Here is a 57671-nt window from a genome sequence, read left to right on the forward strand (position 1 = left end):
ACGGCGGAGACCATCCACGCGGCGCTCACCCTGGATACACGGGCCGTGATTGTGGTGGACCAGGGCGGGGTGCCGCTGGACCTGGACCCGATCCGTGTCCTGTGCGACCGCCACGAGATCACCGTCATCGAAGACGCTGCCTGCGCGGTGGGGTCCACGTACCGTGGCCGGCCCGTGGGCGCCGGCGCGGACGTTGCTGTCTGGTCCTTCCACCCGCGCAAGATCCTCACCACCGGTGAGGGTGGAATGCTGACCACCAACAGGGCGGACTGGGCGGCCCGGGCCAGGACCCTGCGGGAGCATTCGATGAGCGTGTCCGCGGCGGACCGCCATGGTTCCACGCTGGCCCCGCCCGAGTTCTTCCTCGAAGTGGGGTTCAACTACCGGATGACGGACCTGCAGGCCGCCGTCGGCATCGTCCAGCTGGGCCGGCTCCCGGAGATCCTGTTGCGGCGGCGCGAGATCGCGGCCAGGTATGTGGCAGGACTGTCCGGCCTGCGGGGGCTGCGGCTGGTGTCCGATCCGCCGTACGGGACCAGCAACTTCCAGTCTTTCTGGATCGAGGTGTTGCCGACTTTCGCCACCACGCGTGAAGGCCTGATGGAGCGGCTGGCCGAGGCCGGGATCTCGGCGCGGCGGGGCATCATGGCCGCGCACCGCCAGCCCGCCTACAAGTGGCGCGATACGGGCAACGCCTGCCTGCAGCAGACCGAACGGCTTAACGACAGGACGCTGATCCTGCCGGTCTACCACGAGCTGGACGACGAAGGGCTGAACCGCGTCATCAGTACCATCCGCGCTGCCGCGGCCGGAGCGGACGCATGAGCGAGCTGATCCTGATCGCTGCCAGCGGCCTGGCCCGCGAAGTCCTGGCGATGGTGCGCAGCAGCGGCCAGTACGACGTCGTCGGCCTGCTGGATGACGACCGGGAGATGGCGGGCGTGACCGTGGACGGCGCGCCGGTGCTCGGAACGATCGATGACGCCGCGAACTTCAAGCACGCGTTCGTCCTGGTGTGTATCGGCTCAGGCAGGGCGCGGGAGGCCGTGGTGGAACGGCTCACGGCCCAGGGATTCAACGAATCCCGCTATGCCACCGCGGTGGACCCCACGGTCCAGTACCCGGAGGGGTGCCGGATCGGCCGGGGCAGCATCCTGCTGCGCAACGTCACGCTGACCGCGGCGGTGACCATCGGCGCCCACGTGGTGGCCATGCCGTCGGTGACCTTCACGCACGACGACGACGTGGCGGACTTCGCCACGTTCGCTGCGGGGGTGTCGCTGGGCGGCGGAGTCCGGGTTGGCCGGGCGGCCTACCTCGGCATGAACGCGAGCGTCCGCGAGCGGACATCGGTGGGGGCCTACGCGACGGTAGGGATGGGAGCGGCGGTGCTGAGCAACGTGCCCGACGGCGAGACCTGGGTTGGGGTGCCGGCCCACGAGATCGAGCGGGCGGCTTTTACGTATGGAGGTGCGCTGTGAGTGCGGAAGCAGTGTCATCGGTTGGCGTGGTGCCACTGGTGGACCTTGTGGCGCAGCAGGCCGAGGTCCATGGCGAGGTCATGGCTGAACTGGCGGACGTCCTTGGCTCGGCATCGTTTATTGGCGGCCCGGCCGTTGCTGCGTTCGAGACTGCGTATGCGTCCTTTCTGGGAGCACGTCACTGCATTGGGGTGGCGAACGGAACGGACGCATTGGAGCTGGCACTGCGGGCAGCGGGTGTGACGGCCGGCGGCGAGGTCATCCTTCCGGCAAACACGTTCATCGCCACGGCGGAGGCCGCGAGCCGGATTGGAGCTGTACCGGTTCCGGTGGACGTGGATCAGGAGTACCTGCTGATATCCCCGGAGGCCGTGGCCGCGGCCGTGACGCCGCGGACGCAGGCGATCGTCCCGGTTCACCTCTTCGGGCAGACGGCCTTCATGGAGCAGTTGATCCCGGTGGCTGAAGCCTGTGGGGCTGCGCTGATTGAGGATGCGGCGCAGTCACAGGGGGCTACACGCTTTGGCCGCCATTCCGGCACCTGGGGACTCGCTGCGGGAACCAGTTTCTACCCGGGCAAGAACCTCGGGGCGGCCGGGGATGCCGGCGCCGTGCTGACGGACGATCCCGCGATTGCTGCCACGGTCCGGATGCTCGGCGCCCACGGCAGCCTTGAGAAGTACCGGCACGACGCCGTCGGGATCAATTCCCGCCTGGACACGGTCCAGGCCGTGGTGCTCAAGGCAAAACTGGCCCGGTTGCAGGGGTGGAATGCGCTGCGCCGGGCCGCAGCGGAACGCTACTCGGCCCTGCTGGCCGGTATTCCCGGGGTCGTGCTGCCGCGGGAGGCTCCCGGAAATTCGGATGTTTGGCACCTGTACGTGGTGCGGGTCCCGGACCGCGACGCGGTTCTCGCAGCCCTGCAGGCGGCGGGGATCCAGGCCGGCATCCACTACCCGGTTCCGGTGCACCTCAGCGGGGCGTACGGGTCCCATGGCTGGGTTGCGGGTTCGTTCCCTGTTGCCGAGGAGGCTGCCGGCCAGATCCTGTCCCTGCCCCTGTATCCGCACATCACCGCGGAACAGCAGGAGCGGGTGGCCGGGGCCCTGGGGGACGCGGTGCGGCCTTGATGCAGTCCTCGGGGAGCCCCCAGTGAAGCGTCCCGCGCCTTCCGCTGAACCAGTAAACGTTCAACCCGGGGCCGGGTTACGGAGGCCGGGCGCCACTACCGCCCTCGCGTGGAGCCTGCTCAACACTGGCCTCGCCAAATTCGGTACCCTGGGAATCGGGATCGTACTGGCACGGCTGCTTGGTCCGGAATCGTACGGCAGCTTCGCCGTGGCCATGGTGGCGTTGCTTGCGGTCCTTACTTTCAACGAATTGGGCGTCAGCCTCGCTATCGTGAGGTGGCCCGGGAACCCCGCACTGATCGCCCCCACGGTTACCACCATCTCCTTTGCCAGCAGCGTCGTGATCTGCGGTGCCGGCCTCGTTGCAGCCCCCTGGTTTGCCGGGTTCATGGGCGATCCCGAATCGACTGGCGTTGTCCGTGTCATGGTCTGCTGCGTCCTGGTCAGCGGCGTGGTGGCCACGCCCGCAGCGCTGATGCAACGCGCGCTTGACCAGAAAATGAAAATGCTTATTGACCAGGTGAATGTGTGGACGGGTGCCGTCGTCTCGGTGTGCCTGGTCCTGGCCGGCCTCGGCGCGATGAGCCTTGCTGTGGGCCGCTTGGCGGGAACTGTTGCCGCCGGCGTGCTGTTTGTCGTCAAGTCCCCGTTGCCCCTGAGGGTGGGTATGGACCGCGCGTACCTGTTACCCCTGCTCCGGTTCGGCCTTCCCCTCGCAGGGACCAGCATCATCGTCTTTTGCGTGGGCTACCTTGACCAGCTCATTACGGGCAGCACGTTGGGGCCGGTCATGTTGGGGATGTATGTCCTCGCGTTCAATCTCTCCAATTGGCCTGCGACTGTCTTTTCGCAGCCCCTTCGCAGCGTGGCGCCAGTCGTTTTGGCCCGGCTTCAGCACGACAGCGGGAAAATGCGCACAACTGTTACAGCCCTCATTGGCGTCTCGGCGAGTGTGGTCTTCCCTGCCGTCACACTGCTGGCGGCCGAGGCAGACGCCATCGTTCGGCTTGTGTACGGGGATGCGTGGGCCAACGCCGCCGCCGCACTGTTTTGGCTTGCGATGCTGGCCGGGTTCCGTATCCTCTTTGAGCTGATCTACGACTATCTTGTGGTGGCCGGGATGACGGGCTCCATCATGTCCATCCAGGTCTGCTGGCTGGCAGCCCTGGTGCCGGCCCTCTTCTTCGGAGCCGCCGGGGGCATTTCAGGGATAGCCCTGGCCCAGTTCGCCGTGGTTGTGGCGCTGGTTTTTCCTTTGTACCTGTGGCGGCTGCGGACGGTAGGACTTCATCCGGGCCTTGTGCTCCGCCAACTCCTCCTTCCGGCTACGGGTTCAGTCATACTGCTGGCTCTGTCCGGGCTGCTAAACCTGATGGACCTGCCGGCTGTGTGGGCACTGGTCTTATCCGGTATCGCTGCAACATTGGTCGCCGCAGGCCTGCTCTGGTTGAAGCGCTCCGATGTGGGCATCCTGAAAAAGTTGGGAAGGAGCGGCGGCCTTGGAGACCATTAGCGGGAACAGGGAAAACTTCCAGGCCCTGGTCCACCGGGCAGCACGGCTCGCTGCGGCCGGACAGTGGGAACGGGCGGCAGTCCAAGCCCAAATCGCTGCGCGCTTCGCGTGGACCGATCACACCGGCCTCTTTGCCAGCCAGGAGCTGGAAGAAGTCCTGGGCCTCATCCGCCAATCGGTTGAACCGCCCCCTCCGCGATTCCTCGCCAGGACTTCGAACGTCCGTCGGGTTGTCCACGTGGCCACGCAGGTATACGGCACCGGTGGACACACCCAAAGCATTGCCCATTGGATCAGGCAGGATCAGGCTTCGCGGCATGAGCTGGTCGTCACCAGGCAGGGAGGTTCTGACGTTCCGGACAAGATTGCGTCCTGTCTTCCGGACAGTGAAGCACTGACGTTGCTTGACCGTATGGCCGCAGGACTGGTCCATCGCGCGGCTGTGCTCCGGCGGATGGTTGCTTCAGCCGACGTGGCCGTAGTGCACGCGCATCCGCACGATGTGGTGCCAACCCTTGCTTTGGGACTGCCCGGGTTGCCGCCCGCGGTCTTCGTCAATCATGCCGATCATGTCTTCTGGCAGGGTACGTCGGCTGCCGGCGTCGTCCTGTGCCTGCGCGAAAGCGGCAGGGACCTGGCCGTTAACCGCCGGGGAGTCGAAGCCGGGCGCTGCGTCGTAGCCAACAGGCCACTCGAACTCCACGGGCTCACGGGGCCCGCTGCGACTCGACGGTCGGCGCTTCGATCGGACCTCGGGGCCCGGGAAACAGACTTCGTTGTGGTCTCTGCCGCGGCCGGCAGCAAGTACGACCCCGTGGGAACAGACTCCCTGATAGGACTTTTTCAGGCATTCCTGGTTGAACGGCCAGGCTCCCGGCTGATTGTGGCCGGACCTGACCCGACAGGAATCTGGTCCCGGGCTGCCGAGGCAACCGGTGGCCGGATACAAGCGCTCGGCAGGTTGCCGAACATCTCCACCCTGCTGGGTGCCGCGGATGCCTACGTTGATTCCTTTCCCTTTGCGTCCCTGACATCCCTGCTTGAGGCAGGATCACACGGCCTGCCGCTAGTAACGTTCAGGGGACACCCTGAAGACTGCGCCGTGCTCGGTTCCGATTCACCCGGCCTTGACGGCCTTCTCCTGGCGCCGACGGGTTCAGCTGAATTTGTTTCCGTGTTGAAAATGCTGTCGGATTCCCCATCGTTCAGGGCAACTCGCGGGGCCGCCGTCCGAAAGGCAATTATTGACACGCACAGTCCCTCGGCCTGGCAGGAAACGGTCCGCGGGGTCTACGCCGCGGCCGGCCGTGCGGGATCGACACCCATTGTCACGGGTCCCACTCCATGGCGGAACGGTCCGCTGGACCGGATGGTTGCAAAAGTGCAGCTGGAAACCGGGTATGCCGGGATGGGCGCTGCCGTTGCCGACAGCCTGCCGTTCCTTGCAGCGCCCGAAAGGGTCAGCCGATGGGCTGACCTGCGTGTGTCGCAGTCGTTGAGTCCCACCCAGCTGCTTCCAGACCGTTTCCGGTGCTGGCTTTCAGATGCACGCAGGCGCTTCACGCCAGCTTCATAGCCAAAGGTATGGACCTGGGGTTCCGGTAATACGCGCTGGCGGCTTCCACACCGGGTCCGGCCAGGATCCAAGCCCCAGTAGTTTGGTGGAATCCCAGCAGGACCCGTCTTCCCTGCAGGGCCTGAACGGCACTCCGGATCGTGGCGCCATTGACGTTCGTGATGGCCACGGTTGAACCGGGGTGGTGCGCGGCCACCAGGCCGGCCAAGGTGGCTTCGTCAGCGGTGAAGAAGCTGAACCGGACGTTGCGCCGGGGCAGCTCCAGGGGTCCGCCCATCCGCCGCGACCCACCATGGTTGGGGTAGACACTGATCACCGAGGCCTCAATGACCCCCGCAGAAGCGCAAATCTCGTCAATATCCCGCCGAAGGTCCCCCAGGACCGTGGGCAGGCGCAGGGATGAGTTCTTCCTCAACCGGTAGGCAGCAAGGGACTCCCGCAGCCAGCGGTACCGCCACTTATGGGCGCCGAAAGGAGCGCGAAGGGCTTTGATGACCCGGACGGGCCGCTTGACCGTGCCGCAGGTGGTCATGATCGGAAGCTGGTCCGGGTACGCCACCGCGATATGTTGATGCGCTTCGGCCAGGCGGTGAAGATTTATGGTCAGGCTATTGTGCGTCAGCGGAATGTCCGCCACGACAACCCGTTTGCCCAGGGTCCTGAGTCTTGCCCCGTATTCGACGGCATAGGCGTGCCACGAAAGATCGATCTCCTGGCTGATGGGATAAAGCCGGACCTGCTCCTTACGGGCCATGAAGAGAACCTCATCAAGGCTGTCGACTTCCGCCAGTGCCGGTTCATGCTCGCCCGAAAGAAATGTACGGTCTCGTATGAGTCCGAGGAGGCGGCCGTCCCGGGTAACTCCCGTTGCTCCGGCCATGCCCAGCGACTCATCCTGCATGAGCGCGGCGGCAGCTTTTTCCAGCGCAGGGATGGAGTGCAGGTAAACATCCTGATGGACAAAGACAACCACGTCGTTTCGCGCCAGGGACGCCCCGTAGTTCAGAGCCGCTCCGGCTGATGAGAACCGTTGGGTCGTGTTGTCCATGGGCAGGTATTCGCTGCCTTCAGCTTCGAACAGGCCGGCCTCCACGGAAGGCGACAGACACTCGCTGAGCACGCGGGGATCGTTGTAGACACAAATGATGGAAACGGGCACACGCGGCCGCGTTTCAACGCTGCGCGGGGACACCTGAACCCCGTTCCTCGTAGGAAAGTGTGTCGGGCACCATCAGGGATGGATGGTCGTCGTCGGGCAAAAAGGCGAGCTGCGGCCCAAGTGGTGCTTCCCTGTGGACAGCCGACGCCGGCCTGTGTCCGCCTGGGCGGGATTGGCTCCGCCGCGCCTGCCGTGGGGATTCCGTCGCCCCGGAGGCCCTGGACGCCCGCGAGTTCTCCGCCAACCGTGCAATGGAGACTGCTCCAAACATGAGGATGACGCCACCAATGAGCACTACAACAAGCGAACGAAGACGGCTGGAAAACTGCTCTGTGGCCTTGCTGGGCGGATCGATTTGGAGAGCTGTGAAGAGGTAGCGGTCGTCGGCTCCGTTCACCCTTTGCGCATCCCGGAGCTGGGTAATAAGTCGTTTGCCCAATGTCTCCGCCGTGGTGATGGCGCGTTCTGGACTCGAACCGGTCGCTTCCATGCGGATCAGCTGGCCGGCTCCCGTGGTGGCCGGCAGGGTCACTGTGTAGTCGGGGGTCTCGCCATCTTCCTTGAGGGAGTCAATGACATCGGTGGAGCTCATTTTCGTCGCCATAACCTGCGTTATCAACGAACTGTCAGCAGAACGCAGATACGGGTTGTCCGAGTTCAAGGCAGCCAGTGCGGGATCGCTTCGCATTTCTTCCGTGCTGGGGAGCCGGGGTGTGACCAGTACGTAGACCGTCGACGCCATGTAACTCCGGGGCGCGAAGAAAAAAACGTAGCCCCCTGCAATCAGGGTAAGGACCAAAACCGTAAACATGGCCAGCTTGTGCCGCCACAAAACTTTGAGGACCGAGACGGGGGTCATGGTTGCCTTTCTGATTCTGCAGGGTGGGCACCCTGCCGGTTGGTGGTCGGCCTGGACGTCCGCCGTTCGTCAGCCACGAGCAGCCAAACGGTCCCGGATAGCCCGACACAAAACGGATAGATAAGGGCCACCACGGGGAAACCCAGGAAGTCGAAGGCCGCTGAGGCGGGGGCGGCGACCAGGCAGGAGGCTGCTACCGCACCGGCAAGGGTTTTCAGGCGCTCCGCTTTCGCCTTGAACGCCGCCGTCCAAGCAGCAATCCCGGGAACGACCATGTAGGCAAGCAGCGCCAGGAATCCCGGTACGCCCATTTCAACGATGGTCTTGAGGTACTGGTTATCCAGGACCTCAATAGCGTTGCGGGTGAGATACGCCCCCGGCCCTATCCCAAGCCAAGGCCTGGCCGACATCATGGCCTCCACCCTGGGATAGTCCTCAAGCCTGGCCGTGATGGAAGTATCCGCCGTCCCTGCCGTGACAGTCCCGAACAACGTCGCCACGAATCCGGGCACCGCCAGAAACAGGAGGACTGCCGCACCCAGGAAACCAAGGACTGTCCATTGTCTGGATCGGGACGGAAGAAACGGCAGGAACACGAAAGCCACCGTCAATACGCCCAGAACCGCAGAGCGGGAAATTGTTGCAGCTATGGCGAACACGATGAGTCCCGTGCCCGCCCAGTGCATCCACTTACGCCCTGTGTGATCGTAAAGCGCCCGCCACAGTGCGAGGGGAAGGAGCATCGAGGCGATGACGCCCAGTTCAATGGGGTGGAAAGTACTGCCCGCAACCCGCAGGAAACTTCCCCGTTCCTGGAAGGGCTGGTTTCCGCCGTTGTCCTTAAACCCTGGCATCAGCCCTTGAAACCAAGCCATCGGGTCCGCATGGGCAACAAATTGGTAGGCGGCCACCAGGCTGCAGAAGACAGCGCCGAACAAAAGGGCCCTCACCAGCTGCATGGCAGCGTCGACAGTCCTCGTTGTCTCGGTCGTCATCAGGACGATCCCGGACGAAGCAACCATGAGCAGCATCCAGCGGTCCGCACTTGCACGGGTGGCATCGGTCGATCCGCCGCTTATTCCCACGTACATCGCGGCATAAGAGGCGCACGAAACCACGAACAGCGCCGCCAGGACGGCCCGGCCAGGATGTTCGCGGTCGATCGTTTGGTGCAACCCAAACATGACCGACGTGGTCCACAACGCGAACACCAACAATGCCAGGACATGCGCTACGTAGCCGGCTGCTCCGAGCGGTTCCAGAACCATGTTGGATGGAAATATGAAGCACGCCGCGGCCGTTGCACGCAGCAGAAGGGGAGTTCCCTGATTTCCGTAGCCGAACTGGGTGGGGGCATCAATCAGGGCTGTCGGCCGCAGCGCTGGTTCGACCCGCAGATGCTTTCCCACATCCCCCACTCTTCCCGTTCAAACAGGCACAAAGCGCCGTTTACGGCCAATGTCGTGAGTGATATCTTAGCCACAATTCAGTCCTTTTAACCCTGCATATTTCCGCAAACTTCGTGCAGGTATAGGCCTGATATTCGCGATCGGGGAAATAGTGTGAAAGCCAAATTTGAACTCCGCAATGGTTTATACAAAACAATGTGGAGTTCCGCAAAGTCGATGTGGAAAAGCGCAATCATAATGGCGTTTATTCTGGCAGCGTCCTACATTTCACCCAGTGCGCGCACTGACGTCCCGGCGTCGGCGCAGGTACTCCTGCCGCCGGGAATCTCACTCCATCCGATCGACGGGGGCACCGCGTATTACGGCAGGTTTTCTCCATCCCTACCGGATGATCCCGGGTTCTTCCCCGTGGGGGTCTGGTTTGAAAGTGTGCTGAGTGACGTGGATATTGCGACGGACCGTGCCGCCGGCCTGAACACCTATGTGCAGCTCACCGATGATTCGAACGTGGATTTAGTGAAGTCGAACGGCCTGCACGCTTTTCCGTCCACCACGAAATCGGGATCTTCAGGTTTTGTAATCTCCGACGAAGTTGACATGTGGGGTGGTGGCGGGAACAGCAATTGGACCGGCCGGACGCAGGGCGAGGGCATCATTTGCGATCCCCCCGATTCGGCCTGTGGCTACACGATACAAGAGTCCCTGAAATTACAGTTTCCGCGCCAATCCCTGCTCTACGCCAATTACGGCAAGGGCGTGACATTTCATCTCAAGGATTCCGAAGCAGCACAATTTGTCAACCAATACCAGGATGTGGTGTCCGCGGACAATTATTGGTTCACGGACCCCTATATCTGCAGTCCGGTGGAAGGCGGTGCTGTCTTCGCTCCAGGCCGCGACCTCAGCGACGAAGAGTGCCGCACCGCAGCCCATTACGGCTGGACCGTTGACCGGGTACGCTCACTTGTCCAACCCGCCGGTTCAAAGCCCGTCTGGGCCTTCGTCGAAGTTGGCCAGCCGTTCTCCGATCCTGCTTCGCCCCCCATAAGCCCGGCGCAAGTGCGCGCTGCAGTGTGGAGCAGCCTCATTCACGGCGCACGGGGCATCGTGTACTTCAATCACAATTTCGGCGGCACGTGCCTGTCGCAGCACGTCCTTCGCGATGAGTGCGGCGGTGACGTGCGTCCTGCCGTAACAGCAGTGAACCACCTCATCACCAGCTTGGCTCCAGCGCTGAATGCGCCTTCCATAACAGGCCTTATCACCAGCGGCACGCCGGGCGTGGATATGTTGGTTAAGGCCAGCGGCGGACACCTCTATCTGATGGCAGCTTCCACCCGCAACGAGCGGAGGGACGTTGCTTTTTCCCTTGCCTGCGGTTCGCCGGAGCAGGTCACTGTCCTGGATGAGGGCAGGACCATTTCCATGTCGGGCAAGACTTTTACGGATACCTTCGACGACGCGAACGCTGTTCACGTTTACCGGTTCGACGGTGGGAGCTCCTGCAACCTCGGTATCAACTGATGCCCTGCCCCTGGGATACGGTGTCCAACCGTGCGCCGTTGCCGTGACTGGCGCCCCTTGGCAGGCATGATCCTTCCGGCTTAGCGGGAGACATGCCACGGGCCCGCGACGCCTGCTCGGCTCGTCGCGGGCCCGTGGTGGACAGTATTGCTAGGGCGTTGCTACTTCCACGTCCACCCAGTAGTTCGTGGAGTTCCATGTATTCGTCGGAAAACCACCTCCCCCGTAGAGGTAGACGCCGTTCCCGCCGCTGGTGCCTTCAGCGAGTCCGTGCAGGATTCCCCTGTCAGCAGACTTTCCGGCAAAGAATGCACCGTCCGCCGAGTAGAAACCGTTGGGGGCCACATAGGAAACCACATAGACGGTATTGGCGGTAATGGGAATTGGCGTTGCAAAGGTGGCCCGCTGCCAGCCGGTGGCGCCTTCGTTGGTAAAGGTTACAGAGCCAAGAAGCTGCCCGCCGGAAGTCCATAACTTGCCGATATGCGTTCCGGTGTTCTGCGGCCCCTTGTAGAACCTGACGGCTGTGACATTGGCATTCGTATCCGCCCTGAATTTCATGCCAAGTTCTACTGCGGAGTTGTCCTGGACGGTAACAGTGGACGGAACCGCTGCGGAATCGAAAACAGTGCACGGGCAGCCTGCCGTTGGCTCCTGGACCGTTGTAAACGACCAGCTGAACGGCGCCGCCATGGCCTGTCCGTTACTTCCCTTCGCCCCGGAGACTGTGGCGGTAAAGGTGGTGTTGTAGCCCAACGATGCCGTCGGAGTGAAGACGGACGTGTTCGTGAGGCTGTCATATGTGAGCGTGCCGGGGACGCCCGCGTTGGACGCATCCCTGACATTGAAAGTCACGGTACTTGGATCCACCGCGCGATCGTATGTTGCCTTGACCGGACTGGCAGTGGCGACGTTCGTTGCCCCTGCTGCCGGCGACGTGGAAGATACCGTGGGCACTGTGGCGGAGGACGACCCATTGAGCACCACGTCAACCCAGTAGTTCGCGTTGTTATAGCTGCTCGATGGAAATCCAGAGGTGCCATACCGGTAGACGCCGTTCAACCCATCCACTCCGCTGGCGAGTCCATGGAGCGGGTAATTGTCCACGGTGCTGTTAAAGAACTGGCCGTCCGCCGAGTAATGCCCGTTAGGCGCGAAGTACGAAACTATGTACGTCGTGTTGGCTTGGATGGCTACAGGGGTGCTGAAGTTGGCCTGCTGCCAGCCGGAACCGGACTCTCCTGTGAACGTAACGCTCCCCAGCAACTGGCCACCACCTGTCCACAGATTTCCGGTGTGGGTACCGGTGTTGCTTGAGCTCTTGTAGAAACGGACCCCCGTGATGTTGCCGGCGATATCGGAGCGGAACTTCATCCCAAGCTCAACCGCTGAGCCGTCAGGTTGATCGATGGTCCCAGGCAGGGTACCGGCCGCAAACACAGAACACGGGCAGGCCGCAGTGGGTTGAGCGGCTGTGGTGAATGTCCACGAATAAGGTGCAGCCATCGCCGTCCCAGCAGAGTTGGTGGCACCGCTGACCGTGGCAGTGTACGTGGTGCTGAAGGCCAGTGCACTGCCTGGTGTGAAGGTTGCGGTGGTTCCGCTGTACGACACGCTTCCCGCCACCACCGTGGCACCTGTTTGGAGTTTGAAGGTGATGCTGCTTGCGGTGACGGACTGATTGAAAGTGGCCGCTGGAGCCGTGTTGACACCCACACCCGTCGCCTTATCTGTCGGAGCCGTGGACAACACGGCCGGTGGTGCCGCTGCCGCTGCGGTCGTGAACGTCCAGGTGTACGGCGCGGCCATGGCCTGTCCCGTGGAGCTGACGGCTCCGCTGACCGTGGCGGTGTACGCCGTGTTGAAGGCCAGTGCGCTGCCCGGTGCGAATGTGGCCGTGTTGTTCGCGGAGTTATAGCTGGTGCTTCCCGCCACCGGCGCGTTGGAGGGACCGGTCAGGGTAAAGGCAACCGATGAGGGGACCACAGCCTGGTTGAAGGCGGCGGATGGTGTGGCAGACACCGCCACACCAGTGGCCTGGTTGGCCGGCGTCGAACTGCTCACTGCCGGCGCAGGCGGTGGGGCCGTCGTCGTGAATGTCCAAGTGTAGGGACCAGTCATCGTTTGGCCCGCGGCATTGGTGGCTCCGCTTACTGTCGCAGTGTAGGTGGTGTTGTAAGCCAGGGACGACGACGGGGTGAACGTCGTTGTTCCCGAACTGTAGGTAGTGGTTCCGGGAACCAGTGAAGCGTCGGGCTTCTTCAGCGTAAACACAATGCTGCCCGCCGTTACCCCTTGGCTGAAGGTCGCGGAAGGAGCAGTGCTGACCGGTACGCCCGTTGCGGCGTTCGCCGGGGATGTTGAGGTGACCGAAGGTGGCGTTGAAGTGGCAGGCATGAACCGCACATCAACCCAGTAGTTTTCGGCGTTATATGAAGAACGCGGGAAGGCACTTGCTGCGCCATACGTGTAAACCCCGTTTCCCGAGCTGGAGGTGTTCCGAAGGCCATGCAGCACACCGCTGTCCAGGGAAGAGCGGCCAGCCGGCATGGGAGAGGGATTCGGGTACATGAACCCTGCCGCTTGGGCATAGTGGCCTTGCGGGGCGAAATAGGAAACCACATACGTCGTATTGGGCGAGACAGCCACAGGGCTTGCGAAATTTACCGTTTGCCAGCCGGTCGCCGTCTCACCGGCAAAAGTAGCCGTGGCGAGCCTGGTTCCGTCTGACGCCCACAGATTGCCCACATGGGTACCTTTGTTAAGGCCCGACTTATAGAACGACACACCGTTGATCGTTCCCGGCACGTCAACCGTGAACTTCATGCCGACTTCAACGCTGCCACCGTCACCGGAGTCCGGCACGGCGGGCACCACGCTCGACCCGAAAACGGAACAGGGGCATGAAACGTTGACGGTGGCGCCGGAACCTGGCACTTCGGTATTGCCGGAGTCATCCGTGGCCCGAACCTTTATGGAAACCGACGGGCTGCCGTGAACTGTCCAGCTGTAGGTCCAGTTGGTGGTCCCGCTGGCCACGCGCCAGGTGGTCCCGCCGTCCGTGGAAACCTCAACGCCGGCCACCACCCCGCCTGCATCAGATGCTGTCCCGGAGACCACCAGGTTTGAACCATCAGCAAGCGTCTGGCCATTCAATCCCGCCGTGATCACAGAGACGGGTGCGGTTGTATCCGTCGATTTCGTTGCCCCCACCAGGCCCGTGAGGAGTGTCGAGGGTTGGACTCCCATATCTGCGAAGAGGTTCACCGTGGCCTGCTGCATGTTCTTGTCCGGCGAGCTGGTGGGGATCGTGAAGTTGTCCAAGCCGTAGGCCCATTGGACCGTTCCTGCCCCGAAGACGAGGGCACCGCTGGGGGCCCGGTACATCATCAGGTTGTGTGTCTGGCTCGATGGGGCGGTGGTGCTGCCGTAGTCCGTGAAGGCTTCCGGCACAGAAACTGTGGTGGATGAGAGCTTGAAGGCGCCGGCGGGCCTGAAGCCGTTGTCAGCATCAATGTCCCACTCGTATCCCAGCGTGTCGAGGCCGCTTCCGAGGGTGAGGGACTGGGTACCGGTCAGCCTTGCTGCAGCGGTATTCCGCCACAGTCGAAGCGCCGCATATTGGGCCGGAACCTTGATATCCGCTGATCCGGAATTCACCAGGAAGAATTGGCCCGTCAGCGAGTTCTCCGGATTCCCACCGCCGGAAGCCGTCCCAAAACGCGGATCCCGCCAGGTTCCGGTCCATTCCACCGGGTCCACAGGAGTGTTGTAGTGAGTGTCCTTGTAGCTGACCAAGGTGCGCCCGGAAGTTTGGGAAGTATCGATGGATGCCTCCCACCGGGTCCGCCAGAAAGCCTCATTGCCGCTGAAGAAGGCCAGGCTCACCCCGGCATTTCGCGCTGCCTCAACATTTGAGCGTTGAGTTCCACTCCAGTACTCGTCATGGCCCGATGAAATGAAGACCTTATGGTTCTTCAGCAGGTTTCCCTTGGTTGCTGTGTCGAGTCCGCTCATGTAGCTGACGTCGTATCCATTTGCTTCCAGGAACCGGATCATGGGGTATTCGGTATCCATCAGCCAGCTGTGGCCAAGGTCGCCCGTAGACAGGAAAGGCCTGTTGTACGACACCTTGAAGGCGGATTTGTATGCCAGTGGATTCCCCGTGGGGCAGGCGACGGTACAGCTGTAAAGGCTGTTTCCCCCGTAGGTGTTGTAGGCCTGCCACGTAGTGTCCGATGTTTGCACGACGATGCCACTGTTGCCTGCGTCGTTGCGCACCACGAACGGAACCATGCTGTCCCCGCCGGTGTCATTTCGTACGAGATGTGCGAAATACACGCCCGAGACCGCTGTTGACGGGACGGTCCACGTAGCAGAGACAGCCCAGTTGCCGCAGTCGATCAGTCCGGTACCCTGCTGTGTCAGGCAGGCCGGCTGCGACTGAGGGAGATTCACTTTGAGTGGAATGTTGGCCGCTATTTTCCGCGCCCCGTCTCCCTTGTAGTAACCGAAGCGGAGAATATCAATGTGGTAGGCGGAGGCAGGTGTTTTCACCTTGAAACTGATGGCCTCGCCAATATTCACACTCATTGCAGTGCCGAAACCCTGAATGCTCGAATCTCCCGATCCCGTGACTTCCCAGTCAGAGGACGGGGTCCCGGGCAACGAGTTCTCACAGGCAATGGCATTGGTAATGGGTGGAGTGCACGCGTCCGCGCGGGCGGCAGGCGCCGTAACCACCACGGACGCAAACGACAGCGTGGTGGCGATGAGGATCAAAACCAAAGTGCTCGCTGCCGAGCGAAGGGTGCCCGGGGTGAAACTCGATGTCGAAAACACGTTAACTCCATCTTGAGATGCGAATAAGCAAATCTTCGGACCCGGCGTGAAAACACCCTGGCCGCATTGGGGAGGACCGGCAGAGCGGGAACGTCAGGTTCGGCTGCTTTCGTCCCGCTCCCAGGATCCGTGGGAACTCGGCAAAAGGCGGCCCAGCAAAGCGAAGACGGCATACACGGACCCATCAACAGCCGAGGAGGGACTTTTGATGGAAGCGGCCAGTTCCTGAAGGGTTTGCGCAGTGTGGCCACTCTGGGGATGGGGCAATTCGGAATTGCTGCGATACGTGCGCTTCAAAACCGTCAGGAGTGCCCTGCCTGTGCGCGGCGTCCTGACCGTCACGGGCGGGCATTCAAGGACTGCTTTTTCACTGTCCGTGAAAAGCCCGTCGAGGTAGCAGTCCTCGGCCGCCAACTCCGGGAACCGGCCCAAACGCTGGTGTCCGTCCCGGTTCAGCCCGTAGACCCCTGCGCCCCACATCGACGCGGACGCTTGAGGTAGGCGGTTACGTGCCCGGTAGTACGCGCGGACACTCCAGGATGCACCAGCAGTGTCGTACGTGAAACGCGGCCGGGCACAGAGGACCCCACCACCGGAAAGTGCTTCAAAGGTGGCGCGCAGGGCCTCCACCGGTACTTCAACGTCTGCGTCCACGTACATCCGGGGCCAGAGCGTAGCCACCTCGTCACCAGCATTAAGGGCGGCAGGTTTCGATGCCTCGGCTACATCAATCACGCGGACCCCTGGCACCGCCTGCGCGATGGCCGCGGTCCCGTCGGTGCACCCGTTGCAGGCAACTATTATTTCCACGTTGCCGCTCTCACGGGGAAGCGTGAGGGCTTCCAACGCCCTGCCCAATACCGAGGCCTCGTTGTGGGCCGGAATGATCACGGCTCCGGCGGGGATATCCTCCCTCTGCAGGCTGGAATAGCTGGCCGCGTGGGGCAGGGCATCCCATCTCTTCTTCCTTGCGACCAGTCCCAGCGTGCCTCTCCGGCCCGGCAGTCCCATCCGCAGAAGGGCGGAGAGAACCACCATCAGGTGAAAGGCCATTGCGTAGCCGGCATCGTGGTGTTTGCTGGCGTAGCGGACCTTGTTGGCCATCATGAGGGCGTCCAGGGCCGCGGAACGCCCGGAACCGCCTCGCGAATGCAGCATGGCAGCCTTCGGCTCGAACCACACCGTGCATCCAATTTCGCGCACACGGTGCAGGTAATCCGTTTCTTCGGAGTAGAGGAAATAGCTCTCGTCCCATGGGCCTACGGATGCGGCGACGTCGGACCTGATGAGCAGGGCAGCGCCGGTGGCCCAATCCACCCTGTGGGCGTGAACGTAGCCTTCCGCATCGAAATCCATTTCCGAAAGCCACCCGGGGCGCCCCGGGAACCTGCTTCCGCAAAGGGCGTCACCCATCGCCCGGAGGATGCTCGGTTCCCGGCGCAGGGATGGATAGACGGTGCCGTCCGGGTCCCGAAGGACGGGCACCACAACGCCTGCCCCCGTTCGGGCCATGGAGGCGCGCAGCACACCAATCGCCCCCCGCATGACCTGGAGGTCCGGGTTGAGCACCAGGTACGTGTCGGCCGTTCCCGCCCTGGCCATGGCCGCATTGATCCCGGCCGCGTAGCCGATGTTGCCTCCCGTGGCGAACGCATCGACCCCGGCATAGCGTGCGGCGATGGTCAGGGTCAGCGGGTCAGGCGAGTTGTCCGCGACCACCACTTTAATGGATTGTTCCCCGGTTTCGGGGCACAGGCTGTCCAGGAGGCCGCAGATGTCTGAAGCGCTGTTATAGGTAACCACCAGCACTGCCACGTCGGCATGTTCGGTGACCGGCGTGAAGCCGTCGCGTGGCACTGTTCGGCTCCCCGGGGCCGCAGTGCTTCGCGGCTCGGAACCTGCCACGCTCCCGGTTGCTGGTAGCGCGGACGTTGCGGCAGTTCCGCCGCTGAATCGCTGGAGCTTAAGGTAAGCCTCCGGCCCGTCCACCAGGTATCTCTTTGCCAGCCGACGCGGTTCCAGGGCCAGCCGCCACGCCCATTCCAGGCCCGCGTTGGCAACACGAACCGGCGCGCGGCGTATGTTGCCGGCCAGGAAGTCAACCACTGCCCCGAAGGCAAGCAGTACTTTTGCGCCGGTCAGGGCTCCGTACTCTGAGATCCACAATTCCTGCCGGGGCTTGCCAAGGCAGACCACAAGAATGTCCACGCCTGATGCACGGATGTCCGCGATGAGCTGCGTGCACTCAGCCCGGTCAGTAAGGTCCTGCCGTTGGGGAGTCCACCACCCGGCTATGCGGAGCGCCGGCCGATCACGCCGAAAGCGCTCGTGAGCCATTTGCTGCGCCTCGACGCTGCCTCCGAGGAACCCAACGGACAGTCCGTTGCGATCCGCCCCGTCGAATAGCACGTCGATGAGATCGCTGCCTGCGAGGCGCGGCCAGGAGCGTCCGGTCAGGCCTTCCGCCTTGGCCACCAGGGGGGCACCATCAAGCAGGGTCAGCCAGTTAACCGGGGCAAGATCCAGGCACCCCTCCCATCGGCCGCCCGACCCGAAATGGTTCACGTGGTCGAGGTTCGCCGACAGTACTCCCAGTGGCGTCTGACCGGTGGCGGCATGTTCCAGGATCGCGGCGACGGCCGCCTCCTGTGTCATGAGGTCGACGCCGACTCCCCCGAGTAAAACCTTCCGAGACCCTCCGGCCGGCTCTCGGTGCCGCCCTCTTGGGCTCCTTCCAGGAGCGAAAAGTCCAAATAATCCCAGTACTGGGCTGTGCCGGCGGGACTCTCCAGGTGCAGACGTCATCTCATGGCTCCAAGGTCGCGGCACGACCAGGGAAAGTAGCCAGAGCCGGGGTCTGCACTCCCCGGCTCCGCCTGACCGGCAGAAGCCGGCACCCCGTCGCGTCAGTCAGTTAGGACGGGTGACCGTTGGGTAGGACCGTCTGGTCCCGTAAAAGCGGTCCGGAACCGTGGACCGCCTACCCTTGGGGCTCCCGTATGGCACCACCGTAGGGGCGGGTACTCTTCCCCACTAGGCGCAACCAAACACCGTGTGGGTACCCGCACGGAACATTGTGGGCACCCCGGCGGAGTACTTAGAGAGCCGTGCGGAAGAACAACTCGGCCACGGAGGCCAGCCGCCAGGGATCCTGCACACCGCACAGCTCGCGGGCGGAGTGCATGGACAGCAGGGCCACACCCACATCCACGGTCCGGATTCCCAGCCGCGTGGCGGTCAGCGGACCGATGGTGGAGCCGCACGGGATCGCGTTGTTGGACACGAACTCCTGGTAGGGCACGCCCGCTTCACCGCACAGCCGGGCCCACAGCGCCGCCCCGGGTGCGTCCGTGGCGTACCGCTGGTTCGCGTTGATCTTCAGCAGGGGCCCGCCGTTGAGCACGGGGTGGTTGGCGGGATCGTGCCGCTCGGCATAGTTCGGGTGGACAGCGTGGCCGGCGTCGGCGGAAACACAGAACGACGCCGCCAGGGCCTGCCGCCGCTGGCTCACCGAGGCGCCGAGGCCGTCGGAGATCCGCACCAGCACGTCCTCGAGGATGGGCCCGCAGGCACCGGAACGCGAGTTGGAGCCGATCTCCTCGTGGTCGAACGCGGCCAGCACGGCAATCGGTGCAGCAGCGTCAGCGGCACCGGACGAAGCATGCGCTATCAGCGCCGCGAGCCCGGCGTGCGTGGAGGAAAGGTTGTCCAACCGCCCGGACGCGAAGAACTCACCCGACCCCCCGAAAACCGCGGGTGCCTGCGTGTCCGCGATGACGACGTCGTACCCTCCGATGCCTGAAGGATCAACGGAGGCGCCTTCCACGGACGAGGCCAGGACCCGCAGGACGTCGAAGTCTGCCGGGTTTCCCAGTCCCCACACCGGGTTCATGTGCCGCTGCTTGTCGAGCGTCAGCCCATCGTTAACGGCACGGTCCAGGTGGATGGCCAGCTGGGGGAACCGCAGCAGCGGTCCGGTGGCGGCCAGGTGCTCGGTGCCGTCCAGCATCACCAGCCGGCCGGCCAGCCGCAGCTCCCGGTCCAGCCAGGAGTTCAGCAGCGGGCCGCCGTAGACCTCCACCCCGGCCTGCAGCCAGCCGTAGGCCCCGGTGGTCGGCTTCGGCTTGAGCTTGAAGGACGGCGAGTCCGTGTGGGCGCCCAGGATGTGGAACCCGGTGGTGGGACCGGCGTGCTCCGGAACCACCCAGGCGATCAGTGCGCCATCCCGGATGATGAAGAATTGGCCGGCCCCGCCGTCCCACGGCTCCAGCTCGTCAAGCCGGGTGAATCCCGCGTCCGCCAGCCGGCGTCCGGCCTCGTGGGCCGCATGGAAGCTCGACGGCGACGCGCTGACGAAAGCGCCAAGGTCCTGGATGTGGTCTGTGGCAGGGGATTGGTTAGGCATGCTCCCGAGTCTAGATGGTGACGTTGAGCCCAGCCGTGTAGCCCGCGGCCGCCGAACCTGCCATCGTGGCCAGCTGGTAGATGCCGCCGTCGTCACCAAACACGTTGTCTGACTGCAGGGTGGTGCGCTTCATGTTGGTGACGCTGCGTTCGTATCCGGCCGTGGCGTAGACGTCGTCGCATGCGGCCTGGGTGAGCGCAATCTGCGAAACCGCCAGTACCTGGCCCGCCGCCGTCGCGTTGTTCATGGACTCGAACACTTCAAAGTGGATGTGCGGCCACCGGCCGGAGTAGGCGCCCGGGAAAATGGACGTGAACGTGACCTGGCCGTTCGAATCGGCCTCCTGGACTCCGCGCAGGTAGTTCTCATTGGTGAGGCTCGAATCGTACATGGAGTACTTTCCGTCCCGGTCGCAGTGCCAGGCATAGACGGCGGCGCCGGCCATGGGGGTGCAGCCGTTGGCGTTGTCCAGCAGGGTCAGCGTAAATGTCAGCGGGACGCCTTCGGCGGTGGCGGAGGCTGAGCCGAAGCTGGAGGTGATGTCTTTGCGGACCACTCCGGACGCTTCGAGGACGTTGGGGCCGTTGGAACCGTCCCCGGGGAACGGTCCTGCGGTTTCCTGCGGGATCTCCACACCGCATTCGGCAATGGCGCGGGTCAGCGTGGGGGACGGAGTGGCGCTGGCGGAAGTCGCCGCGGACGGGGAAGCGGACGCCGTGGCGGAGGCGGTGGAAGCGGACGACGCCGGCTGGCTGGCCGTGGAGGAACCGCCCGGCGTGCAGGCGGCCAGGGCAGCCGCGGCACCGCCGGCGCCAAGGAACAGTCCCAGCGACCGCCGGCTCAGCATCGTGGACAGGTCGAACTCCAGCCCCCGGTCGTGGTCTGGGTGGGGCTGTTGTTCCTCAGGGCCGGATTCATGGGGCGGAAGCAAAGTCATGAGTCCATCAAAGGGCCTGGCCCTATGTCCTGCATAGGGCCTTCCTGTGAACCGGCTGTCAGTAGTCGGGGTTGCTGGGCACCACCAGCCCGGTTTCGTACGCGTACACCACCGCCTGCACCCGGTCCCGGAGGTGCAGCTTGGTCAGGATCCGGCGCACATGCGTTTTCACCGTGGCCTCAGACAGGAAGTACCGGTGCGCGATCTCGGCGTTGGACAGCCCCTCCGCCATGGCCTCGAGCATCTCGGTTTCGCGCGGCGTCAGGTCCCCCAGCAGGGGGTCGGGAGCCTGCGCGGCGGGGGCCGGGGCTGCCGCACCGCGGACGTACGTTTCCAGCAGGCGCTGGGTGACCCTCGGTGCCACCACTGCGTCCCCGCTGGCCACCACGCGCACGGCGTGGATGAGTTCGGACGGCGCCACGTCCTTGAGCAGGAACGCGGACGCCCCTGCCTGCAGCCCGGCGAAGGCGTACTCGTCCACATCGAAGGTGGTGAGGATGATGATGCGGGCCGGGGACCCTTCGGCAGTGATGGCGCGGGTGGCTTCGATGCCGTCCAGCACCGGCATTCGGACGTCCATGAGCACCACGTCCGGGGTGAGGTTCCGGACGAGCTTGACGGCTTCGGCGCCGTCGGAGGCTTCGCCCACGATGTGCAGGTCGTCCTCGCCCTCCAGGATCAGGCGGAATCCCATCCGCAGCAGTGGCTGGTCATCCACCAGCAGGACGGTGATCGGTGCGTGTTCAGTCATGCCTTGCCTTGCAGTTCGGGGGGTGCGGAGATCGGTTCAGGTCGGTCATCGGCCGGGCAGGTCAGGACCGCGTGGACGCGCCAGCCGCGCCCGCCCGGCCCGGCGGTCACCGTACCGGAGTAGATCCGGGCCCGCTCGGCCATGCCGGCGAGCCCTTGTCCGGTCCCAAACGGCAGGCCCGATCCCGGCGATGCGTCGGCCTGGGCACCTCCGTCATCGGTGCGGTGGGCACTCCCGCCTGCGCCGTCGTCGTGCACGTCAATGGTCACCATGGCGCCCTGCCGGGCGATGTCCACGTCCACCCGCCCCAGGGATCGACCGTAGCGGAGCACGTTGGTGAGCGATTCCTGGACGATCCGGTACACGGTGAGCTGGAATGCGGCATCGTTGGGCAGCGCCGGGCCGGTATGCGAATAGTGCAGCGGCAGCCCGGCGGTGCGGAAACCCTCCAGCAGCTTCGCCAGGCTCTGCCCCGCCGCCAGCGGAGTCCTCGGGGCGGCCGTTCCGGCGTCGTCTCGCAGCACGCCCAGCACCCGGCGCATGTCCGCCAGCGCTGTCCGCCCCGTCCGGGACAGTTCGCCCAGCACCTCGCCGGCCCGCTCAGGGCTTTTCCGGACCACGACGCCGGCGCCGTCCGAGAGGCTGATCATCACCGTCAGCGAGTGGGCAACAACGTCGTGCATTTCCCGGGCGATCCGGTTGCGTTCGTTGACGGAGGCAAGCCGGGCGGTCCGCGCGGCCCACGCGGCAACCTGCTGCTCATGTTCCCGGCGCTGCTTCACACCGATGCCGATGCCCGTGGCGATGACGTTGGACAGTGCGATGGTGGCACCGGTGGCGATGCTGGTGAGCAGGTGGAAGTCCGCCGGGTTGGCCCCCTGGTCCTGGACGAAGGAGTTTTCCATGGGCCCGACGGCTGCCAGCAGGTAGAGGAGGGCGAGCGGTGCGGTGGCTGCCGCCATGGTGATGAGCGCGAAGCGCCGGGTGTGCACCACCGCCACGGAATACAGCGAGAACCACAGGCCCGTGGACACGTTGGACCCCCAGGGGTGCAGCAGCGTCACGGCGACTTCCATGACTGCCACGAAGGCCACCAGCCCCACCGGGTGGAAGCGCCGCAGGAACAGTGCCCCCGCCACGGTCCCCAGCAGCGCAGCTGCCAGCCACTTGCCGGAGACCAGGGCATCCACGGCGGTGGGAGCCACCAGGAGGATGTAGCTCAGCGCCACCACGGCGTCCATGACGCGCGGGTGTTCGTAGAGGTAGCGCCGGATCCTGCCCCGGCGCCTCTCGTTAAGCTCGGCAAAGGACGCGGCGGCCTGCCAGTTGCCGGCGACCAGCGCGTCCTTTGCCGTTGATGCTTCGTTCATGCTGTCCGTAGGGTCAGACGTCGCGATTCTTGAGCACGATCATTGCCGGCACCAGGAACAGCAGGACGTAGCCCAGGAAGAGCAAGCCGCCCTGCCAGGGGTCGATGTAGGCGTCGATTTCGCCGATGGCCAGGAAACGGCCGCCCGCTTCGCTCGGAATGTACTGCGGCACGTACTTCCAGAAGTCGCCCGGGATAAGTGAGGCAAAGCCCGCGGCGATGGGGATGACGAAGAAGATGCCCACCAGCACGGTGATGGCGCCGGCCGAATTGCGCAGCAGGGTGCCCAGGGACAGGCCGATGAGGGCCACGCCCGCCACGTACAGGCCACCGGTGAAGACGCTGTAGATCACGCCGTCAGTGGACCAGGAGAGGTCAAGCCCCAGGCCTTGGAACATGGGGACGGACAGCAGGAAGGTGACGGCACCGGCCACCGTGGTGATGACGTAGGACACCACCGCCAGGATGATGGCCTTGGCCGCGAAGGCCGGGGTGCGGGCCGGAACGGCGCTCATGGTGGAGCGGATCATGCCGGTGGCGTACTCGGAGGCCATGAACAGGACAGCCAAGGCACCAAAGATCAGGATGCCGATCTGAAGCCCTGCGTTGGGCAGGTTGTACAGGTCGAGGCCGGAGCCCGGCGGCATGGACTGCTCCAGCATGTCAGAGGACGGTTCCAGCCCCTGGGCCCTGGCGTTGGCGGCCATGGAATCGAGGATGTTGTAGCGGACGAACGCGGTCAGGACGCCGACGCCGATGATGGCTGCGAACGTCAGCACCAGCAGGATGCGGGTGGACAGCAGGGAGAACAGCTTGATCCATTCGGAGCGCAGGACGCCGCCGAAGCTCAGGCTGTGCCGGGTACCGGCAGCGGAACGCGACGCGGGGGCGTTGTTGATTGTTGTGCTCATGGTCCTTACTTTCCTGCCGTCGCCGGAGCCGGGGCCGCCTGCGGCTGGCTGCCCGCCGGGCCGCCTGCCAGGTGCGAGTGGTATTCCACTTCGTCCTTGGTGAGGTCGAAGTAGGCGTCTTCAAGCGAGGACACCTTGGGGGTGAGTTCGTAGACCAGCACGCTGTTGTCCAGGGCCACCCGGGCGATCTGCCGCGGATCCAGGCCGGTCACGGTCAGGGTTTCCGGCTCGCTCTGGTCCACCGTCACACCGTTGCCTGCGAGCAGCGACTGCAGCTGCAGGGCGTCGTCGGTGCGGACCAGGGTCTTGGCCTGGCGGGTTCCGGCAATGATGTCCTTCACGGGTGCGTCGGCGATGATCCTGCCGCGGCCAATGACGATCAGGTGGTCCGCGGTCTGGGCCATTTCGCTCATCAGGTGCGAGGACAGGAACACCGTCTTGCCCTGGTTCGCGAGATAGCGGACCAGGTTGCGTACCCATAGCACGCCTTCGGGGTCCAGGCCGTTGACCGGCTCGTCGAGGATCAGTGTCTGCGGATCACCCAGCAGGGCGGCGGCGATGCCCAGCCGCTGTCCCATGCCCAGCGAGAAGCCGCCGGCCTTCTTCTTGGCCACGGCCTCCAGGCCGGTCATCTCGATGACCTCGTGGACCCGTGCCTTGGGGATGCCGTGCGTCGCGGCCATGGCCAGCAGGTGATTGTAGGCGCTGCGGCTGGTGTGTACCGCCTTGGCGTCGAGCAGTGCGCCCACCTCGTGCAGCGGTGCCTTGTGCTGGGCGTAGGGCAGTCCGTTCACCGTGACGGAGCCCGACGTCGGCCGGTCCAGTCCCATGATCATGCGCATGGTGGTGGACTTCCCGGCGCCGTTGGGTCCCAGGAAGCCCGTAACCTGTCCGGCCCGGACTGTGAAACTGACCCCGGCCACGGCGGTCTTTCCGCCGTAGGCCTTGGCCAGGTCTGTTGCCTCAATCATGGAGTGTTCCTTTGATCGGCAGCGCTGGGCTGCGGAATGCGTTTAGGGAGGTGGTACCCCCTACGCTACCGACGCGGGCAGGGCTTTTCGCCGGTCTCAGGGATGATTCAGGGGCGAATCAGGGTAGTCCCGACGGATGACCGCACCGGAGCGTCCGGTCTGTGGCCCACAGACGGGTGCGCTGCAACCGGTCTTACGCCTGCGGTGAGTAGTAGACCAGCGCCCTGGGGACCACCCGGTAGTGCACCTTGCGCACCCCGGCCAGCGCTTCGCCGTCCACTGCCAGGGCCATCGGTGCGCCGTTGGCGTGGATGGTGACCTCGGTTGCTTCACGGAGGTGGGTGATGCTGGAACTGGCCACGGTTCCGGTGAGCACCGCCCAGAGAAGCCTCAACCGTGCGAACGATTCATCCGCCGAGAAGATCCTGAAATCCAGCACGCCGTCGTCCAGCACGGGCCGGAGCAGCGGCGCATGGTCCCTGGGGTAATAGCGGCCACGCCCCACGTATGCAATCCACACCCGGTGCGGGGTTCCGTCCACAGTCAGCGTGATGGGCGTTCCGGCGGCGAAGGTCCGGAACATGGCCACCACTCCCGCCAGCGGCTTTCCGAGGGCCGGCTGCAGTTGTTCGCGCCGCCGCACCAGGTTGGGGTACAGGCCGATGCTGGAGGTATTCAGCATGATCAGCTCGGACACTTCCGGCGACCCGGCCAGGCCGCGCTCGGCCGTGACAAACCCGATGTCCGCCTTAGCCGCCTCGCCGTTGGACGCCGCGGTCACCGCCTGCTGGAGATTCCCGATTCCGGCATCCCGGGCAAAGTGGTTGAGGGTTCCGCCGGGGAGCACCAGCAACGGGAGGGACCGCTCGATGGCGGCAGCCGCCGCTGCCCCGACCGTACCGTCTCCGCCCCACACTCCCAGGGCCTTGGTTCCGGGAGTGTCCGCAGTTGCGCTGATCTGCTCCACAAGGTCATCTTCGGGCCGGACCGTCACAATATGCGCCTCAGGGAATACTTCGCGCAGGGCATCGGCCGTTTCATCGGTGAATGATCCGCCCAGCGCGTTCACCACAATGCTGAGTCCCTTTCCGCCGGGCAGTTCCGGGGCGGAGGCCGCGGTGCGCTGGGTCTTGGGGATGGGTGGCCGCACCGGCCACCAGTGGCGGGTGACCAGGGCGGCGCCTGCGCCCAAGGCAGAGCCAAACAGGACGTCCGAAGGCCAGTGGGCCCCGGTATGGACCCGGGAGTACGCCACCCCCGCCGCAGCGGGGGCAAGGGCGGCGCCGATGGCGGGCCGCACCAGGCCCACGCCGACAGCAAAGGCCACGGCGGAGGCAGAGTGGCCGGAGGGCATTGATGAGCTGGTGGGCTGCGGATGCACGAACCGGAACACGGGAAGATGTTCCGGCAGCGGCCGCGTCCGGGGCAGCAGGGTTTTGAAGATGACGTTGGTAACGGTGGAGGCGACCGCCTGGGCCAGGAGGCCGTGGACTGCTGCCCTGCGGGTCTTGCCGGGGAAGGCGGCCATGCCCGCGGCGATCGCTATCCAGAGTTTCCCATTGTTGGCGGACGCCGAGAGCCGGCGGAAAAAGTCGTCATGGCTGCCGCCCGGCAGGTTTGAAACATGCCGGACAAGGTACCTGTCCATCCGGCTGATCCATCGGTGGCTGCCCCGCCATGTGCTCTGCATTTCCACACCCTACCGCCGCCCGCGCGCAGGGGGCTCCTAGTCGGTCTTGAGCGGCCGCGCGGCTCCGGCCAGGAGCAGTGCGAGGAGGATGGGAGCCATGATGGCCAGCAGTGCCTGGTGGATACCCACCACGTCACCGAGGTATCCCAGCACGGGCGGCCCCGCCAGGAAAGATATATACCCCAGGGTGGATACAACGCTGACGCGCGCCGCCGCGCGTGCGGGGTCGTCAGCCGCGGCGGACATGCCCATGGGGAAGGCCAGCGCCGCGCCGATGCCCCAGAGAGCTGCGCCAACTGCTGCTACCCAGACGTTCTCTGCGAGGACGAACAGGCCCAGGCCCGCAGCCGCCGCTGCCATGCTGGCCCGCAGCACCGCAACTCTTCCGTAGGCGTCGATGACGCGGCCGCCCATGAACCGCATCGCCGTCATGGCCAGGACAAAGAGCGCGAACATCAGCGCACCGGTTGAGTCAGCGGTTCCCAGCCCATCCACGGAGGCCTTGGCTATCCAGTCATTGCCGGCGCCCTCGGTGAGGGTGGCACCCAGCACCACCACGCCGATGAGGAGCGTCCTGCTGTCCCGCCAGGCGGAGGGTCCCTTGGCCGTCTTGGTTTCGCCCTCGGGAAGTGCAACTGCCATATGGGGGAGGAAGTAGCGCGGCGCAACCAGCGTTGCCAACAGCACCACGCCTGCGATGACCAGCAGGTGGAGCGGCAGCCCCACGCCAAGGTTGGACAACCCGGCACCCACCAGCGCACCTACAAAGGCTCCGCCGCTGAAGGCCGCGTGGAACTGGGGCATGATGGTGCGCCGGAGCCGGTGTTCGACGTCGGCGCCCTCAATGTTCTGCGAGACGTCCCAGAGGCCGATGGCAATTCCGAAGAAGAACAGGGAAATGGCAGTTCCCGGAATTGATGCTGCGGAGAGGGACAGGGCGATGCCCACACCGGCCGCCGCCGCCAGCGCCCCGCTGAAGCGGACGGTGTTGGCCGTTCCGATCCTGCCCACCACCAGGCCGGCCGTGGGCAGGGCCAGCAAGGACCCCACCGCGGTGCACAGGAGCAGGGTTCCCATCTGGCCCGAAGTAATCTGCAGGATTTCCGTTACAGCCGGGATGCGCGCCGCCCAGCTGGCAAAGACAAGTCCGTTGATGCCGAAAACCACGAAGGTGGCCGCGGCGGCAGCCGTCACTCCGGCCTCCTGGTCCGTGCCGGTATTGGTGTTCATGCGTTCACTGCTTCCACTGGATTCCTGCGGATTCGGCCCGGGTCTGACTGTGCGCTGTCACGTCTGCCTGCTGTTGGCTCCGGCAGCGGTTCAGCGTGCACGTTCAACGCGCTTTTCATCCCACACCGGCTCCGCGGATTCGTAAACCTTGCCGTCGGAACCGAAGACCAGGAACCGGTCGAAGGTCCGTGCGAACCAGCGGTCGTGCGTTACGGCAAGGACGGTGCCTTCAAAGTGGTCGATGGCCCGTTCCAGTGCCTCGGCCGAGTGCAGGTCCAGGTTGTCCGTGGGCTCATCGAGCAGGAGCAGCGTGGCGCCGGACAGCTGCAGGAGCAGGATCTGGAACCGGGCCTGCTGTCCGCCGGAGAGCGATTCGTATTTCTGCTCCGACTGGCCGGCCAGGCCGTACCCGTCCAGGGCGCCCGCCGCCGCTTCACGGCCCAGGCCGGAACGGTGCTCGTCCCCCCGGTGCAGGATCTCCAGCAGTGTCTTGCCCAGGAGGTCTGGCCGGACGTGGGTCTGGGCGAAGAATCCGGGCCTGATGCGCGCACCCAGTTTGACGGTACCTTCGTGCGGGACCTCCGCGATCTCCACATCGGACACCGGCACGTGCTCGCGTTCCGGGTCCGTGCCGCCCGTGGCGAGCAGCCGCAGGAAGTGGGACTTGCCGGACCCGTTGGAGCCCAGGACTCCCACGCGGTCGCCGAACCACACCTCCGTGGAGAAGGGCTTCATCAGCCCGGTCAGCTCCAGCCGCTCGGCCACGATGGCGCGCTTGGCTGTCCTGCCGCCCTTGAGCCTCATCTGCACGTTCTGTTCGACCGGGAGGGCCTCGGGCGGGCCTGCCTCAAGGAACTTGGCCAGCCGGGTCTGGGCTGCGTGGTACCTGTTGGCCATGTCCGAGCGGAAGGCCGCCTTGTTCTTGTACATGTTGACGAGTTCCTTGAGCTTCGCGTGCTCCTCGTCCCAGCGCTTGCGCAGCTCCTCAAAGCGGGCGTTGCGGTCTGCCCGGGCTTCCACATAGGAACCGAACCCGCCGCCGTGGATCCACGCGCCTGCGCCGCTGATGCCTGGTTCCAGGGTGACGATGCGCCCGGCGGCGTTGTTCAGCAGTTCCCGGTCGTGGCTGATGAAGAAGACGGTCTTCCGGGATTCATTGAGCTTGTCCTCAAGCCAGCGCTTGCCGGGCACGTCAAGGTAGTTGTCCGGTTCGTCGAGCAGCAGCAGGTCATCCGGGCCGGCAAACAGGGCCTCCAAGACCAGGCGCTTTTGTTCGCCGCCGGAGAGGCTCGACGCCGGGCGGTGCTGCGCGCGGTCGAACGGCAGGCCCAGCGCGGCCATGCACACCTCGTCCCACACGGTCTCCACGTCGTATCCGCCGGCGTCGCCCCAGTCCACGATGGCCTGGGCGTAGCGCATCTGGGTGGGCTCGTCGTCGTCCTCCAGCATGGCCAGCTCCGCCTCGTCCACCTCTCGGGCGGCGGCGGCCAAGGCCGGGGGAGCTGCGGAGACCAGCAGGTCACGGACGGTTGAGTCGTCGCGGACCTGGCCCACGAACTGGCGCATGATGCCCATGGTCCCGGAGCGACCCACCACGCCCTCGTCGGGAACCAGGTCGCCGGCGATGATCCGGAACAGTGTGGTTTTTCCCGTGCCGTTCGGTCCGATCAGCGCTGTCTTGGTGCCGTCCGGAACCTTGAAGGTCACCCCGTTCAGCAGCTGGGTGCCGTCGGAGAGGAAGTAGTCGATGCCGGAAACGTCAATATGAGCCACGGGCTCCATCTTCCCACGCCCCGGTCCCGGTGATTCTGTCCGGATCTGTGGGTGGGCCTGACGGCCCGCAGCAGCGGATATTCGGGAAAAGCCCTAGCCGGCGGCGGTGAGGAAGGCCTTCAGCAGCGGACCCGAGGTGGTGGCGCCGAGGCCGCCGTCCTCCACGAAGACTGCCACGGCGAGGTCGCCGTGGACGGCCACGATCCAGGCGTGGGTCTTGGGCGGGTTTTCGTTGCCGAATTCCGCGGTACCGGTTTTGGCTCCCACCGGCTGGCCGGGAACGCTGGACAGGAATCCCGCGTGGCCGGAGGTCACCACGGCGCGCATCATGTCAGCCAGGGAGGCTGCCTCGGCGGCGGTGATCGGTTTGTCCGACGCCGTTGACGGGGCTTCGGCACTTGCCGTCGCGGAGGGCTGGGCCGACGGTGCGACGGATCCGCTGGCCGTCCCGGCGGCGGCAGCACCGCCGTCGGGGTTAAGGACAAGCTGGGGCGAAACCGGCGCACCCTTGGCCACCGCGCCGGCCATCATCGCGGCGGCCAGCGGGGAGAGCAGCACCTTCCCCTGGCCGATCATGGAAGCGGCGTGCTCCGTTCCTGCAGCGTCCGCGGGGACGGATCCCAGGAAGGCGTCGGCTCCCAGGGACGGCGCCTCGACGGCAAGGCCCATGGCCATCGCCGCTGCTTCCAGCTGGCCCTGGGACACGGAATCCCGGGCGGCGATGAACGCCGTGTTGCAGGAATGCGCGAAGGCATCCCTAAGGGTCACCGAGCCGAGCGAGCCTTCCGGGTAGCCCTCGGCATTCTTGAAGGTGCGCCCGTCAACATTCAGCGTGGGGGTGCACTGCACCTTCGAATCCGGCGTCAGCCCGTTGCGGAACATGGCCAGCGAATCAACCATCTTGAACGTCGAACCGGGCGCGTACTGTCCCAGCATGGCTGTGTTGTAGCCGTTGCTGCCGGGACCGGAGGCGGCGGCGAGGACGGCGCCGCTGGATGGACGGATCGCCACAATCGCCGAGGCCGGCTTCACGTCCTGGAGGGTGGTCTCGGCAAGGGTCTGCAGGCGCGGATCCAGGGTGGTTTTGAGTGGAGTGCCCGGCTGGGGCGCGATTTCGAAGAGGACCCGGCGCGGGTCCGTGGCGGCGGACTGGATCTGTTCGCGTGTCAGGTCCGCGCGCTGGGCACGGATCACGACGGCGTCAGTTCCCCTGAGCTGCTCGTCGTACTGCTGCTGCAGGCCGCCGACGCCGGTGGCATCTCCGGCGGTCAGCTTGCCTTCCGAGGCTTCGATCTGCTCGGCGGTTGCCTGGCCGACGGACCCGAGCACGGCCCGGGCGAAGGTCCTGTTGGGCGCGAGCGGCACCGAATCCGGAATGGCGCGGGCACCGGGGATGGCAGCAATCTGTTCGTTGGTGACGGTGCGGCCTTCTTCGCGCAGCGTGATGGCGGGAACGAACGCTTCTGCGCCCGAGGCCTTGACCTGCTGCGTGTAGCCGGCCGGGTCCACTCCCACGAGAGCCGCCAATTTCGCGGCGGAGTCTGCCGGATCTGCGGCGCCCAGTTGCGGCTTGTCGATCCCCACGTTCACCACCGGCCGGTAAGTGACCAGCGGGGCGTCTCCTGCTCCCAGGATGTCGGCTCGCTGGGGCGACCGGGTGCCTTTGGTGAGGATCTCCGAGTCGTTCAGGTCCGGCACCAGGCTGGCCGGGCTCCAGACCGTCAGCCACTTGTCCCCGGACTTCCGGAAGGCAGCGGACGTGGTGTACTTCCAGTCGCTGTCGGCGATCTTCCAGCTGTAGGTCAAGGGCGCGGAGGCGTTCTCGCCGTCCAGGGTGATGTCCCCCGCCTCGACGGTGGGCTTAGCCGGGTCCAGGGAGGCGAAAACGTTCTTCAGCTGCTCGTTTGCTGCCGCAGCGTCTTTGCCGTCAAAGGCAACGCCGCCAACATCGAGTCCGGAAACGGCTGATGCCAGCTGCCGGGCTGCGGCTTCAGCGCCGCCCCGTCCGTCGTCGCACGCCACCAGCGACGTTCCGAGAATGAGCGCAGCTACGGCAAGCGAAAGTTTTGTTGATTTCCCCATGGCGCCATTATCCACCGAGTTGGATGCGCTTTTCCCACGCCACGGCGACGCCGGATAGGCAGGACGGCAGGACTCCGCGGGACCTACGACCCGCCCAGGCCGAGCCCTGGCAGCCCGAGGCCGAACATGTCCTTAAGGGCATATGTGGCGGCGTGCATCCCGGGCATCCCGGTAACTCCGGGACCGGGAGGCGTAGCCGAGGAGCAGAGGTATACCCCTGGCAACGGGGTCCGCCACGGCACGGGAGACACCACGGGCCGCTGGATGAGGCCCCTGAGGTCCATGGTCCCCACGCTGAAATCCCCGCCAATGTAGTTCCGGTTGTAACGGGCAAGCTCCGCCGCGGTGACGGTGTTGGATTCCACGATCAGGTCCCGGAATCCGGGAGCGAACCGTTCCAGTTGGGCTGTCACGGCCTCGGTCATGTCCTTGGTGGATCCGGCAGGGACGTGGCAGTACGTCCACAGCGTGTGCCGTCCTGCGGGGGCGCGCGTGGCGTCAAAGCGTGAGGGCTGTGCCACCAGGACATACGGGCGGTCCGGATGCTTGCCCGCGGTTACCTCGTTTTCCGAGCGCGCCAGTTCCTCGCGTGTCCCGCCCACGTGCACGGTTCCCGCATCAGCCAGCCCCGCGGCCTGCCACGGAACCGGACCGGACAGGATGAAATCCACCTTGCAGGAGCCGTTTCCGTACCGGAAGGACTCCAGCGATGACCGGTAGCGTGGCGGCAGCGCGTCGCCGGCCATACCGGCGAACCCGCGCGGGGAAACGTTGAGCAGGGATGCCCGCGCGGGGGGAAGGTCGGTGAGCCGGTCCACCGGGGTGTCCGTGTGGATGAGCCCGCCGTTGTCCCGGATGTCCTGTGCCAGGGCCGCCGCGATGGCTGCGGAACCGCCCACCGGAATGGGCCAGCCGCCCGCGTGGCCCAGGGCTCCGAGCATCAGGCCCGCGCCGGACGCGGCCAAGGAGGGCTGGTGGGAGATGGCATGGGCGGCCACTCCGCTCAGGAGCGCCGGGGCTTTGTCTTCCCGGAACCTGAGGTTCCACAGGAAGGATCCCTGCTCTGCGGTCCGCGCTCCGAATATCCCGGCGGCCAGCGGATTCCTGGGGATCCGCAGCAGCTGGTCCTGGGTGAAATCCATGATGTCCGCGGTCCGGGAAACCAGCGGCGCCATGAGGTGCCGGTACGCAGCGCCGTCCCTCCCCAGCTCGAACGCCGTCCTGTCCAGGGAACGGTATGCCAGGGCGGCCCGGCCGCCGTCCAGCGGCGAAGCGAAGGAGAGTTCGGGCGTGACCAGGTCCACCCGGCGTGCGAGCTCGAAGGCACGGAAGAAGGGGGAGGCCAGCGCCATCGGGTGGACCGCCGAACAGACGTCGTGGAAGTGGCCCGGCTGCATGAGTTCGGTAGTGCGGGTACCGCCGCCGATTGACCCGGCCGCCTCGAAAACTTCCACGGACAGGCCCGCGCGCGCCATGATGGCCGCAGCTGCAAGTCCGTTGGGTCCGGCGCCGACCACGTTGACATCAGGCATGGGTGGATTCCTTCCAGTGCAGCAACGACCCGGACGTCCGGCGGAAGTCCAGGCGGAGCCGGTCGGGTGCGTTGCTGAAGGGGCCGCCGTGCGGATCGTCAAGGTTGTGCCGGCGGATGGGGTCGTAGTGGGGGTCGTAGATGTCCCAGGTGACCCGGGCCATGAGGTAGGCCACCGCGAGCATGTGCGCTGCCACCGCCAGTACGTAGTAGGGCATGTCCAGGTTGTGCTGGGAGGAACCCGCACTCGTCACCTGTCCAAGGTACATCCACACCGCGGCCCAGTGCAGGCCCTCGATTCCCTGCCACACCAGGAAATCCCGCCACTTCGGACGGGCCAGCGCAAGCAGCGGAATGAGCCAGAGCACGAACTGGGGTGAATAGGCCTTCCCCGTCAGGACGAAGGCGGCCACCAGCAGGAACACCAGCTGCGCCAGGCGGGGCCGGCGCGGAGCAGACAGGGCAACAACGGCAACCAGGACGCACGCCAGGGCGAAGAACCCAGCGGAAAGCAGGTCGATTGCCTCCGGGCTGAGGACTGGCCGTTGCAGCTTGGCCGCCACAAGGTTGTAGGCGAACCATGGCGAACCATATCCAGCGTCCCGGCTGGCGTTGAACTGGAAGTAATAGGCCCAGCCGCCGGGATTTGCTGCTGCGAACGGAAGATTGACCGCGGCCCAGCTGACCGCCGCGGCGGATGCGGTGGCAAGAAGCGGCCGGAATTTTCCGGTCCGCAGCGCCAACAGGAGGACGGCAGCGGGGAACAGGAGGGCATAGGCGTTGGCTGCCACCGCCAGTCCGGTCAGGATTCCGGCGGCGACGGGACGCTGGGCGGCAAAAAAGTACATGCCCACGGCCAGCAGGCAGACAGCCCAGAGGTCCCAGTTGATGGCGCCCGCCAGGACCAGGCCGGGCGCCACGGCCACCATGGCCGCGTCCCATGGACGGCGCGCGGAAATCCGGGCTGTAGCAAGAACGGCCATCATTGCCGCCACGGCGAGCAGGACGGCGTTGATATCGAAGAAAGCCAGCACCCGCGCATCGGAAATACCCTGGCCCGGGACCAACAGTGCGGTCACCCCGGCAACAAGGCCCACCACCACGGGGTACTCGAAGGGGCTGCTGACGATGGGGAAGGAGCCGTCGGCAAGGCCCCGGTTGCGGAACAGCTCGGGAAGGTCGGAATAGCAGGTGGCATAAAACTGTGTGGGGGATTCCCATCCGTACGCCCGGCAGTACCCCTTAACAAGGATCCCGAGAAGGGCCGCAGCGAGGGTCAGCAGGATCAGCACACGGTCCACGGTGAACGGCCCGGGGGACACCACGCCCGGTTCCGATCGGCGCCCCAGTGGTCCGCCCACCAGCTCGGTGAAGTTCCGGAGCAGCACGTCACTGCGGCTGGGAACAACCAGCCTGGACCGTCCACGGTGCCCCCGGGGCTCGGTGTCCTGCATGTTCCCGAGCTTACAGCCCGCCCCCGGGCAGGAAGCCCCGGGGGCGGGTGTCAGCGCAGGCCTCCCATTTGCTGGTGCATCACTGCGAAGGCGTCGTCGCGGTGCTGTTCCAGCAGCCGGCTGTTGAACCCGGCCTGGGCTGGCCGCCTGCGGACTCGGGTCACGAGCTTGCGGATTATTCGGATCAAGGTACTCACCCCCTTTGGAAGGTGTAAGGAAGATTTTGGGCACGGCAAATAAGGCCATCGCCAAAAAGGAATTTAGGCATAAATAATTACCGAAAGATGGCGCACTGAAATTCGGTGAAGCAGGCGGCAATTAAATGCGTGCCTGAATAAACGGGAATACCGTCAGCAGGGAGGCGGCTGCCACATGCGGGTACGGGAAGTGCGGGCACCGGTGCATGGGAGGCCAAGGCAACCCCTGCAGGCCGACAAAGGCGGCATGCACAGGGCGGCACTCAGCGACATTGCACTCAAGCGTCCGGCAGGTCCGGTATCAGAAATTCCGCCGCCTGTGCAGCGGAATCACGGGCTAGTGGCCGGCGCGGCCCTGCGGAAAGTGCACCTCGTGCGCGGAGGCCGGGGCAGCATTGACGGCCACATTCCATTCGCCAGTCAAAGTCATCATTCTCCCAACCTCCTCTTCTTTCATTCGCGGCACCATGTGGATGCTGCAGCACGGGCGATGCCCCGGCAGAAAAGGCCTGGGGCTAGGAATAAAGGTACACCACGAATTACGCGGCGGCCATCCTTTGTGCGTGGAAAAAGAGAAATTCTTTAGGAAACGGGTATTCAGAGTCCCCAGCGGACAATTGCGGGAGTTTTCTTATCCCACCCGAGGGTGCATACCTTGGCTGTACCGAGGACGAAATGCCGGCCCTCAACGGGAGGCAGTTCCAGCCATCGTGCGGTCAGGATCCGGGAAAAATGCCCGTGAGCCACCACCAGCACGTTGTCCATCCCCGATTCGAGGACGCGGCCGATGATCTTGTCAGCCCTCGCCGCCACCTCGTCCAGGCTCTCACCATTGGGCACGCCGTTGGTCCAGATCAGGTAGTCCGGGTTGTCCTTGCGGATGAGGTCGGAGCTGATTCCCTCGTAGTCGCCGTAATTCCATTCGACGGCGAGGGGTTCGTGCTGGGCGTCGGGGAAGCCTGCCAGCTCAGCTGTCCGGCGCGCACGGCGCAACGGGGACGTGAGGACCAGGTCGAAGTCGACGCCGTCCAATACTTTGCGGGCTTCAACGGCCTGCTGTTCACCTTCAACGGTGAGCGGCAGGTCCGTGAGCCCGGTGTACTGGCCGCTCTTGGACCACTCCGTTTCCCCGTGGCGGAGGATCCAGAGCTGGGGGCGCGGGGCGAGGGCGGGATTGGTCACTTGGACTCCTCAACATGGGAAGGTTCGACGCCGGCGGGGGACTCTCCGTCCGCCGGTTCGGCAGGTGCTGCTTCAGGCTGTTCGGCCCACCAGCGGAGGAGCCTGGCCTCCGCGTCGTCGGCGGGCAGGGGGCCATGCTCCATCCGCTCGTTGAGGAGGAATCGGTAGGCCCTTCCCACCACGGGTCCGGGCTTGAGGCCCAGCAGGGACATGATCTGCGCCCCGTCAAGGTCCGGGCGGACCGCCTCCAGGGACTCCTGTTCACGCAGTGCAGCGATCCGTTCCTCGAGATCGTCGTAGGCGAAGGACAACCTGTCGGCTTTGCGCTGGTTGCGGGTGGTGACGTCGGAGCGGGTGAGGCGGTGCAGCCGCTCCAGCTGGGGCCCGGCATCAGTAACGTAGCGGCGGACGGCGGAATCGCTCCACCCGGCGTCCCCGTAGCCGTAGAAGCGCATGTGCAGCTCCACCAGGCGGGCCACGGACTTGATGGTGTCGTTGTCGAAGCGCAGGGTCTTCATCCGCTTCGTTGTGAGTTTGGCACCCACCATGTCGTGGTGCCGGAAGCTCACCGCGCCGCCCTGTTCGAACCGGCGCGTAGCCGGCTTGCCGACGTCGTGCATCAGTGCCGCGAACCTCAGGACGAAGTCGGGGCCGGGCACGGGTCCCTCCGCGTCCGTCTCCAGGGCCGCCGCCTGCTCGAGGACCTGCAGCGAATGCTGGTACACGTCCTTGTGCCGGTGGTGCTCGTCGGACTCGAGCCGGAGAGCGGAGACCTCGGGCAGCACAAACTCGGCCAGGCCCGTGTCCACCAGCAGGTCAACACCCACACGGGGACGGGCGCCGCAAATGAGCTTGACCAGTTCATCGCGGATCCGCTCGGCCGAGATGATGGTGATTCGTTCAGCCATCCCGGTCATGGCCTTGCGGACGTCGTCGTGGACGGAAACACCCAGCTGGGATGCGAACCGGGCGGCCCGCATCATCCGCAGCGGATCGTCGGAGAAGGACGCCTCCGGCGAGCCCGGCGTCGCCAGCACCGAGGCATGGAGGTCGCGGACCCCGCCGAACGGGTCCACCAGTTCCATGGTGGGCAGCTTGAGTGCCATGGCGTTGATGGTGAAGTCGCGGCGCAGCAGGTCGTCAGTCAGCGATGAGCCAAAGGCCACCACGGGCTTCCGGGAGTCCGGGTCGTAGGCTTCGGCCCGGTAGGTGGTGATCTCGATCTGGAATCCGGCCTTGCGCATGCCGATGGTTCCAAAGGCACGGCCGATTTCCCAGAAGTTGTCCGCCCACTTCTTAATAAGGGCAACCGTCTGGTCCGGGGTGGCGTCGGTGGTGAAGTCCAGGTCCGGCGAGGTCCGGCCCAGGAAGAGATCGCGCACGGGACCGCCTACCAGCGACAGTTCGTGGCCGGCGTCGACGAAGCGCTGGCCAAGCTCCAGGACCACCGGGTCCACCTGGAAATCGACGGTGTGGGAATCAGTCTTGTGATGTGCGTGCGCCATAGTTACTTAAGCTTGGCAGAAACCGGGGGCACGGCAGGCCAAAAAGTCCGTCAAGATCCGTGGGATTCCCGGGCCGCCGCGAAACTGCGTCATATGCCGTCCATGTTTGCGTCATGTTCCGGTCATCACGAACGGGCAACAGTCGTTAGAGTGGACTCCATGGCCCATCCAGTACCGAGCGCTCCAGGCAGGAGGACAAACGCACCATTGCCGTCGGCAATCGGTGCGCACGTTGCCCCTGCCCCGCACTCGGCGCCGGCGTCGCTGCCAACGGTGGAGGAAGTTTCCGCCGGCGGCGTGGTGGTTGACACGTCCGACGCCGAGCTTCGGGTTGCGATTATCGCCCGCCTTAACCGCGGGGGACGCCTCGAGTGGTGCCTGCCCAAGGGCCACCCGGAGGGCAAAGAGAACAATGAAGAGGCGGCGGTCCGAGAAATCGCCGAGGAAACCGGCATCGAGGGCACCATCCTGGCCCCCCTGGGCAGCATCGACTACTGGTTTACCGTCAGCGGGCACCGGGTCCACAAGACCGTGCACCACTACCTGCTGCGTGCCACCGGCGGTGAACTGACCATCGAGAACGATCCCGACCAGGAGGCCGTGGACGTTGCCTGGGTCCCCATCCAGGAGCTGGCCAGGAAGCTTTCCTTCCCCAATGAGCGGCGCATCGCCGACCTCGCACGCGAGGTCCTGCCCGGCCACCTCTGACGCCAGGCCGGCCCAACCCACAGCGGCGTTGCGGTGTTAAGCGCCTCCGGGTGAGACGATGAACTCGATGTCAGCTACCAACTTTCCTTCCGACAAAGCGGGCCGGACCGGCAATGCCGCGCCGGAAGGCCTCCCCGAAGAACCTGCGGCTCCGGCCACCGCACCGGCGTCTTCAGGAGCCAGCGAAACCCGCTCCAGCGCTATCATGGCCGCCGGCACCCTGGTATCCCGGTTCCTGGGCTTCGGCAAGACCTGGATGCTCGGAACGGCCCTCGGCCTCGGCTCCACGGTCAACGACACATTCATCAACGCCAACAACCTGCCCAACCTGATCTTCCTGCTGGTGGCCGGCGGTGTCTTCAACGCCGTCCTGGTGCCGCAGATCATCAAGGCCAGCAAGGCTCCGGACAGGGGAGCGGACTACATCAGCCGCCTCCTTACCCTTGCAGTCCTGCTGTTGCTCGGCCTGACGGCATTGGTGACGCTGGCGGCCCCGCTGGTCATCGATGTCACCACGCAGGGATACAGTCCGCAGCAAAAAGCCCTGGCTGTCACCTTCGCGTTCTGGTGCCTGCCCCAGATCTTCTTCTACGGCCTGTACGCCCTCCTCACCCAGGTCCTCAATGCCAACGGGGCTTTCGGGCCGGCCATGTGGGCGCCCATCCTGAACAACCTGGTGGCTATCGCCGGCCTGGGGATGTTTATCTGGATCTTCGGCACCAACGAGTTCAGCCCGCACACCCTGGCCAACTGGGGGTCAACGCAGACGTTGTTCATTGCAGGATTCTCCACCATCGGGGTGCTGGCCCAGACGGCCATCCTGATGATCCCGGTCTTCCGGCTAAAGCTTGGCCTCCGCCCACGGTTCGGGTGGCGGGGCGTGGGACTGGGCCAGGCAGCCAAGCTGAGCGTCTGGACCCTGCTGACGGCCGCCGTCGGGCAGCTCGCCTTCCTCTACGTCATGCGCATCGCCACCATCCCCGGCGCCGAACGCCTCCGCCTCGCGGAGGCGGACAATCCCGCCGCGGACATGCTGCCCGGCAACGCGGTGCTGGAGGTGGCCAGCCAGCTGTACCTGCTGCCGCACTCGATCATCGCCCTGTCCCTGGCCACGGTCCTCTTCAACCGGATGACCCGGGCCTCCCAGGACGGCAACCGGGCGGAGCTGCGGGATGCCCTCTCCCACGGCCTGCGGACCATGGCCGTCGCCACCGTTTTCGGTGCCCTGGCACTCTTTGCCCTGGCCGGCCCACTGGGTATGTTCTTCTCCGGCGGCTCGCGCAACGACGGCGTGATGCTGGCCCAGACGCTCACCATCCTGGCCCTCAGCACCCCCTTCATGAGTGCCAACTTCATGATGTCCCGCGTCTTCTACGCCAATGAGGATGCGCGCACCCCGTTCTACGTCCAGCTGCTGCTGGCGGTGGTGTACGTGGTGGGCGCCTTCGCCATCCAGTTCATGCCGGTGGGCCAGATCATCTACGCGATCGCCGTCCTGTACATGGTGGGCAATATCCTCTCCGTAGTGATCAGCGCGTTCTTCCTGCGGCGCCTCCTGGGCAGCCTTGACGGTCCGCGGATTGCCAATGCCTACATCCGCATGGGCTACGCCGCCCTGGGTGCGGCCATCGCGGGTGCCGGTGCCCTGTGGCTGATGGGCAGCTACAGCCCGGACGGTTTCGCCTGGAGCGGGCGCCTCCAGGCACTCGTGACGCTTGCCGTCGTGGGGCCAGTGATGCTGGCTGTGTACTTCCTGCTGCTCAGGCTGTTCCGCGTCTCCGAGCTGACGGACATGCTGCGGCCCCTGCTCGGACGGCTTGGACGTGGCGGCCAGGTGGCGCCCGCAGCGGCGGGCGGGGTCCCGCCGTCGTCCGCTCCCGAGGGAACCCCCTCAGTGGAAGCCGGGCCGGCAGCGGAGCGTCCCGCCCGTGCCACCACCTCGGTGGATACGGGTCTCATTCCCCGGATTTCCGGTGAGTTTGATGCTGTGTCGTTCAGGGCAGGTCCGGAGCCTGAGCGGGAAACCCCCAGCGCGCATTACGACGACGGCGCCTCGGGACCGGACGACGGCAGCTACCTGCCCGGAGAGGACCAGTCCAGCACCGCGCGCGGCGGATTGCTCCGTGAGCAAATTCCGCTGCCGGGCCGGCGCACTTTCCAGGGCAAGGCGGGCCAGAACCCCTATTTCAGCCACCGGCGCCCCCGGAAAAAGTGACTTTGACGCTGTTTCGGGGCTTCGTTCTCCGCAGCCGCCCACCCTCAATCCGCTAGGATCGGAGAGGTACAGGGGGAAGTTGTATCCGGGAGACCGCCATCCTGCCGTCCGCGGACGGCACGATCATCCATGCCGGAATCCCGGAAAATCTAGGAGGAACACGTGTCCAACCCGATCGATGTCGGATCAGTACTGGGCGGCCGCTACAAGGTCACAGCCACGGTATTGACCTCTCATGACCACGATCTGGTGCTGGATGGTGTGGACCAGGTCCTCAACCGCCCGGTCAGCATCCTGGTTGCCGGACCCCAGAACACCGAGCAGGTGGCCCAGAGCGCACGCGAAGTTGCCACGGGCGAACGCCCCGGCACTGTGCAGGTGCTGGATCTTGGCGTCACCGAGGCCGCCACGTACCTCATCACCAACCACACGTCCGCGGCAGACCTGCTGGACCTCGTGGTGGCTTCCAACCCGCCCTATGTGGAGCCGTTCTTCACCGACACGCTGGGCAGCGAGATCTTCGGCCAGGCCCGCTCGTACGAGCCGGAACCGTATGACGACGAAGAAAACGTCGAGGCCGGCTACATCAATTACTCGGACACGCACCCCAGCCAGGTGGATCCCTACCGGGATGCTCCTGCCGTGCCGCCCAAGCCTCCGGTGCGTCCCGCCGCGGCACCGAATGCCGCACCTGCCGCCGCCCGCAACAGCGGTTCCGGCGCTGCAGCTGCCGCCGGTGCTGGCGTTGCTGCTGGTGCTGCTGGCGCGGCCGCGGGTGCTGGTGGAACCGCAGCTGCTGGCCGTGCGCCGGCTTCCGCGCCGGCTGATCCCGAAGCCACTGCCGCTCATCCCGTGCAGCCTCCTGCCGGCCGTTCCGTGCCCGAAACCACCGGCAGCGGGCACGCCGGGGCCTCTGACTCCGGGCGGCCGAAGGTTTCCCTGTGGTCCGACGACGACTATGCGCAGGCGGACACCCAGGACGACTACGACTACCAGTACGAGGAAGAGCCTGTTGAGGAGCGCGCGCCGTCCAACAAGAAGAGCGCACTCTTCGCCAGGGCAGCAGCACCGGCGGCCGCTGGCGCGTCCTTCGCCGGCCGCGGCGATGATGATGACCGCGATGATTACGACGACGACCAGGACGACACAGGGCGCGAACCGCGGTCCATGCGGTGGCTCGTTGGAGGACTCCTGGCAGTTGTCCTCATCGCCGGACTGATTTTTGCCGTGACAAACCTGGGCAGCCTCTTCACGCAGCCGCAGGCCGGAAGCCCCGCGCCAGCAGCTACAACTGGCGCTCCCGAGGCGTCGGCAGCTCCCACGCAGGCGCCCACGTCCGCTGCACCGGCAGTTCCCCCGGCGATTGAAAGTGTGACCCGCCAGGGTAACTTCGACTTTGCTGCCACCTTCGACGGCGACCTGGTCAAGGCCTATGACGGCAACGCCGCCAGCTACTGGTCGGATATGGAATTCGCCACCGAGAACTGGGGCGGACTCGCTCCCGACGGCGTGACGCTTGCGGTCAAACTGAAGAGTGCAGCCACCGTTTCCTCCATCACGCTCTCGCAGCTTGGGGGATCGGGCGGAAGCATGACCGTCTACACCAACGACCGGCCATCGCTTGACGGCGCCAAGTCCGTGGGAACCAACAGCTTCACCTCCGGTGACCTGAACCTGCCGCTGGCTGAACCCGTCAAGGCCCAGTACGTCATCGTCGCAATCAATGCGCTTCCCAAGCTCGCAGCACCCAAGACCCGCTACGGCTACGGTCTCCGCCTCGCCGAAATCAAGGTTCAGTAGCCGGTCACGGTAACCTCTGCGCCCCAGCCCGGGCATGCCCTGTAATCTGGAAAGAGCGTCCTGCTGAGATAGCTCCATTCCGTATGTCTGTGATCTTCTCTGCCCGGACGCCGGAATATTCAGCATCCAGAAGCAGTTGTGCCATGTGGCCGGCCTCCACACGGAGGCGCGTCGAACAAGGAAGAGGTTCACCGTTCAGTGACCATCGCAGAAACCACCGCGTCCGAAGTACGTGATGTCATCATTGTCGGCTCAGGCCCGGCGGGTTACACGGCAGCCGTCTACACTGCCCGTGCCAACCTCAAGCCCCTGCTCTTCGCAGGCTCGGTTACCGCCGGCGGCGAGCTCATGAACACCACAGACGTGGAGAACTACCCGGGGTTTCCCGAGGGCATCATGGGTCCTGACCTGATGGAGAACTTCGAGAAGCAAGCCACCCGCTTCGGAACCGAGATCCAGTTTGAGGACGTCACCGCGCTGGAGCTCGAAGGCGCCGTCAAGACGGTCACCATCGCAACGGGGGAGACGTTCAAGGCACGGTCCATCATCCTCTCCACCGGTTCCGCCTACCGCGAGCTCGGCCTGCCCAACGAAAAGCGGCTGTCCGGCCACGGCGTGAGCTGGTGCGCAACCTGCGACGGTTTCTTTTTCAAGGACCAGGACATCGCCGTCATTGGTGGGGGCGACTCCGCCATGGAGGAGGCTCTCTTCCTCACGAAATTCGCCAGGTCCGTGACCGTGGTGCACCGCCGCGATTCCCTGAAGGCATCCAAGATCATGGCAGACCGCGCGCTGGCCCACGACAAGATCAAGTTCATCTGGAACAGCACCGTGGAAGACGTCATCGGCGAATCGAAAGTCACCTCGCTGAAGTTGAAGAACCTCGTTGACGGCAGCGTTACGGACCTCGCTGTCACGGGCGTGTTCGTTGCCATCGGCAATGACCCCCGGACCGACCTGGTGAAGGACGTCCTTGATCTCACCCCGGAAGGCACCATCGCCGTCCAAGGGAGGAGCTCCAAGACCAGCATCCCCGGTGTCTTCGCAGCCGGCGATGTCGTGGACCCCACCTACCGGCAGGCGATCACCGCCTCCGGTTCGGGCTGTGTGGCCGCAATTGACGTTGAACACTACCTGGCGGAACTTCCCGCCTAGGCACCGACGAAAAACATACCGAGAAGAAAGAGTGGCTATGAGCAACGCTAAAGACGTAACTGACGCAAGTTTCGGCACCGACGTACTGTCTTCGGAGAAGCCGGTTATCGTGGACTTCTGGGCAGAATGGTGCGGTCCCTGCCGCAAGCTGGGTCCCATCCTCGATGAGATCTCCGTGGAATACGGCGAGAAGGTAGACGTCGTCAAGGTGAACGTCGATGACAACCCCGCCATCGCTGCCGAATACGGCATTACCTCCATCCCCGCCGTTTACCTCTTCCAGGGCGGCGAAGTGAAGAACACGGTCATCGGTGCAAAGCCGAAGCAGTTCTTTGAGAAGGAATTTGCTGACGTTCTTTCCTAAGCTGATTTCTCCCGTAAAGGGGAGTTGACAGCTCTTTGAGTGGCCATCGCCTTATTGGCGGTGGCCACTCTTTTTGCTCGCTCATCCTGATGCGGTTTCACCGGCCAGCAGCAAAGGTGAAGCGCCATATCTAGTGGTTGTCTTTGCAAGTTGACCTCGGCAATCGACCTCGGAACGGCGTTCGAGCGGTGGTGTTTCACGTGAAACATCGCCGACCCTGCTCCGTGCTGGATGGGACTCCTCAGGCGAGGCTACCCGGACACTGATGCCAGGCAGCGGCATCTGCAGCCTCTAAATTCGCGGCAACCCTCTTGTGGCGCCGTAGCCTCAACAATCACCTCAGAATGCCTGGATATGGCTTCTCGAGCTTGTATCGGAGAAGTCGGCTCATCACGGCGACGGTGAATGCCTGGAATCGCGACAAACACCGTCGTATGAAAATTGCGCCACCATAGGACTGCCCAGCGATTGACCCGGGCGACTGGCAAAGGGGCGTAAAGTTTCACGTGAAACATCCGCATCGGTCTTGAACGAATATTAACCGCTCCCTATCAGCGCTGAATCTGGACCATAAATCGCGCTCAGTGGTTTCTAACGCTGGCGCTTCCATTGCCTCACCAGCTGGAAACCACTCGCACAGGACAATTTTCGTGAGACGTGCGGATGGCGCCTTATCGGTCCGTTCGACAGATCCTTGGCAATTGGGATCCTGCGAAAGACACCAGCGATACCGAGTGCTGCACGGCGTCTTCACATGCCGCGGAATGAGCATAGCAGCGAGCTGAGGCTCAGAATGAGGATTCTTGGCATGCAGATGAGATCTATCCCCATGGGGGACCGTATGGTGTCTGCGTGCACTGGCGCGAGGAGGCCACGCATGCCAGCAACATTGCCACCTGGCGCCCGCTGTGCCAGCAGAACGAACGGAACTGGCTACCGCGTTCTAGTCAGATAACCTACGCCTGGAGGCATCCGATCAAGTAGCAGCTAGCAACAATGCCGAACAATGGCCTTGGAGGACCGCTCATTTGCCCGGCTATACCGGGCGACGATTCAAAGAGGATCATTCCGTCACCATCTCTAAGGGCAGGAGTGGACGCAGCAATCGGCAAATGCCGCCGCAATACCTCCGATAGTCAGTCAGCCTCGTAAAGCTGAATCTAGGACTCAGGTTGCCGGCCAACACAGAGTGCCGCAGTACTCGTACTCGTGTTTCGCCTATGGTGGTAAGTGGCTCACAGTAGGGGCCACTAAGCCCCCGGAGAGGACACTCAACTAGGTACGTTTCACGTGAAACACAGTCCCAAATCGAGCAGCCACGCATCCGCCTCCTACGGCCTTACGTCCCGGCGTTGACGAGATGACCCAGTAGCTCCCTCAGTCATGGGGTCCCTGATAGTAGTCAGAACTTGCAGAGCCATACCTAAAGGGTGACTAGGTTCAGCCAAAGAGCCGGTCGCAGCCATAGCAGCCCCGTGAGACATGCGGATAGGTGAGCAGATATTTCACGTGAAACGGAAGCAGTACCCGCCTCGACCCTGTGATCGCAATACTCTGCTCCTGAGACTGGCCCGTTTCACGTGAAACATATCATCCGCCCGATCACTATAGTCAGGACGGGCGCTAACAGGCGAGTGCATCCAACTTGGCAAACGAATTGTCCTGAGCCCAACCTATAAGCGTGCTGAGCTTTCGCTCGGAGGCGGACCGAAATCATCAAGGGCACCGCGTGCGAATCGCTCGTAGTTCACCAGGATGACGACAACCCGGGGCATGAGAGAGGTTGCGACGGCCGACCGCCAGGTCTCCAAATGGGGGAGCTGCGCCAGACTGCCTACCAGCCAGAGAGACGCTGTTACTAGCGGTCCATGGATCCGTCTCCGTGCGGGAGGGCGCAATCCTGCAGCATTCAAGAGTCACACTCTGGCGCCCGCAGGCTTCCCAGGCCTGCCAGCCGACACGATGCAGCGTGAGGAATGCCGCTGAACAAGGACCCAATAGAAGGTGATGCCGTCTTGGGAAGCAGACCAGACTGCAACTTACTCGACATCTACTGTCGGATCCAGGGCGGCTCTTCAAGTGCCGGACGGGACCCCCACGCCATAAGCCTGTTCGCCGCGGCTCCGCAGGTTCGCGTTTCTCTAGCGAACAGCAGTTCACCTGACAGGACCTCGCCGCCTCTACCAGGAGAGGCGGCCCGCCGAAGACAGGGGTGAAGGCCATAGGCCACCGGGCACGTATGGTCCTCGGCATGCCTCATTGAGCCGGAGGGTCTTTTATAGCGGCATACCGGGCGAACCATATGGGACCCTGACGACCCCTAAGAGACCGATACTGATCAGCCAACCGGGAACCTCGCAATGGACTGTGGCCGGTGCCATTGCGACTGTGCGTAGCCCACGACCGCAACTCGGGTGATCGGCGGCTGCTGCAGCAAGGCAGGAAAGGGTGCCCGGCCGTGTTCTTTCCCACAACTTTATCCACAGCCACCGTCTCCTCAATCCACAGAGTTATCCACAGCTACTTCAAGGCGCCACAGCGGGTATCCTGGGGTGGCGGAACGCCGGCTGCCGTGTCATTGGGAACGGCGCAGATCATTGAAGGATCTGGCTGGCTCCGAGCCGCTGGTCCACACCGGGCAAACCAGCACTTGAGCCGCTGGATCAGCCACATTCGTACTATTTTAGATGCGCGAACGTGCCCCAACGGCAATCTTCTGACGCGGCCTCAAGTCCGTGCTCCGTTTCACGTGAAACGGCTCCCTGTTGGGCGCAGGTTGGTCGTGAGAGGCGTTCCGTCTCTCCTCGGCATGAGAAGGTAGGAGAAGCCAAAGCCTGGTCTTGTCCACAGATCTATCCACATTGTTATCCACAGGTTTATCCACTACTGCCCACAGCTCAGGTGAGACTCGGCCTCCCCGCCCTCATGCAGTCTCAAGCCCCGGCAGGACCCTGACGTCAGACGGGTATCACTGCCGGAGGACGAGGCACGAGATGCCCAGCCGCCGACGTGTCGCGGCCCCACCGCGGACCCGCGCCTGCCGACAGACTGCCTGAACGGAATGCGTACAGTCCCAGAGCCAATCAAAAGCATGCTCGAGTTCCTCAATGAAGCCGCAGGGCCTGGACCAGCCGCTCGGAAGATGCACGCACTCTCGAGACGCGCGTCTAGGAGCGTGTCGTCAACAGTCCGGGGCATGCGGCTGGATAAACGCACTGAGGTGCAGGGGAGGGAGGCCCAACGCGGCCGAAGTGAAAGTGACCAATGTCCGACCACCCCGGATGCACTTCGGCTCTGACTGCATGGTCTTCTTAGGCGGCTCTTCGATATCTCCAGCGAACCAACCAGCATTGCCCACCGCCCCTCAATTGCAGGCAGCGCCTGCGCAACCGGAGTGCAGTAGAGCCTCGGCCTCCTCAGTCATCAGATGACTTAAGGAGTACCCTGGAGGTTCACTGCATGCGTCCTGCACGGCAGGCCATACTTCCAGAGCCGCTGAGAGTGCCCTGGGAGCTCGCAGAGGCGGGCTTGGGCGCCGAAGTTTCCCAGGAGGGAACGCGTTGGGTATAGGGCTCTCCCGGTGTGATCTGGGGTCTGGTAGCTGGTGCCCGGTGGCTGCCGTCGGCTGGTCGGTTCTCGGCTACACCCACCGCCGGGATTGAAGCACAGGATGCCCCTGTGGCCACGATAGGCCGGGTCCAGTGTGGCAAGACACCGGTGGGAATGACGGCCGGCTGCGTTCGAGAAGCTATGAGCGCCGCGGCATACAGGCCAGGACCGATTGCAGAATATGAAAGGACGCGAGTCCTTGGTTGGCGTTTCACGTGAAACATGCCGCCGTACCGGGCGCCACGGCATTTTTAACGACAGGGGGTTGCTGCCGGTAGGACTTGCCGTGCCACGGTCACTCACCCCGATGGGCATCATGCTCGTCAGCTCCGAGTTTCACGTGAAACATTGCCCTGACTTCCGCCGCTTTGTCAGGGTAGTGGTGGTAGGCAATATTGCCGAGGCATCCTGCCCCTCATCGTCACTGTGACTGTTGGAACTAGGTCTTCAAGGCTCTGCGTTTCACGTAAAGCACCAGGACAAGAGCAGCTCCCATATTTGTACCTTGTCGACGAGGCTGCCGGCACGGAGCCCGGCCTCACCTGTTGTCTTCGAGCAATCCGCTCCGTGGCCTCTGTAAGTGGGGATGTTCCACGTGAAACAACTTGAGATGCTCCATGAACCTCTGTGTCGAACACCCTCCGTCGACGCGATTAGCGAGCGGAGCTGTGGCTGGGATCGACGAACCCAAAGAATGGGCGAAGACATTGGCCAGAAATCTAAGACTTCCAGTACGGGATGCGGAAAGCTCGCCACTGACGAAGTCCGCGGCTAGCGACATTCTTACCTCCAAGCGACCCCAACAGGACCTTGAGGCAGAACTAAAGCTACGAACCTGACCAACATGTCGACCGCCAAACACATTCGCAGGTAGGTCACCTAGCCAGGTATTTGCCATCGAGTTTTCGGCTTTTCACCGCTTGGGAAGTACCTGAAAACACTCGAAAACCCATCAGAGCGCTATCGCTTCCAGAGGTAGCAGCATCAGAATCTATGATCAGCGACCCCAACGCTACCCGTACTGAGCGGCTACTCGAGGTGCAGCGCGCCTTTAGCTGTTCCGATCTGCATCAGGATTCGAAGTAGATGGAGCCTACAGAACCCGTTCCGGAAGCGACCGCGCATGATCCGACGTGCACGGTGGGGATGAAACTAAGGTGAGGAGCTGGAGTATTTGCCTGCCCATCCAAGAGATTCTTGAGGACTGTTTGCGGTCCTGTTCCTGCGCGAAGAATACTGATGCATGCAGTAGAGGTGGATTCCTGCTTCCGGTCCTCAGCACGACACGCTGCATCCTTCGGCCGCCCGCACACCCGGCCTCCGTCGACAAAGGAGGGCAGCGGTCCAAAGAGCTCTACGGTCCAGATGCCCAGATGCCCCAAGTGAATGGAAGATTCTCGACCGGCACCTGCCTTCGGTCGCAGCCCTCACCCGGCAGTCGATGAAGACGCGCTAACTGCACCCAAAGTGGTCGCACAACAGCCGACGACAATGGCAAAGTTTCACGTGAAACACGCCCGTCCCAAGAGGACCCGCACCCACCGGCACCAGGTTCGTGGAACTGAGATACATGCGACGGATATCTCGGCTGTGCACTTCAATCTGCGCCACGGCGTCCACTCGGAAAGTTACAGTCGTGTCCGCGCACCCATGCCGCGCGTGCGCTGGAACGATTCGCGTTCAGGAAGTACAGCCTGAACGCTTCTCTCCCGGTACTTGAGGTTAGACAAGACAGGAGGCCCGGTTCAAAAGAACCGAGCCTCCTGTTGATCACTACAGCTAGTTAGCCGAATCTGGCGCCAAAACGTCCATGATGCGGTTCAAGTCCTCAACACTGGCGAACTCAATACTGACCTTACCCTTGCGGACGCCCAAGGAGATCTTGACGTTGGTATCCAACCGGTCGGAAAGGGAAGATGCAAGGTAATCAAGACGCTCGTGCCGCGCACCGGGGCGGGGGACATTGTTCTTGGCCGGGGTGGCCGGATCCTGGTAAAGGGTGACAGCCTCTTCCGTGGCCCGCACAGACATTCCCTCAGCGACGATCTTCTGGGCCAGGCGCTCCATCGCAGCAGCGTCCGGCAGGGACAGCAGTGCACGCGCGTGGCCGGCCGAGAGGACACCCGCTGCCACCCGGCGCTGTACAAGCGGGGGGAGCTTCAGAAGGCGCAGGGTGTTGGAAACCTGTGGTCGGGAACGGCCGATCTTGTCGGCCAGCTGCTCATGCGTTGTCCCGAAGTCCTCCAGCAACTGCTGGTACGCGGCTGCCTCTTCGAGCGGGTTCAGCTGGCTACGGTGCAGGTTCTCCAGTAGGGCGTCGCGCAGAAGGTCATCGTCAGTCGTTTCACGGACGATTGCCGGGATAGTGTCCAGGCCGGCTGCCTGCACTGCCCGCCAGCGGCGTTCGCCCATGACGAGCTCATACGGCTCGATACCATCTTCAGTTGATTTACGGACAACAATTGGCTGGAGGACGCCTATTTCACGAACAGAGTGAACAAGCTCCGCCATATCATCTTCGTCGAAGACTGAACGCGGCTGTTTCCGGTTGGGATGGATGTCCGCAACAGAAATCTCGGCGAAGTGGGCACCCGGGACCTCCACCAAGTCAACCCCGTTGTCAGCGGCTCGGACATCGGCCACCTCACCGGACGGGGAACTGTCCGTCGAGGGAGACGAGGGAGTCACATCGGACGCGGGAGCCACCGCCTGCGGGATCGGCGTCGGCGTGGCTGGGACCGTATCCGGAGCGGCTGAAGCGGCATCTGCAACCACAGGAACATCAGCGGCAGCTGCGGACTTCTTTGTGGTGCTGCCTGTGGCCCGCGCAGCACCGGAAGGTTTCTTCGGCGCTGGAGCCTTCGCGGGTGCTGCTTTCTTCGTGGCCGGCGCGGATTCACGTGGGGCTGCAACTGACGGCACGTCCGGCTTGCCCATGCCTTCAGCTTCAACGGGCTCGGATTTTTTACGGCCTTCCGGGAAGAAGAGATCCACCGGACGCGACGCAGCGGCACCGTTGCCCTGACCGTTGGACGCGCCCGAACTAGGAATCAGCGCGCCAAGTCCGCGGCCAAGGCCCCGTCGCTTCTCGCTCATGGGTAAATCCCTCCAGTGGTAGAGCCGGGCGTAGTCCCGACTCCGGTCGATGCAGTATTGAAGATTTTAGCGTTCTGCTATTTCAGCAGCGGCTTCCAGGTAGGACAGGGCACCGCTGGAGGAAGGGTCATACGTCATTACAGTCTGCTGGTAGCTTGGCGCTTCGGAGATGCGTACAGAGCGGGGGACCACTGCGGAGAGCACCTGCTCAGGGAAATGCGTCCGGACCTCCGCCGCAACCTGGGCGGCAAGGTTGGTACGGCCGTCGTACATGGTGAGCAGAATGGTGGAAACAACCAAGTCGGCGTTCAGGTGCTTCTGGATCATTTCAATGTTCTTGAGCAGCTGGCTCAGTCCTTCCAGCGCGTAGTACTCGCACTGGATGGGAATGAGGACCTCATTGGCCGCGCAGAACGCGTTGACCGTCAGGAGGCCCAGGCTGGGCGGGCAGTCGATGAAGATGTAGTCGAGCCGTTCCTCACCGTTCTTTTCCCGGGTCTTGGCGTAGACATCGATGGCCCGGCGCAGCCGCTGTTCGCGCGCCACGAGGGACACAAGTTCGATTTCCGCCCCGGCGAGGTGGATGGTGGCAGGAGCGCAGATGAGCTTTTCCATGTCGGGGCACTGCGCCACTACATCTGCCAGCGCCACGTCATTGATGAGGACGTCGTAGATGCTGTCCACGTCGGCATGGTGCTCGATGCCAAGGGCTGTGGAAGCGTTGCCCTGCGGGTCGATGTCGATGACCAGCACGTTCAGCCCGGCAGCTGCCAGCGCGGCAGCGATATTCACCGTGGTGGTGGTCTTGCCAACACCGCCCTTTTGGTTCGACACAGTGAAAATCCGGGTCTTTTCGGGTCGCGGAAGGCGGCGGCCCATCAGCTTTTCGCGCCGCTTGGTCTCGTGGGCGAGCTCGCGGGCAATGGGGCTGGAATCGTCAATCGCATCGATAACGTTTGATCGACCCGCAGCGGTTGTTTCACGTGAAACAAGTACTGATGAAGAGTTGCTCGCAACCGGTTTCGGGTGGTTTCCGCCTCGTCCAGGAATACTAACCGGGCCAGAGACAGAACGTGCTGACCCCAGCGTCACAAACGGTGGTATCCGTTGTGTGGAGGCTTCACTACTTGTCACTGGGGCACACTCACTCTCGTTCAGCCAATTTTGCTGCCGTTGTCTAGCCTAACTGCTGCACCCGGCAGACCGAGGTCACCGGGCCCTTACTAGGACTTCTTTTGGGGCTTGTTTACAACGATGCGTACTACCGTGGTGGGCTCCTCAAGGAGGTTGTCACCCACGGTGAGTACTGATGTCTCAACGCCACCCAGTTTCCTGATGGCTTTGGCGGCTTTTTCGATCTCTTCACCGGCACTGCGGCCCTTGATGGCGATCACTTCGCCCTTGCCGGCAAGCAGGGGGATGGTCAGTCCCGCAAGGTTTGTCAGGGCAGATACGGCCCGGGCGGTCACGACGTCGGCTTCGACATTGCCCACGGCAAGCTCGGCGCGGCTACGCATGACCGTGACGTTGTCCAGGCCGAGGTCGTCAACCACTTCCTGGAGCCAAATTACCCGGCGTTCCAAGGGTTCGATGAGGGTCAGTTCAAGATCCGGCCGGGCTATCGCCAGGCACAGCCCCGGAAGCCCGGCACCGCTTCCAACATCCGCCACGTGGCTTCCCTGCGGAATCTCGCTTTCGATGACGGCACAGTTGAGGACGTGGCGGCTCCAGAGGCGTGGGATCTCCCGAGGACCAATGAGGCCCCGTTCAGTTCCGGAGGTTGCCAAGTGCTCAACGTAGCGCTTTGCCAGATCCAGCCGATCGCCGAAAATCTTCTCAGCAGCCCGAAGTTCGGCAGCCGTGATGTCAACCATGGTTAGCGGCAGCAATTCTCTAGTCAGCGGATACAACGATATGGCGGCCGTTGCCTTCGCCTTCGGACTCGCTCACGAGTCCCAGGTCGGCAACGGCGTCGTGGACAATCTTGCGCTCGTAGGCACTCATGGGCTCAAGGGCAACGGGCTTGCCGGTCTCCTTGACCGAAGCAGCAGCGTCTTCGGCAATCTTCTGCAGGTGGCCGGTACGTTCCTGCCGGTAGCCGTTGATGTCCAGCACCAGGCGCGAGCGGCTTTCAGTGGCAGACAGGACTGCAAGACGCGTCAGTTCCTGCAGTGCCTCGAGGACTTCACCGTCCTCACCCACCAGGCTCTCCAGTCCTTCGGTCTCCTCTTCGGCGACGATGGAGATGTACGTGCGGCCGTTGCGGACCTCGATGTCGATATCGCCATCGATATCAGCGATGTCCAGCAGTTCCTCGAGGTAGTCAGCCGCGATGTCGCCCTCTTCTTCCAGCCTGCTGGCAGCAGAAGGTTTTACGGACGAACCGTCCGCAGTGCCGGACTCGTCGCGGTCCTCGACCACGTCTTCGGAAAGGGCGTGTTCGGTGCTCTCGGCTGACATCTACTTCTTCTTCCTGTTCTTACGTTGTGGCTGTACGCGCTGTCCCTTGGCTTCGGCGATCGCGGCTGCGGCTTCTGCCTCAGCCTCGGCGGCGGCGTCCTTCTTTCCGGTCAGGATAGACAGCGCGGGCAGGCCTTTGGCGGCCCGACGTTCAGCAAGGGCCTTGGCAGCAGGGGAACCAGGCGTGGGCATCCGGCGGATGACGAAGAACTGCTGGCCCATGGTCCAAAGGTTGGTGGTGGTCCAGTAGATCAGGACACCAATGGGGAAGTTAATGCCACCCACACCAAAGACGATGGGCAGGATGTAGAGCATCATCTTCTGCTGGCGCATGAACGGGCTGGCCATCGCCTCTTCAGACATGTTCTTGGCCATGATCTGCTTCTGGGTGATGAACTGCGACGCCGTCATGGCGAGGATCATCACGATGGAGAGGATCCAGACGGCAGTCTGGTTGCCGCCACCGCCGCCGTGCAGCAAGGAGGCCGACAGCGGAGCTCCAAAAATGCTCGACGCATCGAACTCGACAACCTGCTCGTGGCTCATGGCGCCAATGCCGTTGCCCTGGTCCTTGGCCTGGGAGATTCCCGACAGCACCTGGAAGAGTGCAAAGAAGAAAGGCATCTGGATCAGCATGGGAAGGCAGGCCGAGAACGGGTTGGTCCCGTGCTTCTTGTACATGGCCATCTGCTCCTGGGCCATGGCCTGGCGGGAGAGCTGATCGGTCTTGCCCTTGTACTTGTCCTGCAGCTTCTTCAGGTCAGGCTGCAGCAGCTGCATGCCGCGCTGTGCCTTGATCTGCTTGACGAACACCGGGATCAGGGCGGCACGGATCACCAACACCAGCCCAATGATGGACAGCGTCCAGGTCCAGCCGTTCGCCGCGGGCATCCCGATGGTGCTCAGTCCATCGTGGAATCCAATCATGATGATGGAAACCAGCCACTTGAACGGGGCCATGATTGTTCCAAAGAAGTCCATACTTATCCCTATTCGTCAGGCCGCACTGCGGCCTTCTTCATTAGTCCGAGCAACCAGGTACTTGTCTGGGTTGTTCAGCACAACAATTGTGGGGGTCTGGTTTTCAGGCCATTCCCGCTTGCCCGCGGGGACGTGGTCCACTCCGCCGGCGTTCCATGGGTGGCAGCGGCCCAGGCGGCGGGCAGCCAGCCAGGTTCCTTTAACAGCGCCGTGGACGGTGACAGCTTCAAGGGCGTAAGCCGAGCATGAAGGAAAAAACCGGCAGACCTGGCCGTACAAGGGTGAAACCACCTTGCGGTAGGCCTTCAGCAGGAGAATGAGGATGTTCCGGGGCGCGTTCCAGAGAAACAGCAGGACGGCGGCGGGAACAGGATGAAGATGGGCGACGACGGCGGTGGCGTTATGCACGCGGTGTCCCCTTCTGTGTTGTACCAGCCGAACCCTTGGCAGCAGCCCTTTGGGGGCGGCCGGCCAGCCGGTTCAGCGTCGACTCAAGTGCAGCGTTATAGTCCTCCAGCAGCTGGTCCCAGCTGGCGGAAGCGGACGCAGGCAGCGCCCTGACCACTATGGCGAGACCGGTGCCGTGTTCGCGCAGCGAGGCAGCACCTGCTTCCCGTAGTCTCCTCTTAACGAGGTTCCTGACCACAGCGTTCCCGACACTCTTGGAAACGATGAACCCGATCCGGCTGGGTTCGTCGGCAGCGATGGCTGCCGCATATAACACTACGTTCCGGCGTCCATTGCGGACACCGGAACGTACGGTTGTTGAAAAGTCGGTGGAAGTCCTCAGGCGGTTGCGGGTGGCCAGCACCTTAAACTCGCAATGAAGGTATCTACCGACAAGTCAGTTATTTAAGCCGACAGCTCGGTGCGGCCCTTGCCACGGCGGGCTGCCAGGATGGCGCGGCCGGCACGGGTACGCATACGAAGGCGGAAGCCGTGCTTCTTGGCTCGACGGCGGTTATTCGGCTGAAAAGTCCGCTTGCTCACGTTAGTTACTCCAGTGGATCAAAGGTGCGTCCACCCGATCAAAAATGGGGAAGAACTGGCCGACGCTAAGTTTTGTATATGCACGCTTCCCCCTGCTGCCCAGGCGCAGTGCGCTTGGGAGAATCAGTCGGGGCCAAAAAGCGGACACAAAGGACTTCACAACGTTAGGGCAATTTAGACCCTGCAGTCAAACCGGGAGGGGTCCCCTCCACTATCCCCAGCTGTGTCTAACTACCCTTCACCACCTGTGGATGAAGTGGCTCACAAGCGCCAAAAGCGAACCACAACGGTGTAATTATCCACAAGCAGTTTCCCAGCTATCTTCTAGGCTTTTCATCCCCTAGAGTGGCTCAGTAGCCGATTATCCACGGACTGTGCATAACCCTGTGGATGAAGCTGGGCCAGCATCTTGGTTCCGGGTCCGGGGCTGCAGGTAATGCAGGGCAAAGCAAGTTTTGAGGGAACCGATTGATGACAGTAGACGAAGCCAACCACGCCAATACTGTCGGAAGTTCCTGGCGGCGCGTTATCAGCCTGCTGGAGAAAGACCACCGGGTAACACCGCGCCAGCGTGGCTTTGTCATCCTCGCCCAGGCCCAGGGCCTGATCGGATCGACCCTCCTGGTGGCCGTTCCCAACGAACTCACCCGTGAGGTGCTGCAGACGCAGGTCAAGGACGCCCTGGACGATGCCCTGCACAACGTCTTCTCTGAGGACATCAGGTGCGCCATCGACGTCGACACCGATCTTGTCCCCATCCACAAAGAGCCCGAGCCCGTGGTTGAGCCTGCCTATGCGCAGGACCAGCTGATCGAGCAGAAGCCGCAGCCCATGCTGCCAAGCACCTCCCACGAATTTGGCCGGCTCAACCCCAAATATGTCTTCGACACGTTCGTGATCGGTTCATCCAACCGTTTCGCCCACGCTGCTGCCGTCGCCGTCGCCGAAGCACCTGCCAAGGCCTACAACCCGCTGTTCATTTACGGCGACTCCGGCCTGGGCAAGACACACCTGCTGCACGCGATCGGGCACTATGCCCGCCGGCTCTACAGCGGCATCCGGGTTCGGTACGTGAATTCCGAGGAGTTCACCAACGACTTCATCAACTCGATCCGGGACGACGAGGGCGCCAGCTTCAAGACCACATACCGGAACGTGGACGTCCTGCTCATTGACGACATCCAGTTCCTCGCCGGCAAGGACCGGACACTGGAGGAGTTCTTCCACACCTTCAACTCGCTGCACAACAACAACAAGCAAGTGGTGATCACTTCCGATCAGCCGCCCAAACTGCTTGCCGGTTTCGAGGACCGGATGAAGTCGCGCTTCGAGTGGGGCCTGCTGACGGACATCCAGCCCCCTGAATTGGAAACCCGCATCGCCATCCTCCGCAAGAAGGCCCTCAGCGAGGGACTGTCCGCGCCGGACGACGCGCTGGAGTACATCGCATCCAAGATCTCGAGCAACATCCGCGAACTTGAGGGCGCGCTCATCCGCGTCACCGCATTCGCCAGCCTGAACCGGCAGCCAGTCGACGTAGCCCTCGCCGAAATGGTCCTGAAGGACCTCATCACCGACGACGGCGCCCAGGAAATCACATCCGGCCAGATCCTGCAGCAGACGGCTGACTACTTCAAACTCAGCATGGAAGAGCTCTGCAGCAAGTCCCGGACCCGGACACTGGTCACCGCCCGGCAGATCGCCATGTACCTCTGCCGCGAACTGACGGACATGTCCCTCCCCAAGATTGGCCAGGAACTCGGCGGCCGCGATCACACCACAGTCATCCATGCAGACCGGAAGATCCGTGAGCTGATGGCCGAGCGGCGTGTGATCTACAACCAGGTCACGGAGCTGACCAACCGCATCAAGCAGCAGCAGCGCGACTCCTGATCCCCGCATCTATACCTTATTAACAGGTGCATGTGGATAAGCCTGTGGATAGTTAAGGGGACAAGCGCGCTTAATGGGCTTAAAACCCTTAAGGCGCCTGTGGATCGTTAAAACCGGCTTCTGGGTTGTCCCCATCCACACCCTGTTTAAAACCCAGTTAACTCACAGTCCGTGAACAGGGCTTAACCGCGGATCTCCGCTGCGAGACGGGGTTATCCACAGTTTCCACAGCAGTTATTAACACTACGAATCCCAAAAAATTGAAAATCCCTCAAACAACAAGATCCTTCGCCTCGTACCGTGCAGGGACCATCGGCCCCCTGAAGGGGCCGGGGAGGTTTTGGGGGATGGGTTAATCCCGGATCTTCCGGCTAAGCTGTCAGCAGCGCTCCCATCCCTGGGTTTTTGTGTGGTTTCCGTTCAGCGCGGACCATGCACCTGCCGGAATCGGGTGCATCATTTTCCGGAATCACCCCTGCGGAGGTTCCGGCCTACTAGGCAGCAGCAACGAAAGGCGGCATCCCTCCGTGAAGTTCAGAGTCGATCGGGACGTCCTGGCAGAAGCCGTTACCTGGACAGCCCGCTCGTTGTCTCCGCGGCCGCCAGTGCCAGTCCTCTCCGGCCTGCTCCTCAAGGCAGAAGCCGGAACCGTCAGCCTTTCAAGCTTCGATTACGAAACGTCGGCGCGCCTTGAGATCGCTGCCGACATCCGTGACGAAGGCACCATCCTGGTATCGGGCCGGCTCCTTGCGGATATCTGCCGAAGCCTGCCTTCGGCGCCGGTCGACGTCGAAACCGACGGCAACAAAGTCACCCTCACCTGCCGCCGCAGCAGCTTCCACCTCGCCACCATGCCCGAGGCCGAATACCCGCCGCTTCCCGCGCTTCCCGCCATCAGCGGCACCGTCCCCGGTGATGC

40 protein-coding genes (2 of these 40 cut by a window edge) are annotated in these 57671 nt (G+C 63.8%); 13 read left to right on the forward strand and 27 right to left on the reverse strand.

Features of this window, described 5'->3' with window-relative positions; translation table 11 throughout:
- The 5 genes from BLT71_RS01260 to BLT71_RS01280 form a co-directional block, all read left to right on the forward strand.
- On the forward strand, nucleotides 1-825 hold the 3' portion of the coding sequence (locus BLT71_RS01260; protein ID WP_172829886.1) for a DegT/DnrJ/EryC1/StrS family aminotransferase. Its footprint begins 342 nt before the window's first position; 825 of the gene's 1167 nt are visible here — the last part of the coding sequence; the start codon falls outside the window, past its left edge; the stop codon is at nucleotides 823-825.
- Nucleotides 822-1481: an acetyltransferase gene (locus BLT71_RS01265; RefSeq protein WP_091716885.1), complete on the forward strand. Its 660-nt coding sequence runs from the start codon at nucleotides 822-824 to the stop codon at nucleotides 1479-1481. The genes BLT71_RS01260 and BLT71_RS01265 overlap by 4 nt, the downstream gene beginning before the upstream one ends.
- Before the next feature lie 80 nt (nucleotides 1482-1561).
- Complete coding sequence (locus BLT71_RS01270) at nucleotides 1562-2611, forward strand: DegT/DnrJ/EryC1/StrS family aminotransferase (protein ID WP_091723732.1); 1050 nt, start codon at nucleotides 1562-1564, stop codon at nucleotides 2609-2611.
- Between the two features lie 22 nt (nucleotides 2612-2633).
- The gene (locus BLT71_RS01275; RefSeq protein WP_091716887.1) at nucleotides 2634-4124 is read left to right on the forward strand and encodes an oligosaccharide flippase family protein; all 1491 of its coding nucleotides are present in this window, start codon (nucleotides 2634-2636) and stop codon (nucleotides 4122-4124) included.
- On the forward strand, nucleotides 4111-5700 hold the full coding sequence (locus tag BLT71_RS01280; protein ID WP_091716889.1) for a glycosyltransferase family protein: 1590 nt from the start codon (nucleotides 4111-4113) through the stop codon (nucleotides 5698-5700). Before BLT71_RS01275 ends, BLT71_RS01280 begins: the two co-directional genes overlap by 14 nt.
- Here the strand turns inward: BLT71_RS01280 and BLT71_RS01285 are convergent.
- The 3 genes from BLT71_RS01285 to BLT71_RS01295 are packed head-to-tail and all read right to left on the reverse strand — an operon-like array spanning nucleotide 5684 to nucleotide 9127.
- Nucleotides 5684-6892, reverse strand: a complete 1209-nt coding sequence (locus BLT71_RS01285; protein WP_091716891.1) for a glycosyltransferase — start codon at nucleotides 6890-6892, stop codon at nucleotides 5684-5686. The two genes, BLT71_RS01280 and BLT71_RS01285, sit on opposite strands and share 17 nt — an antisense overlap.
- Complete coding sequence (locus BLT71_RS01290) at nucleotides 6873-7718, reverse strand: YveK family protein (protein ID WP_091716893.1); 846 nt, start codon at nucleotides 7716-7718, stop codon at nucleotides 6873-6875. The genes BLT71_RS01285 and BLT71_RS01290 overlap by 20 nt, the downstream gene beginning before the upstream one ends.
- Nucleotides 7715-9127 carry an O-antigen ligase family protein gene (locus tag BLT71_RS01295; RefSeq protein ID WP_231994401.1) on the reverse strand — a complete coding sequence of 471 codons (1413 nt, stop codon included), beginning with the start codon at nucleotides 9125-9127 and terminating at the stop codon, nucleotides 7715-7717. The genes BLT71_RS01290 and BLT71_RS01295 overlap by 4 nt, the downstream gene beginning before the upstream one ends.
- A 153-nt stretch (nucleotides 9128-9280) precedes the next feature.
- Here BLT71_RS01295 and BLT71_RS01300 point away from each other — a divergent pair, with 153 nt between their 5' ends.
- Complete coding sequence (locus BLT71_RS01300; protein ID WP_231994402.1) at nucleotides 9281-10651, forward strand: hypothetical protein; 1371 nt, start codon at nucleotides 9281-9283, stop codon at nucleotides 10649-10651.
- A gap of 150 nt (nucleotides 10652-10801) precedes the next feature.
- On the opposite strand, the gene BLT71_RS01305 is transcribed toward BLT71_RS01300, so the two are convergent.
- From BLT71_RS01305 to BLT71_RS01380, 16 genes are all read right to left on the reverse strand, one after another.
- On the reverse strand, nucleotides 10802-15493 hold the full coding sequence (locus tag BLT71_RS01305; protein ID WP_091716897.1) for a DUF4082 domain-containing protein: 4692 nt from the start codon (nucleotides 15491-15493) through the stop codon (nucleotides 10802-10804).
- 93 nt (nucleotides 15494-15586) lie between these two features.
- Nucleotides 15587-18148, reverse strand: coding sequence for a WecB/TagA/CpsF family glycosyltransferase (locus BLT71_RS01310; RefSeq protein WP_091716899.1), 2562 nt, complete (start codon nucleotides 18146-18148; stop codon nucleotides 15587-15589).
- Between the two features lie 442 nt (nucleotides 18149-18590).
- Nucleotides 18591-19898, reverse strand: coding sequence for a M18 family aminopeptidase (locus BLT71_RS01315; RefSeq protein WP_091716901.1), 1308 nt, complete (start codon nucleotides 19896-19898; stop codon nucleotides 18591-18593).
- 10 nt (nucleotides 19899-19908) lie between these two features.
- On the reverse strand, nucleotides 19909-20835 hold the full coding sequence (locus BLT71_RS01320) for an intradiol ring-cleavage dioxygenase (RefSeq protein ID WP_091716903.1): 927 nt from the start codon (nucleotides 20833-20835) through the stop codon (nucleotides 19909-19911).
- Between the two features lie 58 nt (nucleotides 20836-20893).
- Nucleotides 20894-21586 carry a response regulator gene (locus BLT71_RS01325; RefSeq protein WP_091716905.1) on the reverse strand — a complete coding sequence of 231 codons (693 nt, stop codon included), beginning with the start codon at nucleotides 21584-21586 and terminating at the stop codon, nucleotides 20894-20896.
- Nucleotides 21583-22956, reverse strand: coding sequence for a sensor histidine kinase (locus BLT71_RS01330; protein ID WP_172829888.1), 1374 nt, complete (start codon nucleotides 22954-22956; stop codon nucleotides 21583-21585). Before BLT71_RS01330 ends, BLT71_RS01325 begins: the two co-directional genes overlap by 4 nt.
- Before the next feature lie 13 nt (nucleotides 22957-22969).
- On the reverse strand, nucleotides 22970-23866 hold the full coding sequence (locus BLT71_RS01335; protein ID WP_091716907.1) for an ABC transporter permease: 897 nt from the start codon (nucleotides 23864-23866) through the stop codon (nucleotides 22970-22972).
- A 5-nt stretch (nucleotides 23867-23871) separates the two neighbouring features.
- A complete protein-coding gene (locus tag BLT71_RS01340; RefSeq protein WP_091716909.1) occupies nucleotides 23872-24837 on the reverse strand; it encodes an ABC transporter ATP-binding protein in 966 nt (321 codons plus the stop codon).
- Nucleotides 24838-25030: 193 nt separating this feature from the next.
- Nucleotides 25031-26527 (reverse strand): bifunctional phosphatase PAP2/diacylglycerol kinase family protein, encoded by a 1497-nt coding sequence (locus BLT71_RS01345; protein WP_091716911.1) that lies wholly within the window; start codon nucleotides 26525-26527, stop codon nucleotides 25031-25033.
- 36 nt (nucleotides 26528-26563) lie between these two features.
- Nucleotides 26564-27757, reverse strand: a complete 1194-nt coding sequence (locus BLT71_RS01350; protein WP_091716913.1) for an MFS transporter — start codon at nucleotides 27755-27757, stop codon at nucleotides 26564-26566.
- 90 nt (nucleotides 27758-27847) lie between these two features.
- The gene (locus tag BLT71_RS01355; protein WP_091723735.1) at nucleotides 27848-29530 is read right to left on the reverse strand and encodes an ABC-F family ATP-binding cassette domain-containing protein; all 1683 of its coding nucleotides are present in this window, start codon (nucleotides 29528-29530) and stop codon (nucleotides 27848-27850) included.
- Between the two features lie 93 nt (nucleotides 29531-29623).
- A complete protein-coding gene (locus tag BLT71_RS01360; protein ID WP_091716915.1) occupies nucleotides 29624-31612 on the reverse strand; it encodes a penicillin-binding transpeptidase domain-containing protein in 1989 nt (662 codons plus the stop codon).
- An 83-nt stretch (nucleotides 31613-31695) separates the two neighbouring features.
- Complete coding sequence (locus BLT71_RS01365; RefSeq protein WP_091716918.1) at nucleotides 31696-33144, reverse strand: phytoene desaturase family protein; 1449 nt, start codon at nucleotides 33142-33144, stop codon at nucleotides 31696-31698.
- Nucleotides 33137-34597, reverse strand: a complete 1461-nt coding sequence (locus BLT71_RS01370; RefSeq protein ID WP_091716919.1) for a glycosyltransferase family 87 protein — start codon at nucleotides 34595-34597, stop codon at nucleotides 33137-33139. Before BLT71_RS01370 ends, BLT71_RS01365 begins: the two co-directional genes overlap by 8 nt.
- A gap of 794 nt (nucleotides 34598-35391) precedes the next feature.
- On the reverse strand, nucleotides 35392-35976 hold the full coding sequence (locus BLT71_RS01375; RefSeq protein WP_045731238.1) for a histidine phosphatase family protein: 585 nt from the start codon (nucleotides 35974-35976) through the stop codon (nucleotides 35392-35394).
- On the reverse strand, nucleotides 35973-37481 hold the full coding sequence (locus BLT71_RS01380; RefSeq protein ID WP_091716921.1) for a CCA tRNA nucleotidyltransferase: 1509 nt from the start codon (nucleotides 37479-37481) through the stop codon (nucleotides 35973-35975). Before BLT71_RS01380 ends, BLT71_RS01375 begins: the two co-directional genes overlap by 4 nt.
- A 207-nt stretch (nucleotides 37482-37688) precedes the next feature.
- Between BLT71_RS01380 and BLT71_RS01385 the strand changes: the two genes are divergently transcribed.
- From BLT71_RS01385 to trxA, 5 genes are all read left to right on the forward strand, one after another.
- The gene (locus BLT71_RS01385; RefSeq protein WP_091716923.1) at nucleotides 37689-38189 is read left to right on the forward strand and encodes an NUDIX hydrolase; all 501 of its coding nucleotides are present in this window, start codon (nucleotides 37689-37691) and stop codon (nucleotides 38187-38189) included.
- 67 nt (nucleotides 38190-38256) lie between these two features.
- Nucleotides 38257-40404, forward strand: coding sequence for a murein biosynthesis integral membrane protein MurJ (gene murJ / locus BLT71_RS01390; protein ID WP_091716925.1), 2148 nt, complete (start codon nucleotides 38257-38259; stop codon nucleotides 40402-40404).
- 162 nt (nucleotides 40405-40566) lie between these two features.
- Entirely contained in the window at nucleotides 40567-42204 is a 1638-nt protein-coding gene (locus BLT71_RS01395) for a protein kinase family protein (protein WP_091716928.1), read from the forward strand.
- A gap of 198 nt (nucleotides 42205-42402) precedes the next feature.
- On the forward strand, nucleotides 42403-43359 hold the full coding sequence (trxB, locus tag BLT71_RS01400) for a thioredoxin-disulfide reductase (RefSeq protein WP_091716930.1): 957 nt from the start codon (nucleotides 42403-42405) through the stop codon (nucleotides 43357-43359).
- Between the two features lie 37 nt (nucleotides 43360-43396).
- Entirely contained in the window at nucleotides 43397-43723 is a 327-nt protein-coding gene (gene trxA / locus BLT71_RS01405) for a thioredoxin (protein WP_015939073.1), read from the forward strand.
- Nucleotides 43724-49111: 5388 nt separating this feature from the next.
- On the opposite strand, the gene BLT71_RS01410 is transcribed toward trxA, so the two are convergent.
- From BLT71_RS01410 to rpmH, 8 genes are all read right to left on the reverse strand, one after another.
- Nucleotides 49112-50428, reverse strand: coding sequence for a ParB/RepB/Spo0J family partition protein (locus BLT71_RS01410; RefSeq protein ID WP_091716931.1), 1317 nt, complete (start codon nucleotides 50426-50428; stop codon nucleotides 49112-49114).
- Between the two features lie 66 nt (nucleotides 50429-50494).
- Nucleotides 50495-51562, reverse strand: coding sequence for a ParA family protein (locus BLT71_RS01415; protein WP_269457149.1), 1068 nt, complete (start codon nucleotides 51560-51562; stop codon nucleotides 50495-50497).
- A gap of 89 nt (nucleotides 51563-51651) precedes the next feature.
- Nucleotides 51652-52302: a 16S rRNA (guanine(527)-N(7))-methyltransferase RsmG gene (gene rsmG / locus BLT71_RS01420; protein WP_091716933.1), complete on the reverse strand. Its 651-nt coding sequence runs from the start codon at nucleotides 52300-52302 to the stop codon at nucleotides 51652-51654.
- 19 nt (nucleotides 52303-52321) lie between these two features.
- Nucleotides 52322-52888, reverse strand: a complete 567-nt coding sequence (locus BLT71_RS01425; protein ID WP_091716935.1) for a Jag family protein — start codon at nucleotides 52886-52888, stop codon at nucleotides 52322-52324.
- Nucleotides 52889-53869, reverse strand: coding sequence for a membrane protein insertase YidC (yidC, locus tag BLT71_RS01430; RefSeq protein ID WP_091716937.1), 981 nt, complete (start codon nucleotides 53867-53869; stop codon nucleotides 52889-52891). It abuts the gene before it with no gap.
- 15 nt (nucleotides 53870-53884) lie between these two features.
- Nucleotides 53885-54277, reverse strand: coding sequence for a membrane protein insertion efficiency factor YidD (gene yidD, locus BLT71_RS01435; protein ID WP_172829889.1), 393 nt, complete (start codon nucleotides 54275-54277; stop codon nucleotides 53885-53887).
- On the reverse strand, nucleotides 54270-54680 hold the full coding sequence (gene rnpA / locus BLT71_RS01440) for a ribonuclease P protein component (RefSeq protein WP_091716941.1): 411 nt from the start codon (nucleotides 54678-54680) through the stop codon (nucleotides 54270-54272). The genes yidD and rnpA overlap by 8 nt, the downstream gene beginning before the upstream one ends.
- Before the next feature lie 41 nt (nucleotides 54681-54721).
- Nucleotides 54722-54859, reverse strand: a complete 138-nt coding sequence (gene rpmH, locus BLT71_RS01445) for a 50S ribosomal protein L34 (protein WP_003800212.1) — start codon at nucleotides 54857-54859, stop codon at nucleotides 54722-54724.
- Between the two features lie 471 nt (nucleotides 54860-55330).
- On the opposite strand from rpmH, the gene dnaA reads away from it, so the two are divergent.
- Nucleotides 55331-56752 carry a chromosomal replication initiator protein DnaA gene (dnaA, locus tag BLT71_RS01450; RefSeq protein WP_056080258.1) on the forward strand — a complete coding sequence of 474 codons (1422 nt, stop codon included), beginning with the start codon at nucleotides 55331-55333 and terminating at the stop codon, nucleotides 56750-56752.
- Nucleotides 56753-57279: 527 nt separating this feature from the next.
- A protein-coding gene (dnaN, locus tag BLT71_RS01455) for a DNA polymerase III subunit beta (RefSeq protein WP_045731249.1) crosses the window boundary here: on the forward strand, nucleotides 57280-57671 show its start. The gene runs 733 nt beyond the window's last position; the window shows 392 of its 1125 coding nt (coding positions 1-392); its start codon is at nucleotides 57280-57282; its stop codon lies beyond the right edge, outside the window.

It is taken from the genome of Pseudarthrobacter equi, from assembly GCF_900105535.1.
In the GTDB taxonomy this organism is placed as follows: domain Bacteria; phylum Actinomycetota; class Actinomycetes; order Actinomycetales; family Micrococcaceae; genus Arthrobacter; species Arthrobacter equi.

Bases quoted from the DNA above. Each gene is read 5' to 3' on its own strand.
- BLT71_RS01265 (WP_091716885.1), top strand. From the start codon at position 822: ATGAGCGAGCTGATCCTGATCGCTGCCAGCGGCCTGGCCCGCGAAGTC.
- BLT71_RS01270 (WP_091723732.1), top strand. From the start codon at position 1,562: ATGGCTGAACTGGCGGACGTCCTTGGCTCGGCATCGTTTATTGGCGGC.
- BLT71_RS01290 (WP_091716893.1), bottom strand. From the start codon at position 7,718: ATGACCCCCGTCTCGGTCCTCAAAGTTTTGTGGCGGCACAAGCTGGCC.
- BLT71_RS01310 (WP_091716899.1), bottom strand. From the start codon at position 18,148: ATGACACAGGAGGCGGCCGTCGCCGCGATCCTGGAACATGCCGCCACC.
- BLT71_RS01315 (WP_091716901.1), bottom strand. From the start codon at position 19,898: ATGCCTAACCAATCCCCTGCCACAGACCACATCCAGGACCTTGGCGCT.
- BLT71_RS01320 (WP_091716903.1), bottom strand. From the start codon at position 20,835: ATGACTTTGCTTCCGCCCCATGAATCCGGCCCTGAGGAACAACAGCCC.
- BLT71_RS01325 (WP_091716905.1), bottom strand. From the start codon at position 21,586: ATGACTGAACACGCACCGATCACCGTCCTGCTGGTGGATGACCAGCCA.
- BLT71_RS01330 (WP_172829888.1), bottom strand. From the start codon at position 22,956: ATGAACGAAGCATCAACGGCAAAGGACGCGCTGGTCGCCGGCAACTGG.
- BLT71_RS01335 (WP_091716907.1), bottom strand. From the start codon at position 23,866: ATGAGCACAACAATCAACAACGCCCCCGCGTCGCGTTCCGCTGCCGGT.
- BLT71_RS01340 (WP_091716909.1), bottom strand. From the start codon at position 24,837: ATGATTGAGGCAACAGACCTGGCCAAGGCCTACGGCGGAAAGACCGCC.
- BLT71_RS01345 (WP_091716911.1), bottom strand. From the start codon at position 26,527: ATGCAGAGCACATGGCGGGGCAGCCACCGATGGATCAGCCGGATGGAC.
- BLT71_RS01350 (WP_091716913.1), bottom strand. From the start codon at position 27,757: ATGAACACCAATACCGGCACGGACCAGGAGGCCGGAGTGACGGCTGCC.
- BLT71_RS01360 (WP_091716915.1), bottom strand. From the start codon at position 31,612: ATGGGGAAATCAACAAAACTTTCGCTTGCCGTAGCTGCGCTCATTCTC.
- BLT71_RS01365 (WP_091716918.1), bottom strand. From the start codon at position 33,144: ATGCCTGATGTCAACGTGGTCGGCGCCGGACCCAACGGACTTGCAGCT.
- BLT71_RS01370 (WP_091716919.1), bottom strand. From the start codon at position 34,597: ATGCAGGACACCGAGCCCCGGGGGCACCGTGGACGGTCCAGGCTGGTT.
- BLT71_RS01380 (WP_091716921.1), bottom strand. From the start codon at position 37,481: ATGGCGCACGCACATCACAAGACTGATTCCCACACCGTCGATTTCCAG.
- murJ (WP_091716925.1), top strand. From the start codon at position 38,257: ATGTCAGCTACCAACTTTCCTTCCGACAAAGCGGGCCGGACCGGCAAT.
- trxA (WP_015939073.1), top strand. From the start codon at position 43,397: ATGAGCAACGCTAAAGACGTAACTGACGCAAGTTTCGGCACCGACGTA.
- BLT71_RS01410 (WP_091716931.1), bottom strand. From the start codon at position 50,428: ATGAGCGAGAAGCGACGGGGCCTTGGCCGCGGACTTGGCGCGCTGATT.
- rsmG (WP_091716933.1), bottom strand. From the start codon at position 52,302: ATGGTTGACATCACGGCTGCCGAACTTCGGGCTGCTGAGAAGATTTTC.
- BLT71_RS01425 (WP_091716935.1), bottom strand. From the start codon at position 52,888: ATGTCAGCCGAGAGCACCGAACACGCCCTTTCCGAAGACGTGGTCGAG.
- yidC (WP_091716937.1), bottom strand. From the start codon at position 53,869: ATGGACTTCTTTGGAACAATCATGGCCCCGTTCAAGTGGCTGGTTTCC.
- dnaA (WP_056080258.1), top strand. From the start codon at position 55,331: ATGACAGTAGACGAAGCCAACCACGCCAATACTGTCGGAAGTTCCTGG.